Genomic DNA, 55,975 nt, shown 5'->3' with positions numbered 1-55,975 from the left:
TCGGTGACCATCCGCGCGAGGCGCGCGAGCTGGGTGTCGGCGCCGACCGCGGTGGCCTCGACGACCAGGCGGCCGGAGGTGTTCACGCAGCCGCCGACGACGGCGTCGCCGGGCCCGACCTCGACCGGTACGGACTCGCCGGTGACGGTCGCGGCGTCGACGGCGCTGCGGCCCTCGACGACGGTGCCGTCCGTCGGGACCGTCTCGCCCGGCGCGACGACGACCTGGTCGCCGACGACGAGCCGGTTCGCGGGCACGGTGACCTCGCGCCCGTCGCGCAGCACCCGGGCCTCCTTGGCGCCGAGGGCGAGCAGGGCCCGCAGCGCCGCCCCGGAACGGCGGCGGGCCCGGGCCTCGAGCCAGCGGCCGAGGAGCAGGAAGAGCGTGATGGCGGCGGCGGCCTCGAGGTAGGGCTCGGCCATGCCGGTGTGCCGCTCGACGCGGAGGCTGAAGTCGTGGGTCCAGCCGAGCGCGCCGGCCGGACCGGTCAGCGCGTACACCGACCACCCCAGCGCGGCGAGCGTGCCGAGGGAGATGAGCGTGTCCATGGTCGCCGCGCCGTGGCGCAGGTTGACCGCGGCCGAGCGGTGGAAGCCCCAGCCGGCGCCGAGGACGACGACCGCGGTGAGGACGAGCGCGACCCACTGCCAGCCGGGCACCTGGAGCCCCGGGACCATCGAGGTGACGATGACGGGGACGCCGAGCACGACGGCGAGCAGGGCGCGGATCCGCAGGCGGCGCTCGGCGGCGTCGGACCGGCCCTCGTCGGCGGGGTCGGTCTCGGGTTCCACGACGGACGCCCCGTAGCCGGTCTTCTCCACGGTGGCGACGAGGTCGGCGACGCTCGTGCCGAGCGGGACCTCGACGTGGGCGCGCTCGGTGGCGAGGTTCACCGAGGCGACGACGCCGGGCAGCTTGTTGAGCTTGCGCTCGATCCGGCTGGAGCACGAGGCGCAGGTCATGCCGGTGATGTCGAGGTCGACCGAACCGACCGGGCTCACCGCGTCGAGCACGACGGGCAGGCCCGGGGCGACCGGGGTGCCGGCCGCCGCGGGCCGGCGCACGTCAGAGCTGCTCATGGTTCAGCGGCTGCCGAGCGTGTAGCCGGCCTCGGACACCGCGGCCTCGAGCACCTCGAAGTCGACGGGCTCGGTGCTCGTCACCGTCATCTGGCCGCCGTCGAGCAGCACCTTCACCTCCTGCACGCCGGGAACGCCCAGCACCTCCTCGGTGACGGCCTGGGTGCAGTGCTCGCAGGTCATGCCGGCGACGACGTAGTCCTGGGTGGTGCTCATCTGCTGCTCCTCGATCGGGTAGGGCTCGGGCTGGTGCTCGGGCTGGTTCTGGGGTGGGTTGCTCGGGTGGGGACGACGCCGCGGTCCGGTGGATCGCCGCGTGGGGACTTCCTCAGGAACGGACGAGCCGCGCGATCGCGTCCGCGGCCTCGCGGACCTTCTCGTCGGCCTCGGGACCACCGGTCCGGGCGGCCTCGACGACGCAGTGGCTGAGGTGGTCGTTGACCAGGCCCAGCGCGACCGACTGCAGGGCGCTCGTCATGGCCGAGACCTGCGTGAGGATGTCGATGCAGTACTTGTCGTCCTCGACCATCTTCTGCAGACCACGCGCCTGGCCCTCGATGCGGCGCAGGCGGCGCAGGTAGTCCTCCTTGCCCGCGATGTAGCCGCGGGGCGGGTGGGTCTCGGCCATCGGTTCCCCTTCCTCTGGTACCCCCAGAGGGTATGCCCGACCCCAAGGGAAAACCTGAAGATCGTTCTCAGGAAAGGGCTCCGGATGGTGGAAAACGTGTGGGAACCGAACTCCCGTAGCGGGCCGCAAGGGCGCTGTCAATGTCAGGAAGCGGTCATGCCGGAGTCGGCCACAGCGCCTCGGAGAAGTTTTCCTCCACCGACGACTCCCGGCGTTCGCCCTGGTCAGGACCCGGTTGTGCCCTCCCCCCGAGCAGAATCCCCAGAGTTGTCCCCAAGCTGTGCACACGCCCTCAGCGTGTCCTGCACAGGGGGCACCTACTTCTCCACAGGGGCTGTGCACGGCCGTCTGGCTCTCACAGGGAAGGGCGCGTACGGTCGCCTGATCCCCCGCGCCGGCGGGTCGGCCACGTGAGGCCGGGACGAGGAGCATCATCGGTCCCGGAGTCGCTCTGACAGGAGCAGCGAGCACGCTGCGAGAACTGTCAGCGGCGGCTCCTACCGTCGTCCCGTCTGCACGTGGTGGCCCGTCGGCGGAGCCGCGCGCAGGCGGCGGACGGGGCAGCCGCCCCGCGACCGTGGGGCGTGTCGAGCAGAAGGAGCGTGGCCGGTGAGCCTGGCCGAGGTGATGCCGCCGTACTCGGAGACGAGCCGGCCGAACGACCGCACCCCGCCCCAGGACATGGACGCCGAGCAGAGCGTCCTCGGCGCGATGCTCTCCAGCAAGGACGCCATCGCCGACGTCGTCGAGGTCGTGCGCGGCGTCGACTTCTACCGCCCCGCCCACGAGCTGGTCTACGACGCGATCCTCGACCTCTACGGCCGCGGCGACCCCGCCGACGCCGTCACCGTCGCCGACGAGCTGACCAAGCGCGGCCAGATCGCCCGCGTCGGCGGCCCCGGCTACCTCGTCGACCTCATCGGCTCGGTCACCGTCGTGGCCAACGCCTCCTGGTACGCGCAGATCGTGCGGGAGAAGGCGGTCCTGCGCCGCCTGGTCGACGCCTCCGTGCGCATCAACCAGATGGGCTACGCCGGCGAGGGCGACGTCGACGAGATCGTCGACCGGGCGCAGGCCGAGGTGTACGCCGTCACCGACCGCCGGGCCGCCGAGGACTACAAGTCCCTGGCCGAGCTCATGCAGCCGACGATGGACGAGATGGAGGCCATCGAGAACCGAGGCGCCGGCCTCGCCGGGATCTCCACCGGCTTCGCCGACCTCGACGAGCTGACCAACGGTCTGCACGGCGGCCAGCTGGTCATCGTCGCCGCGCGTCCCGGCTGCGGGAAGTCGACGCTGGCGCTCGACCTCGCCCGTTCGTGCTCGATCAAGCAGGGCCTGACCTCGGCCATCTTCAGCCTCGAGATGAGCCAGATCGAGATCACCATGCGCCTGCTGTCGGCGGAGGCGAGCGTCCCGCTCGGCCACATCCGCGGCGGCCGGATGAACGACGACGACTGGCAGCGCGTCGCGCAGAAGATGGGCCAGGTCGAGTCGGCGCCGCTGTTCATCGACGACTCGCCCAACCTGACGATGATGGAGATCCGGGCCAAGGCCCGCCGCCTCAAGCAGCGCCACGACCTGCGCCTGATCTGCATCGACTACATCCAGCTGATGACGTCGGGCAAGAAGGTCGAGTCGCGCCAGCTCGAGGTCTCCGAGTTCTCCCGCCAGCTCAAGCTGCTGGCCAAGGAGCTGCAGGTGCCGGTCGTCGCGCTCTCCCAGCTCAACCGTGGCCCTGAGCAGCGCACCGACAAGAAGCCGATGCTGTCCGACCTGCGTGAGTCCGGCTCGCTGGAGCAGGACGCCGACATGGTCATGCTCCTGTCGCGCCCCGACCTCTACGACAAGGAGTCCGAGCGCGCCGGCGAGGCCGACTTCGACGTCGCCAAGCACCGCAACGGCCCGACCCGCACGCTCACCGTGGCCTTCCAGGGCCACTACTCGCGCTTCGTCGACATGGCGCGCTGAGCCCTTCGGTCCCCTCGGACGACTGCTCAGCCAGAGTTCCTCGTTCTCTTCCCGCCCTGCAGTCCTGGCTGAGGTCGTGCATCTCACGTTGTCGTGAAATGCACGGCGTGCCCGGTGCTCCGGACCTGCGCCCGCGACGCGATCTCGTGTGAGGGCCATCCCGTACGGCCCCTCGCACCGAACCGTCCTCGGGGGCCTAGCCAGGGGTCCAGGTCGACGGCAGGGAGGTGTGCGATGGAACCGTCTCGGTCCCGCTGGTCGCGCCGAAGCCTGCTGCTCGGCGGGGCGGCGCTGCTGGCCGCGGCGGGCTGCGCGCCCGGAGGCGCACGGACCGGAGGCGCACGGAACGGGGGCGGGACGGACCAGCAGGATGTGGGGGTGCAGACCATCCACTACGGGGACCACCCCGCCCAGTACGCCGAGCTCAGCCTGCCCGCCGGCACCAGCCTGGTGCCGGTCGTCGTCGTCGTCCACGGCGGCTTCTGGCGTGACGCGTACGGCGCGGACCTCGGCCGGCCGCTCGCCCGCGACCTCGTGAACCGGGGCTGGGCCGCCCTCAACGTCGAGTACCGCCGGGTGGGCGGCAGCCCCACGGACGGGGGCGGCGGCTGGCCGACCACCTGCCTCGACGTCGCCGCCGCGGTCGACACCCTCGCCGTCGAGGGCCAGCGCATCGCCGGCGGCCGCCTCGACCTCGGCCGGGTCGTCGCGCTCGGGCACTCCGCCGGCGGCCACCTCGCCGGCTGGCTGGCCAGCCGCGCCCGGCAGGCGGAGGGCGCACCGGGGGCGAACCCGCAGGTGACGCTGTCCGGCGCCGTGATCCAGGCCGGCGTCGTCGACCTCGAGGGCGGCTTCACCGCCGACCTGGGCGGGGGAGCGGTGCGCGGCTTCATGGGCGGCAGCCCGGCCGAGCTGGCGGAGACGTACGCGCAGGCCTCGCCGATCGACCGGGTCCCGCTCCACGTGCCGACCGTGTGCGTGCACGGCCGGTCGGACGACGTCGTCCCGATCGAGCAGTCCCAGGCCTTCGTCGCCGCCGCGCTGGCCGCGGGCGACCACGCCGAGCTCAAGCCGTTCGACGGCGACCACATGGACGTGGTCGACACCGAGCACCAGGGCTGGGAGCTCTGCGTGGAGGCCCTGCAGCAGCTGCTCTAGGGCCTCATCGGGACCTCGGGCCTGGGTGGCAGCCGGTAGACCCGCGCTGCCGTCCCGCCGAGGACGGCGGCCCGCTCGGCGTCGCCCAGCCCGGCCAGGCTGCCGCGCACCGCCTCGACGACCACGGCGTACGGCGCGTGGCCCAGGCTGACCGGCCAGTCGCCGCCGAGCATCAACCGCTCGGGACCGAACGTCTCCAGCGCCGCCTCGACGAGGGGTCGCAGCCGCTCGGCGCTCGGCTCGACGCCGGCGGCCAGGGCGGCGTCGAGGCCGGAGAGCTTGGCGACGGCCTGCGGGTGCCGCGCGACCTCGGCCAGGCCCTGCCGCCACGCGTCGAAGGCGGCCGGGTCGGCCGGGCGCCCGGCGGCGTCGAGGTCGAGGGCCGGCTTGCCCAGGTGGTCGAGGACGACGACGAGGTCGGGCAGGTCGTCCAGGACCCGAAGCAGCGCCGGCCACAGGTCCGGCCAGGCGTCGGGGACGTCGAGCGGCAGCCCGCGCTCGGCGAGCAGGGCGAGCGTCGCGCGGACCGCGGGAGCGTCGAGCCGGGTCGGGTCGGGGTCGTCGTGCAGCAGCTGGCGGATCCCGGCCAGGCGCCCGGTCGCGGACCAGCGGTCCAGCAGACTCTCCGCCGCGTGCGGGTCCCGCAGGGGCACCCAGGCCACGACGCCCGCCACCCAGGGGTGCTCGTCCGCCGCGGCGAACATCCGCTCCGAGTCACCCGCCGTGTCGGCCGCCTGGACCAGGACCGCCTCGTCGACGCCGCCCGACGCGAGCGTGGCGCCGGCCTGCTCGGCGTCGAAGTCTGTGTGCACCGGGCCGAGGTCGGGGGTGTTCCAGCCGTAGTCGCCCGTGCCGAGCTCCCACAGGTGCAGGTGGGCGTCGACGATCCGAGCGCCTGGTGTCTCCGGCAGCGTCATGCGCCCGTCCCGCCGTCTGCGCCCTGCAGCGCCGCGAGCTCCTCCCACAGCGACTCGGGGACCTCCTCGGCGGAGCGGGCCACGTTCTGGCGGACCTGCGCCGGCGTGTCCGCGCCGACGACGACCGACGCGACGGCCGGGTGGCGCAGCGGGAAGTGCAGCGCGGCGGTCGGCAGGCTCGTGCCGTGCCGGCGGCAGAGGTCGGCGAGCCGCTGAACCCGTTCGAGGACCTCGGGCGGCATGGCGCCGTACTCGTACGGCAGGTCGCCGCGGGGCACGTCCTCGGCCAGGGCGCCGGAGTTGAAGACGCCGACGGCGACGACCCGGACGCCCGCGGCGAGGCAGGCGGGCAGCAGCTCGGCCGCGGCCGGCTGCTCGAGCAGGGTGTAGCGGCCCGCGAGCATGACGACGTCCGGCAGCCCCGTCCGCACGGCGGCGAGCAGCGCGTCGACCGACTTCGTCCCCACCCCGATGGCGCCGACGGCCCCCTCGGCCCGGAGCCGCGCGAGCCCTTCGAGCCCCTCGACGACGACCGCGTCGAGCGCCTCGCCCTCGGCGACGTACTCCTCGGGGTCGTGGAGGAAGGCGACGTCGAAGCGCTCGATCCCGGTCCGCTCGCTGCTCTCGGCCAGGCTGCGGCGCACGCCGGCCTCCGAGGCGTCCCAGACCCGGCGCCGGTCGGCCGGCACGAAGAAGTCGCTGTCGCGCTGGCCGGCGGTGGCCGGGCTCGGCTCGAGCAGCCGGCCGACCTTGGTCGACAGCAGGTACTCCGCGCGCGGCCGGGTCGCGAGCGCCTGGCCGAGACGGCGCTCGGCCAGCCCGAGGCCGTAGTGCGGGGCGACGTCGAAGTAGCGGGTGCCGGCGTCCCACGCCGCGTCGACCAGCGCGGTCGCCTCGGCATCGCTGATCGGGCGGTAGAGGTTGCCGAGGGCGGCGGCGCCGTACCCGAGCGGGGGCAGCGCCACGGCGGGGGTCCGGTCCGCGCTCACGGCAGCGACCAGACCTGCGGGAGGCCGTGGTCGTCGCCGGAGTAGTCGTCCTCGACCTCCAGCAGCTCGGCCATCCGGCCCTGCCAGGCGACGTTCACGGGGTCGTCGGCCAGCGCGTGGCGCATCGCGGCGTAGTCGACGACCTCGACGAGGTGGAACAGGTCCCGCCCGCTGCGCCAGATCGACCAGCCCACGACGCCGGCCTCGCGGAGCCGGGCGTCGAGCGCGTCGGGCACCCGGGCGTGGATGCGCTCGTAGTCGAGCTCGCGCCCCTCCTTGAGCCGGGTGTGCAGGGCGATGCGTTCGACCACGTGGTGCTCCTCGCGCCGGTGGGGCGGTGGTGCCGGGCGGTGGGCGGACGCGTACGGTCGCCCGCGGTCCAGGGCGGTCCGCGGTCGGCAGACCACACCCCGAGGTTCCCGGCCAGAGGTCAGATGTATCACGAGACGCCCGCGACCTCTAGGCCTGGTTCGGGGGTATGTGCTCTAGGTTGAGGAGAAGACAGCCGATGTCTGACCGCTTCGAGGAGGACGCGTGAAGTTCCAACGCCGAGGGCCGCTGGGCTCGGAGCAGCCCGTGGTCGTCACCGACGACGGGGCGTTCGACCTCCGTCCGCTCACCGCTGACGTCGACGCCGCCTTCCTGGCCGGCGGCGGACTCGCCGCCACTCAGGAGGCTCTGGGCGCCGGCCGGCTGCCCCGCCTGGACGACTTGCCCGAGCGGGTCGGCGCACCGCTCGCGCGTCCCGGCAAGATCGTCTGCGTGGGGCTGAACTACCGCGACCACGCCGCCGAGACCGGCGCGGCGATCCCGGAGGAGCCGATCCTCTTCATGAAGGACCCCTCCACGGTCGTCGGGCCGTACGACGACGTCCTGCTGCCGCCGACCAGCCGCAAGACCGACTGGGAGGTCGAGCTCGGCGTGGTCATCGGCGCCACCGCCCGCTACCTGCCCGACGTTGACGCCGCCCGCGCGGTCATCGCCGGCTACGTCGTCTCCCACGACGTGTCCGAGCGCGAGTACCAGCTGGAGCGCGGCGGCCAGTGGGACAAGGGCAAGTCCTGCGAGACGTTCAACCCGCTCGGACCCGACCTGGTGCCGGCCCACGAGGTGGACCCGTCCGCGCTCGGCCTGCGCCTGTGGGTGAACGGGGAGCAGCGCCAGGACGGCACCACGTCGGACCTGATCTTCGGCGTCGACCACGTCGTCTGGTACCTGAGCCAGTTCATGGTGCTGCGGCCCGGCGACCTCATCAACACCGGGACGCCGGCCGGCGTCGCCCTCGGTCTGCCCGACCAGCCCTACCTCACCGACGGCGACGTCGTGGAGCTCGAGATCGACGGGCTGGGGCGCCAGCGCAGCACCTGCGTCCGCGCGGAGGTGGGGGCGTGAGCGCCGACCTGCGGGCCCCCCTGGAGGGCCAGCGCGCCATCGTCACGGGCGGGGCCTCGGGCATCGGGGCCGCGATCGTCGAACGGCTGCTGGCCGGCGGCGCGCGGGTCGCGGTGCTGGACCGCGACATCACCCGGGCGCACGCCGACGCGGTGGCGGTGCAGGCCGACGTCAGCGACGACGCCTCCGTACGGGCCGGTGTCGCGGCCGCCGTCGACGCGCTCGGCGGGCTGACCACGCTGGTGAGCAACGCCGGCATCGGGGCCGCGGGAACCGTCGCGGACAACCCCGACGACGAGTGGCACCGCGTCTTCGACGTCAACGTCGTCGGCACGGTCCGCTTGATGCGCGCGGCCCTGCCGCACCTGCGCGAGGCCGGGCAGGCGTCGGTCGTCCTGACCTGCTCGGTCGCGGCGGACGTCGGGCTCCCGCAGCGCGCGCTCTACAGCGCGACCAAGGGGGCGGTGGAGGCGCTGACCCGCGCCATGGCCGCCGACCACCTGCCCGAGGGGATCCGGGTCAACTGCGTCAACCCCGGCACGGCCGACACCCCGTGGGTGGCGCGGCTGCTCCAGGCGGCCGACGACCCGGCCGCGGAACGTGCGGCGCTGGAGGCCCGGCAGCCCCACAAGCGCCTCGTCGCCGCCGCCGAGGTCGCGGCGGCCGTGGCGTACCTCGTCGACCCGGCGGCGTCCTCCACGACCGGGACGTCGCTGTCGGTCGACGGCGGGATGACCGCGCTCCGGCTGCGGACCTAGGTCCCGGCAGCCGGAGCGGGTGGCTCATCCTCGTGCTCGACCCGCTCCGGGTCGGCCGCGGGTCACCAGGAGTGCGCCTCCGGCGACGCGCCCGGGCCGATCCGGCGGCCCTTGTTGATGTTGAAGATGTCGTCGAGGCGCTCCATCACGGCGGGCTCGAGCACCAGCGACGCCGCCCGGTCGAGCCCGTCGAGCTGCTCGACGGTCCGTACGCCGACGATGGCGCTGTCGACCGCCGGGTGCTGCAGGACCCAGGCCGTCGCGACGACGCCGTCGGTCTCGCCCAGCTCGCGGCACAGCGCGGAGAAGTCCCGGAACTGCGAGTTCTCCGGGCCGATGTGGATGCCGTACTCCTCCTCGACCTGCCGCGTGCGGCTGCCGTCGAAGGACTCGGTCTTGCCCGTCAGCAGACCGCCGGCGAGCGGCATGTACGCCATGACGCCGACGCCGAGGTCCTTCGCCGCCGGCAGCACCTCCATCTCGGGGACGCGGCTCAGCAGGTTGTACTGCGTCTGCTCCGAGACGAAGCCGACGAAGCCGCGCTGCCACGCGTGCAGCTGCGCCTTGGTCAGGCCCCAGCCGGAGAAGTTGCTCGACCCGGCGTAGAGGACGTCGCCGTCGGCCACGGCCTTCTCGTACGTCCCCCACAGCTCCTCGTAGGAGACGTCCGGGTCGATGTGGTGGATCTGGTAGAGGTCGACGTGGTCGGTCTGCAGCCGGCGCAGCGAGTCGGCGAGGTGCTTGCGGACCTTGTACGCGGAGAAGCCGCGGCCCTCGTTCGGCTTCCACTCCGGCGTCATCGAGTGGTAGACCTTCGTCGCCAGCTGGATCTCGTCCCGCGCGCCGGGCCGGGAGGCCAGCCAGGTGCCGACGATCTCCTCCGAGCGGCCCTTGCCGGCCTCGGAGCCGTAGACGTTGGCCGTGTCGATGAAGGTGATGCCCATCTCGAGGGCCCGGTCGAGGATGCGGTGCGACTCCTCCTCGGTCGCCTTCGGCCCGAAGTGCATGGTGCCGAGGCAGATCTTGCTGACCGTCATCGTCGACCGGCCGAGGTTCGTGTACTCCATGGGTGTCCTTGTCGTGAGGGAGCACGGTGCGGCGGGTGCGCCGCACCGGTGGGTGAGGAGGTGAGGCGCTCAGGCGCGCCAGACGGGCCCGTCCGGGAAGAGGTGGTCCGACAGGCTGCGCGCGTGCATCTGCGCGCCGCCTCCCGGGACGGTCGGTGCCACGTAGTGGCCGTCGCGCACCTCGACGGGGGCCACGAAGTGCTCGTGCAGGTGGTCGACGAACTCGATCATGCGGTCGTCGGTGGTCCCCGACACCGCGACGAGGTCGAACATCGACAGGTGCTGGACCATCTCGCACAGCCCGACGCCGCCGGCGTGGGGGCAGACCGGGACGCCGAACTTCGCCGCCAGCAGCAGGATCGCGATGTTCTCGTTGACCCCGCCGACGCGCGCCGCGTCGATCTGGACCACGTCGACGGCCTCGGCCTGGAGCAGCTGCTTGAAGACCACGCGGTTGGCGACGTGCTCGCCGGTGACGACCTTGGTCGGTGCCACACCGCGGCGGATCGCCGCGTGGCCGAGCACGTCGTCAGGCGACGTGGGCTCCTCGATCCAGTACGGGGCGAAGGGCTCCAGCCGCTTCATCCAGTCGATGGCCGGGCCGACGTCCCAGCGCTGGTTGGCGTCCACCGCGATCTTGACGTCCTCGCCCACGGCGCCGCGCGCGAGCTCCAGGCGACGCACGTCCTCCTCGACGTCGGCGCCGACCTTGAGCTTGATCATCGGAAATCCGTCGGCGACGGCCTCCTTGGACAGCCGGACGAGCTTGTCGTCGGAGTAGCCGAGCCAGCCCGGGGTGGTGGTGTACGCGGGGTAGCCCTGCTCGAGCAGGCGGGCCCGGCGCTCCCGGCGTCCCGGCTCCGCGGCCCGGAGGATCTCCAGCGCCTCGTGGGGGGTCAGGGCGTCGGTCAGGTAGCGGAAGTCGACCTGCGCGACCAGCTGCTCCGGGCTCATCGAGGCGAGGAAGTCCCACAGGGGCTGGCCGGCCCGCTTGCTGGCGAGGTCCCAGGCGGCGTTGACCACGGCGCCGATGGCCATGTGCATGACGCCCTTCTCGGGGCCGAGCCAGCGCAGCTGCGGGTCGTGCACCAGCCGGCGGGAGAAGCCGCCGAGGTCGTCGCAGAGGTCGGCGACGCGCGTGCCGACCACCCGGTCGGCCAGCGCGGCGATGGCGTTCGCCTGCACGTCGTTGCCGCGCCCGGTGGTGAAGGCCAGCGCGTGGCCCTCGTGACCGTCGGGGTCGTCGGTCCGCAGGACGACGTACGCGGCCGAGTAGTCGGGCTCCGGGTTCATCGCGTCGGAGCCGTCGAGGTCGCGCGAGGTCGGGAAGCGGACGTCGAGCACGTCCATCGCGGTGACGGTCGCGGTGCTCGCTCCGGTGCTCGTCGGGGTGCTGCTGCTCGGCACGGGGCCTCCGGGGCTCGGGGCGCCGCAGGCCTCGGCGCCGGGACGATGGACGAGCAGCGGATCGTTACGAAACCGTAGGGGTGATCATGCGTCCGAGAAGGATCATAGACCTGATGTTTGCGGGTCGGAGACCAGGGCGCCGACAGGAGGGGGCCACATGGCCGCACCGCTGACCGAGGCCGCCATCGAGCGAGTCCGCCATCTCATCATCTCCGGGCGCCTGGTCCCGGGGGAGCGGCTGCCGGCCGAGGCCGAGCTGAGCGCCGAGCTCGGCGTGTCCCGCTCCAGCCTCCGTGAGGCGGTGCGGGGCCTGGTGACCGCCGGCGTGCTCGACGTCCGCCGCGGGGACGGCACCTACGTCACGAGCCTCACCCCGCACCTCCTGCTGACCGGCATCCAGGCCGCCGTGGAGCTGATGCAGGAGGACTCGATCCTCGACCTGATCGAGTCCCGCCGGCTCATCGAGCCCGGGGTGACCGCGCTCGCCGCGGTGCGCTCGAGCGCCGAGCAGCGCGCGGAGATGGCGCGGCACATCGCGCTGATGGCGGGGGCGAGCGCGCAGAAGGACCTGATCCGGCACGACACCGACTTCCACGCGACGGTCGCCCGGGCGAGCCACAACCCGGTCCTCGCCTCGGTCCTGACCGGCATCTCCAGCGGCACCGTCCGCACCCGGGTGTGGCGCGGGATCATGGACGCCGAGGCCAACCACCGCACCGTCGAGGAGCACCGCGCGATCCTCGCGGCGATCGAGGCGGGCGACGCCAACCTGGCCGAGGCCGCCGCGCTGGTGCACGTCGCGAGCGTCGAGAGCTGGCTGCAGACGATGGTCGCCAGCGGGGAGACCGAGCCCGACGAGGCCTCGGACCCGGATGCGGACCGGTCCTTGACTTCCGTTTGATCGGCGGTCAATACTCCCAGACATCAGGTGTTTGCCGAGCTGGCCGCCAGGATCGACGGCGCGCAGCGGGCTCGGGGGGCGCCGGCGCCGACAGACAAGGGAGTTCTGGGTGAGGAACGCACGTGCTCGGATGAAGGTCGCCGCCGCGGTGGCGTCGACGACGGTGCTCGCGCTGGGCCTGACGGCCTGCGGGGGCTCGGGAGGGTCGTCGGGCAGCTCGAGCAGCGGCGGCGTCACCACGATGACCTGGCAGATGTGGTCGGGCTCGGAGATCGAGACCGAGACGCTGAACCACCTGTCGGAGATGGTCACCCAGGCCAACCCCGACATCAAGCTGACGATCCAGACCTCGACGTTCCCGGACTACTGGACCAAGCTCGCCGCGCAGGCCAGCGGCGGCGACGTCGGCTGCATCCTCGGCGTGCAGGGCCCCCGGGCGCCCAGCATCACCTCGCTGATGCTCCCGCTCGAGCAGTCCAAGCTCGAGGCCGCCGGGATCAAGATGAGCGAGTTCAACCCCGCCATCTCCCAGGCGCTGCAGTCCGACGGCCAGCAGATCGCGATCCCGTACGACTTCGGGCCCCTCGTCGTCTTCTACAACAAGGACCTGTTCGCCAAGGCGGGGCTCAAGGAGCCCTCGACCACCTGGACCGTCGACGAGTTCGAGGCCGACGCCCGCAAGCTGACCACGGGCGGCAAGAACGGCTACGGCATGTTCCCCACCGTCGACCAGTTCGCGGCGTGGACGCTGACCCGCACAGGCCAGCAGCCGATCGACGCCAGCGGCAAGCTGCAGATCGACACCCCCGGGATGGTCGACACCTTCAGCTGGCTGCAGGGCCTGCAGAAGGACGGGGTCATCCCGCAGCTGCCGGCCACCACCGACACCAACGCCGCGCTCAACGAGTACATCGCCGGCAACACCGCGATGGTCGTCGACGGCCCCTGGCAGTACGGCAACATCGTCAAGACCGCGAAGTTCAAGCCGGGCGTCGCGGTCATCCCGGTCGGGGCGGGCGGCGGCACCTCGCACATCGCGGGCTCCGGCTACGGCGTCTCGAAGTCCTGCAAGACCCCCGACGCCGCGCTGAAGGCCATCGCGACGATCACCGGTCCCGAGGCCGAGAAGTACCTGGGCGAGGCGGGCCGTGCCTACCCGGCGCGGACCGCGCAGTCCGACGCCTGGTACGTCGGCGACCTCAAGGAGGCCAAGCCGGCGCTCGACGCGGCCATCGCCAAGTCGGAGCCGTTCCACTCCTCGCCCACGCTGACCCAGATCCAGACCGTGTTCCAGCAGTACGGGATCCCGGCCCTGAACGGCCAGCAGCCGGCGGCGGACTTCCTCAAGCAGGTCCAGCAGCAGGCCGGCGGGCAGTAGCCGGCGGTGCGGGAACGGCCGCCCGGTCCTGACCGACCGGGCGGCCGCTGCCCGTCACCCGCCCCGTACGCCTGCCGCCGCACGCCCCGCTGACGAAGGAGCTGGACCATGACGCTCGTCGCGCCTGCCGCCGCTCGTGCGGCGACCCCCGGCCAGACGGCCGCCGGGCGCCGCGCCGGCCTGACCGCGCTGGGGTTCCTGGCCCCGAGCGGGCTCGGCTTCCTGATCTTCACGCTGGCGCCCATCGTGGGCTCGATCGCGCTGGCCTTCTTCTCCTGGCCGATCCTCGGCGACCACACCTTCGTCGGCGGCAAGAACTTCGTCACCCTGGTGACGACCGACCCGGTCTTCTTCCGGGCGCTGCGCAACACGGTGATCTTCGTCGTGCTCTACGTGCCCGTGAACTTCGTGATCTCGCTCGGGCTCGCGGTGTGGATCTCCCCGCGGATCCGGCTCCGGGGGCTCTACCGCGTGCTCTTCTTCCTGCCCGCAGTGACGCCGATCGTGGCCAACGCGCTCGTCTGGCGGCTCATGCTGCAGCCGAAGGGCCTCGTCGACGACGTGCTCACCGCGTGGTTCGGCCTGGGTCCGACCAACCTGCTGGGCGGCCAGGTCTCGGCCATGGTCTGCGTCGTCGCGATGTCGGTGTGGCAGGGCTTCGGCTACAACATGCTGGTCTTCTCCGCCGGCCTCGACGCGATCAACCCGAACCTCTACGAGGCCGCCGACATCGACGGCGTCAGCCGGTGGCGCCAGTTCTGGACGATCACCGTCCCGATGCTCTCGCCGTCGATGTTCTTCGCGGCGGTGCTGACCATGATCACGTCGTTCCAGGTCTTCAGCCAGCCCTACATCCTCACGGGCGGCGGGCCGGGAGCGGCGACCCAGACCATGGTCATGTACATGTACCAGAAGGGCTTCCAGTTCTACTCGCTCGGGATGGCCTCGGCCATCTCGACGGTGCTGCTGATCATCATCGTCCTGGTGACGGGTCTGCAGTTCCTCGGCCAGCGGAGGTTCGTCCACTATGACGGCTGAGGTCCAGGGCGCCGCGCGCCCCACGCTCACCACCCCGGCGGCAGCGCCGTCCCGCGCCCGCGGCCGGCGGACCAACAAGGTGGACCGGTCCCGGCCAGCGCCGCTGTCGCAGGCGCTGCTGACCCTCGTCCTGCTGGTCTTCATGGTGCCGTTCGTCTGGATGGTCGCCACGTCGCTCAAGCCGGGCAGCGAGGTGTTCGCCTCGCCGCCCAGCCTGGTGGGCAGCCAGCTCCGCTTCGCGAACTTCAGCGAGGCCTGGAGCTACGTCCCCTTCGGCCGCTACATGGCCAACGGGATGGTCGTCGCGGTGCTGGGCACCCTGCTCGTCTGCGTCACCTCGATCCTCGCGGCGTACGCCTTCGCCCGCCTGGAGTTCAAGGGCCGCGAGCTGATCTTCCTGCTCTACCTGATCACCCTGATGGTGCCGCAGGAGGTCATGATCGTCCCGATGTTCATCCTCATGCAGCAGCTGGGGTGGACCAACAGCTACCAGGCGCTGATCCTGCCCTGGGCGTTCTCGGCCTTCGGCACCTTCCTGCTGCGCCAGTTCTTCCTCAACATCCCCAAGGAGCTGGAGGAGGCGGCGCTCGTCGACGGCGCCAACCGGCTGCGCATCCTCACCTCGATCGTGCTGCCGATCGCCCGTCCGGCGGTCGCGGTGCTCGCCGTCTTCACCTTCATCAACTACTGGAACAGCTTCCTCTGGCCCTTGATCATCACCAACTCCACCGACCTGTTCACCGTCCCCGTCGGTCTCAACGGGTTCCTCGGCCAGCAGGGCAGCCAGTGGCACCTGCTCATGGCCGCGTCCACCATCTCGATGCTGCCCACCGTGGTGATCGTGCTGCTCCTGCAGCGCCACCTCGTCCGGGGCATCGCCCTCTCCGGCCTCGGAGGTCGCTGAAGCACATGGGTTCGTTCTTCCCCCGCCGCACCATCCACCTGGACTTCCACACGGGCCCCGACGTGCCCGACGTGGCCGTCGACTTCGACCCGGGGCGCTTCGCCGCCACGTTCGCCGCGGCGCACGTCGACAGCGTCACGGTCTTCGCCAAGTGCCACCACGGGCTGCTCTACTACGACACCGACCGGCCCGAGCGGCACCCCGGGCTGGCGCGCGACCTCGACCTGCTGAAGCAGCAGGTGGACGCGCTGCACGCCGTAGGCATCCGTGCGCCGGTCTACCTCAGCGTCCAGGTCGACGAGCACGCGGCGACCACGCACCCCGAGTGGGTGGCGATGGACGCCGACCTCAAGCTCGTCCGCTGGGGCGAGCCCAGCCGCGCGCCCGGCGGCGCGTTCGTCGCCGGCTGGCACATCCTCGACATGTCGAGCCCCTACCAGCAGCTCCTCGTCGACCAGACGACCGAGGTCCTCGAGCACCTCGGCGTCGTCGACGGGCTGTTCCTCGACATGTGCTGGGACCAGCCCAGCAGCACCCGGTGGGCGATCGAGGGCGCGCTCGAGGCGGGCTTCGACCCCGAGACCGAGGCGGGCCGCTCGGCGTACGCCCGGGCCAACGCGCTGCAGTACATGCGGCGGTTCCAGGACCTAGCCGCGCCGTACCTGAGCCCGGACGTCGCGTCGGGGGTGTGGTTCAACAGCCGGCCCAAGACCAACCTCCACGTCGAGGCGGCGCTGCTCAAGCACGTCGAGGTCGAGTCGTTGCCGACCGGCGGCTGGGGCTACGCCTACCTGCCGTACGTGGCCCGCTTCGTCCGCCCGCTCGGGCTGCCCACGCTGAGCCACACCGGACGGTTCCACCGCAGCTGGGGCGACAACGCCTCGCTCAAGCCGCAGGCCGCGCTCGACTACGAGACCTCCCAGATCCTGAGCCTCGGCCTGACCAACGGGGTCGGCGACCTGCTGCACCCGCGCGGGGTGCCGAACGCCGCGGTCTACGAGCGGATCGGCGCGGCGTACGCCCACGTCGAGGCCTGCGAGCCGCACCAGGAGGGCACCGAGCCCGTCGCCGAGGTCGCGGTGGTCGTCGACCCCGAGCTGGGCGACGCCCCGGGTGCGGCGGGCATCGGGGCGGTGCGCGTGCTGCAGCAGCTGCGCCACCAGTTCGCGATCGTCCCGCCCACGGCCGACCTCGCGCCCTACCGCCTCGTGCTGGTGCCGGAGACGACCGTCGTCGACGAGGCCCTGCGGGCGACGCTCTCCGCCCACGTCGAGCGGGGCGGTGCGCTGGTGCTGGTCGGCGACGCCCTGGTCGGCGACGACGGCGAGGTGAGCGTCCCGGAGGCCGGGGTCTCGGTGCACGGGCCGTCGCCCTTCGCCAACACCTTCCTGCGCTCGGTCTCGCCGGACCTGCCCGACCTCGGCCAGGACACCGTGGTCTACGACCGCGGGCTGCGGATGACGCCGTCGGAGGGCACCGAGGTGCTCGTCGGCACCGTCGAGCCCTACTTCGACCGGACGTGGGCCCACTTCTCCGGGCACTCCTACACCGCGCCCGACCAGCTGTCTCAGTGGGCGGCCGTCACGCGCCGCGGGCAGGTCGTGGCGGTCGCCGCGCCGCTGCTGCTGACCTACGGCCGGCTCGGCAACGAGGTGCACCGCCAGGTCCTCGGGCACGTGCTCGACCTGCTGCTGCCGCGCCCGGCGCTGCGGGCCGGCGGTCCGCTGCACCTGGAGACCACGGTGCGCCGCGGGCCGGACCGCACCGTCGTGCACCTGCTCAGCTATCTGCCCACCCGAGTGGGCAGCGGGCTCGGCGCCGAGATCGACCTGGTCGACGACCCCTTCCCGCTGGTCGACGTCGACGTCGAGGTCGCCTGCGACACCGAGCCGCGCACCGCGACGCTCGAACCCGCCGGCACCCCGCTGCCGCTGGCCTGGGCCGACGGCGTCGCCCGCACCACCGTGACCGTGCTCGACGGCCACGCCATGATCGTCCTCAGGAGCTGACCCCGTGACCGAGCAGACCCCGTCCGTCCCCTCGACCATCCCTTCTACGAGGGTCGAGCAGACCGACACCCCCGAGCTCTGGGCCAGCCTCCAGCGGCCGCTGCCCGACTGGTACGCCGGCGCGAGGTTCGGCATCTTCATCCACTGGGGCGCCTACTCCGTGCCCGCCTGGGCCGAGCCGAGCGGTGCGCTGGGGCTGGTGCCCGAGGACGTCTGGTTCGCCCACAACGCGTACGCCGAGTGGTACTTCAACACCATCCGCATCGCCGGCAGCCCCGCCCAGCAGCGCCACCAGGAGCTGTACGGCGGCGCGCCGTACGACGACTTCCTCGACGCCTGGAGCGCCGCGGACTTCGACCCGGCCGACTGGGCGCGGCTGTTCGCCTCCGCCGGCGCCGAGTACGTCATCCCCACCACCAAGCACCACGACGGCATCGCCCTGTGGGACGCCCCCGGGACGGGCGCGCGCAACACCGTGCACCGCGGCCCGAAGCGCGACCTGATCGCCGACATCGCCGACGCCGTACGGGCCGAGGGGCTGCGGTTCGGCGTCTACTACAGCGGCGGGCTCGACTGGTCGACCAGCGTCTTCCCGCCGCACACGAAGTTCGACGAGGTGAGCGGTCTGCGGCCGCGCGACGCCGCGTACAACCTCTACGCGCTGCGCCACGTGCAGGACCTCGTCCACCGCTACTCACCCAGCGTGCTGTGGAACGACATCGAGTGGCCCGACGCCGGCAAGCGCGGCGGCCCCGACTCGCTGCACGCCCTCTTCGAGGAGTACTACGCGGCGGTGCCCGACGGCGTCGTCAACGACCGCTGGGGCGACACGCACCACGACTTCGCGACCAGCGAGTACGAGTACCACCTCGACTCCGAGGACAGCGGCGCCTGGGAGAACACCCGCGGCATCGGCTTCTCCTTCGGCTACAACCAGGCCGAGGACGAGAGCCAGTCGCTCGACGCCAACGGCATCGCCAAGCACCTCACCGACGTCGTCTCCCGCGGCGGGCGGCTGCTGCTCGACGTCGGCCCCACCGCCGAGGGCACCATCCCCGGCGTGCAGCGCCGCGCGCTCGAGGGCCTGGCCCGCTGGATGGGCGAGGCGGCGCCCGTGCTGCGCTCGTCGAGCCCGGCGCCCGCCGGCCTCGTCCAGCCCTCGCAGACCGGCTGGGTGCGCTGGCTCGCCACGCCGGGCCACCTCGTCGCCGCCGTCGACGGCGGCACGGGCGTCGACCTCGGCGTCGGGGCGGACGCGGTGGACGTCGACGGGCTGCGCGTCTTGAACGGTTCCGCGGAGCTCCGGCAGGACGGCGGCCGGCTGACGGCCGAGGTCACGCCCACGACCGACGGCCCGGCCCTGCTCGTGCTGCCGACGCGATGAGGTCGGCATGACGACGCCCCGCAGCACCACGTGCCGCTTCGAGCCCGACCCCGACGGCGTCGACCCCGCGCAGGTGCCGCGCGTCCCGCTGGCCGGAGGCGCGACGCTGCCCGCCGTCGGGATGGGCACCTTCGGCTCCGACCGCTACGGCCCCGAGGACGTGGCGGCCGCGGTCGCCGACGGGCTGCGCGTCGGCTACCGCCTGATCGACTGCGCCGAGGTCTACGGCAACGAGGCGCAGGTCGGTGCGGTGCTCGGCGACGCCCTCGCCGGCGGGCTGGCGCGCGACGAGCTCTTCGTCGTCTCCAAGGTCTGGAACGACCACCACGCCCCGGCCGACGTCGCCGCCGCGGCCCGGCGCAGCCTGACGAACCTCCGCCTCGACCACCTCGACGCCTACCTGGTGCACTGGCCGTTCCCGAACCACCACGGTCCGGGCGCCGACGTCGCCGAGCGGGACCCGCACGCGCGGCCGTACGTCCACGAGGCGTTCATGGAGACCTGGGCGGCGATGGAACGTCTCGTCGACGAGGGCCTCGTCCGCCACCTCGGCACGTCGAACATGACCATCCCCAAGCTCCGCGGCGTCCTGGCCGACGCCCGGATCGCCCCGGCGGTCAACGAGATGGAGCTGCACCCGACGTTCCAGCAGGGCGAGCTGTTCCAGTTCTGCCTCGACCACGACGTACGCCCCCTCGGCTACTCGCCGCTCGGCTCGCCCTCGCGCCCGGAGCGGGACCGGACCGAGGCCGACCTCGCCGACGCCGACCTGCCGGAGGTCCGCCGGATCGCCGAGCGGCGCGGCGTCCACCCCGCCGTCGTCTGCCTCCTCTGGGCTGTCGCGCGGGGGCAGGTGCCCATCCCGTTCTCGGTCAAGCGGCCGCAGTACCTGTCGAGCCTGCAGGCCGTGGTGTCCGACCCGCTCACGCCGGAGGAGCAGGACAGCCTGCGCGGCGCGGAGCGCAACAACCGCCTGATCAAGGGGCCCGTGTTCCTGTGGCCGGGCGCGGGCTCGTGGCTGGACCTGTGGGACGTCGACGGGACCATCCCCGGCTGGGACGGCTACGGCTCGCCGACCGCTCGCTGAACCTGCGGCCCGGTCCACCCCGGCCCGTGTCCGACGCCTCGACCCCTGTTCCCCGGAAGGGCTCCATGCTCCTGCACACCCTGCTGCACCCGCCGCTGCTGGCGGCGCTCGCCGCCTCCGGCCACGGCGGCCAGCTGCTGCTGGCCGACGGCAACTACCCCGCCACCACGATCCGCCCGCCGCACGCCGAGGTCATCCACCTCAACCTCAGCCCCGGGGTCGTCGACATCGACACCGTCCTGCGCGGGGTGCTCGACACCGTCCCGCTCGAGTCGGCGGTGCTCATGCGCTCGCCCGACGGCGCGGCGGTGCCGGCCCACGACAGCTACCGCGCGCTGCTCGGTCCCGGCGTCGAGGTCACCGAGGCGGAGCGCTTCGACTTCTACGACCTGGTCCGCAGCCCGAGCGTGGCGACGGTCGTGGCCACGGCCGACACCCGGATCTGCGCCAACCTCCTGATCACCATCGGCGTCCGGACGCCGAGCACCTGAGCCCGCCCGGCGTCACTCCTCGGGGTCGCGCCACCAGACCACCGTCAGCCCGGGCCGGCGGGTGACCTCCGCCCGTGCGATGCGCTCCGGGTCGGCGACGAGCAGGACCTCCCGCACGCGGTCGTCGCCCTGCGTGTCGCCCAGGGCCACGTCGAAGACGACGACGACCTTGACCTCGCCCCGGTGGCGCCAGACCGCACCGGGCAGGCCGTCGACCAGGGCGGGTGCGAGCGCCCGGGCGCGACCGTCGTAGAAGCGTGCGACCGCCTCCGCGCCGTCGATGCGCGCCACCGACCCCATCGACGCGGCCGCGGCGTCGGAGCGCACGACGGCGTCCGGGTCGAGCACCGCGAGCAGGTCGGCGAAGCGCCCCTCCTTGGAGGCCGCGAGGAACGCGTCCACCACCTCGCGGCGCCGACCCCGCGTCGGCGGGTCGGCAGCCGGCGCGCCCTGCACCCGGCGGCGCGCGCGGCTGGCGAGCTGACGCGCCGCCGTGGGGGAACGGTCGATCACGGGGCCGATCTCGTCGAAGGGCAGGGCGAAGACGTCGTGCAGCACGAAGGCCAGCCGCTCCGCCGGACCGAGGGCGTCGAGCACCACCAGCAGGGCCGTCCCGACGGCGTCCGCCGCCTCCGCGTACGCCTCGGGCCCGGGTTCGGCGGCCACGACCGGGTGGACGGCCTCGTCGTGCACCAGCTCCGGCCGCGCCCGGCGGGCCCGCAGCACGTCCAGGCACACCCGGCTCGTCACCGTGGTCAGCCAGCCGCCGAGGTTCGTGACGGCGGCTGGGTCAGCGCCGTCCCCCGACCGCTCCTGCGACCCGGTGCGCGAGCGCTGCAGCCGCACCCAGGTCTCCTGCACCGCGTCCTCGGCGTCGGCCCGCGAGCCGAGCAGGCGCTGGGCCACCGCCACCAGGCGGGGCCGCTCCGCCTCGAACTCTCCCGCCAGGTCCCGCTCCACGCCGTTCCCCTTCCCTCGCACCGCACGTCACCCTGCCTGACGCGCCGGCGCGCACGGACGTGACGCCTGCCCGGCCCCGTGAATCAGCCCGCTCAGATGAGCGCGCTCGCGTACTCAGAAGGGATGGACACGAGGTGCGTCCGAGGCTGATCTCCCCTAGCGTGAGCGCACCGGGGCCGGCCCGGGGTGATTGGAGCGTGAGATGCCTGTTCTCGACCGATTCCGACTCGACGGCCAGGTCGCCGTCGTCACCGGCGCGACCCGCGGCCTGGGCCGCGGCTTCGCCACGGCGCTCGGCGAGGCGGGGGCCAAGGTCGTCGTCGTCGGCCGTGACGACCCGCTGGGTGCCGAGGTCGTGGCCGACCTGGAGGGCCGCGGGATCGAGGCCGTCTACGTGCACGCGGACATCACCGTGACCGCGGACGTCGAGACGATCCTCGCCCGCACGCTCGAGCACTTCGGCCGGGTCGACATCCTCGTGAACAACGCCGGCACCTGCGTCCACGCGCCCGCGCTGGAGGTGACGGCCGAGGACTGGAAGTCGGTCATGACCACCAACGTCGACGCGCTCTGGACCTGCTCGCGGGTGTTCGGCAAGCAGCTGACCGAGCAGGGCCACGGCACCATCGTCAACATCGGCTCGATCTCGGCGCTCATCGTCAACCGGCCGCAGTGGCAGCCCGGCTACAACGCCTCCAAGGCCGCCGTGCATCAGCTCACCAAGAGCCTCGCGGCCGAGTGGGCGCCCTACGGGGTGCGGGTCAACGCGCTCGCCCCGGGCTACGTCAAGACCGACATGGCGCCGGTCGACGAGCCGCAGTTCCGGCGGATGTGGATCGAGGACGCGGCGATGCAGCGCTACGCCAGCGTCGAGGAGATCGCCCCGCTCGTCGTGTTCCTCGCCAGCGACGCCGCGTCGTTCATGACCGGCAGCGTGCTCGTGGCGGACGGCGGCTACACCCTCTTCTGAGGACCGTACGGGCGGGCGGGTCCGGCGCTGCGCAGGGCGCGGCCCGGGCCCGGGGCCGCGGTCGACCGGATCAGGGTCATCTGGGTGGAACCTCAGGCCTCGACCGGTGTCACGACCCCATCGGCGGCGGCCGCCGACGGGCTAACGTGGAAGGTCCTCACCTCGACACCCAGGAGCGTCCGATGAGCATGATCAGATCCATCCTCAAGACCGCCGTCGCGGCCAAGGTCGTGCAGATCGCCTCGCGCGAGCTGTCGAAGCCGGAGAACCAGCGCAAGCTCAAGGAGGGCCTCTCCAAGCTCTCCAAGCAGGCGCGCCGCCGCTGAGCCACCACCGACGCTGACGAGCCGGCCCGTCCTCCGACGGGCCGGCTCCTCTAGCTGCCCATGGCGGTCAGGACGCCGACCAGGACGACCACGAAGACGAGCAGCATCGCGCCCAGGATCGTCAGCCCGATGACGGCGGCCACCTTGCTGGTCCGCCCGCCCGTGACGACGACCGTCGAGCCGGTCGTGAGGTTCTGGAGCTTCTGCAGGTTCCAGCGGTTCGTCGCGTCGGGCGGCCCGGCCACCTCGACCCAGTCCCCGTCGCGCACCGTGCCGGACAGCGAGCGGCCGCGCATCAGCACGTCCAGCGGCTGAGGGTTGCCGGGCTCGGCCAGCCGGAACTCGAGCACCGTCAGCGACACGTGCGCGTTGTTGCTCGCGTACTGCGACTCCTGGCGGACCTGCACGCCGTACGCGCGACCGACGCGGGCGCCCGGCGCGGGCATGCGCGGCGGCTGCTCGGTCAGGGGCAGGGGCAGCGGCGGACCGCCGGGTTCCGGGCGGCGGTCGTCGCTCGGTCCGTAGCCGTACGGGGGCTGACTCATGCCCCGTATCCTCACCTGTCCGCGGGTCGTCCGCAGGCCCCACGCCGAGCTCGCGGCCATCGCCGGTCACGGTCGGGTCACGTGCGGGCAGGGCCTCGAGCGGTGCTTCAGACTCCGGTCACGAGCCGGCACCGGGGCCGTCCGGGGTGGTGACGACGGGGCCCGCGTGAATTAGCGTGACGCCGACGACGCGGTCCGACGATGGGTCGCGGCAACGCGGGGGAGCGACGTGCGGACGACCGTGAGGACGACCTGGGCCGGTGCGCTGATCGCGGCCGCCCTGGTCCTGCCCGGCTGCGGGACCGTGCCGGGAGGTTCCGTCGGCGCGGCGGAGACGCAGCCGCCGGCCGAGACGAGCGGAGCGACCAGCGCGACCGCGGCCCCGTCGCCCGAGCCGAGCCCCAGCACCAGCCCGACCACGAAGCCCGCGAGCAAGCCGTCCTCCCGCACACCGGCGAAGGCCGCCGAGCCGGCCGTGCTGCTGGAGAAGGGCGACAAGGGCGAGAAGGTGCGCGACCTGCAGGTGCGCCTGCGCGACCTCGACTGGTTCGGCGGCGCGATCACCGGGACGTACGGGTCGAGCACGGTCACCGGGGTCAAGGGGTTCCAGGGCAAGCGCGGGCTGAAGAAGACCGGGTCGGTCGACCCGACGACCTGGAAGCAGCTGACCAAGCGCACCTCGACGCCGACCAAGGACGAGAAGCACAACGTGCTGCGGCCGGGCAAGGCGATCTACCGCCAGGGCTCCACCGGCGACAAGGTCCGCGACCTGCAGGCGCGGCTCAAGCAGATCGGATGGTTCTCGGGCTCGGTGACCGGGACGTACGGCAGCGCGACGGCGAGCGGGGTGCGCGGGTTCCAGGGCAAGCGCGGCATCCCCGTCACGGGTGAGGTCGACGCCCGGACGTGGAGCCGGCTGACCGCGATGACGCGGACCCCGACCTCCGACGCCAAGCACAACCGGCTGCCGAAGCCGTCGAAGGCGGGGCTCGACAGCCGCTGCATGACCGGGCGCGCGATCTGCATCAGCAAGAGCAGCAACAGCCTGACCTGGGTGGTCGACGGCAAGCCGCAGCTGCGGATGGACGTGCGGTTCGGCGCGGTCGGCACACCGACGCGGGAGGGGACGTTCAGCATCCAGCGCAAGGAGCGCACCTGGACGTCGACGATCTACCACTCGAAGATGCCGTACTCGATGTTCTTCTCCGGCGGCCAGGCCGTGCACTACAGCTCCGACTTCGCCGCCCGCGGCTACGCCGGCGCCTCCCACGGCTGCGTCAACGTCCGCAACCTCTCCGGCATCGCCTCGCTCTTCTCCCAGGCCCGCACCGGCGACAAGGTCATCGTCTACCGCTGAAACTTCTGCAGGGTTGACCACCTCACAGGTGGTCAACCCTGCAGAAGTTCGAGCACGGTCGCCACGAACGCGTCCGGATCGTGCAGCAGGTCGTCCCACGTGAACCGGCGGACGGTCCAGCCGTCGGCGAGGAGCCGGTTGCCGCGCCGCACGTCCTTCCGGAACGCGTCGGCGCCGCAGTGGAACGCGTAGCCGTCGAGCTCGATCGCGATGCGGCGGGCCGGGAAGGCGATGTCGATCTCTGCGGCTGACCCGTCGCGCAGCCGGACCGTGAGGTTCGGGTGGAAGCCGGTGATCCCCGCGCGTCGCAGGAGCGAGATCGCGAGGCGCTCGAGCTCGGAGTGGGCGCCGTCCCCGGTGCGTGCGAGCAGCGCCCGGACGGTGGTGCTGCCCCAGCAGCCGGGGTGACGCTCGAAGGCTCGCTCCAAGTCGTGCTGCCGGACGTGGCGGGCCTGCTTGGCGCGGTCGATCAGCGCGATGCCTCGACCGGCTTCACGGCGTTCCCGGCTCGCCGCCGTCGTCAGCACGGCCCAGGCTCGGCCCACCACCCGGATCCCTCGGTGCCGGTGCTGGTCGCGCCGGTCCACGAACGCCCGGCTGGTCCGGAGGCCTGCGTCGTCCCGGCGGGTGCTGCGCGCGACGAAGGTCCAGCAGGAGGGCGATTCGGGAACGATGCCCCACCACCAGACCGCGCCCTCCTCCGCGAGGAGCGCGTCAGGCCCGAGCGCGAGCAGGCCGGTCCACAACCCCGTCTCCGGCAGCGGGACGGCGGCGGCGAGCCGGTACACGCCGCGTCTCACCGCGAGCCACTCTCCGGTCGAGATCTTGTGGTCGATCTGGCGCGGGCTGAGCCCGGCCGCGCGTGCCTGGCCGGTCGAGATCGCGCCGGCCTGATGCAGGAGGTGCTCCTGGACGGTACTCACGTCCGTAGGAGTAACGACACGAACCCGGATCCGCCGTCAGACGGGCGGCCTGTGGATCTTCTGCTGCGTTGACCACCTCTGCTGTGGACAACCGTGCAGAAGTTCTAGTCGCGAGCAGTCAGGACGACCGGGCCGTCCTCGGTGACGGCGATCGTGTGCTCGGAGTGCGCGCCGCGGGAACCGTCGCGGCTCCGCAGCGTCCAGCCGTCGGCGTCGGTGTAGATCTTGTCGGTGCTCTCGCAGAACCAGGGCTCGATGGCGATCACGAGCCCCGGCTTCAGCGTGAGGCCGCGCCCGCGGCGCCCGTCGTTGGCGACGTGCGGGTCCCCGTGCATCGTGCGCCCGACCCCGTGGCCGCCGAAGTCGGTGTTGATCTTGTAGCCGGCGTGGTGGGCGACGCGCGCGATGGCGAAGGAGATGTCGCCGACCCGGGCCCCGGCCTGCGCGGCCTCGATGCCGGCGGCGAGCGCCTCCTGTGTGGTGTCGATCAGCCGCTGGTCCTGCTCGCGGACCTGCCCGACGACGACGCTGACGGCCGAGTCGGAGACCCAGCCGTCCACCGACGCGGCGAAGTCGACGCTCAGCAGGTCGCCGTCGGCGAGCGTGTAGTCGTGCGGCAGCCCGTGCAGGACCGCGTCGTTGACCGACGTGCACAGCACCTTGCCGAAGGGGCTGGCGCCGAAGGACGGGTGGTAGTCGATGTAGCAGGACTCGGCCCCGCGCTCGTCGATCATCCGGTGGGCCAGCTGGTCGAGCTCGAGGAGGTTCACGCCCACGGCGGCCTTGTCGACGAGCGCGGTGAGGACGTCGGCGACGAAGCGGCCGGCGGGGCGCATCTGCTCGATCTCGGCGGGGGTGCGGTACTCGATCACGACGAAGATGATGCCCCAGCGGCCAAGGCCCGACGCCCTCGCGTCAGACCCAGATGGCGGCGTGCAGGCCGTACGGCGCCGGCTGCGGCGGGCTGGGGACGCTGACGGCGTCGCCGCGGGCCAGCCGGAGGGCGGTCCAGGCGACCGCCGCGGCGTCGACCACGTCGTCGGGCGCCGCCGACCCGGTGCCGCCGCGGAGCCGCGTGAGGTCGATGCCGGCGGCGGCCAGCAGCGCCAGGCGTTCCTGCTGGCCGGCCCAGGTCTTCTTGGGGTGCAGGGCCGGCCGCCCGGCGAGGCGGGCGAACGACAGCTCCGGGTGCACCTCGCGGACCCGGTCCTCCCCGCCGCGGACGAGCAGGTCCACCTCGAGGACCTTTACCCGCAGCCCCCAGGCCTGGACCGAGAAGCCGCCACCGCTGGCCCGCGCGCTGATCCGCACGCCGCTCGCGTGGTCGGGCGCCTCGAGCGCCGCCCTGACCGGCGTCCGGAAGATCGACGCACGGCGGGCGCCGAGGGCGCGGGCCGCCTCCTGGTCGGCGAGGCGCCAGCCCTCGTCGAGGAGCCCGACCGGTATGTCCACCCCGACCAGCCCCACGGAACCGTCGCCCTCGGCCAGGGCGACCAGCGCGCGCAGGTCGGGCGCCGTGTACGCCCGGGGCCCGTCCGGGTCCGGGGCGACGCCGACCCAGCCGTCGCGGCAGCCGTCGACGCCGAGCACCCGACCCGTCGTCGCCACGGCGGCTGTCTACCACCGGTTCGCCGGAGCGCCCGCCCGAGACCCCGGTACGCCGTACCGTCAGGTCTCGTCCAACCCCGGCCCGACCAGGAGGAACGCATGCAGACGTCGGTCCACGCCAGGCTCGCCGCGGCGGCGCTCGCCACCCTCGCCCTCACCGCCGGGTGCGGCGTGCTGGGCGGAGGGTCCTCGCCGAGCACCGCCCCGGCCCCCAGCGACCCGCCCGCCTCCTCGGCCGGGGCGCCGGCGAGCCCGACGGAGGCGCAGCCCTCCCCGGCCGACCCCAGCGCCAGCGCGGGGACGGACCAGCTGGGTCAGCCGTTCGCGACCCGGGAGGGCGGCTTCGACGGGCAGAAGGTGAGGGTCCGGCTCTACCCCGTGCTGCGCGAGGGGACGGTGTCGCACGTCAACCTCGTCCTGAGCTCACCCGCGACCGGGTCCGACCACGTGCAGGTCGCGGAGATGCTCAGCGACCACAACGCCGACGCGGGTGACAAGGACCCCTTCGCCGCCGACGGCCTCACCCTCGTGGACGGCAAGAACGCGAAGCTCTACCTCGTGGCCTCCGACGGAGCGGGGACCTGCCTGTGCTCGAAAGGCTTCTCCTCCGTCTTCCTCGAGGACGACGCCCCGCTGCTGGTGTCGGCCACGTTCGCGGCACCCCCGGCCGACGTGACGACGGTCGACGTCCGCATCCCCACCTTCGGGACGGTCAAGGGTGTCCCGCTCCAGTAGGGCGGGCGGGGCTGTCCTCGGGCTGGCGCTCGTGGCGACCCTCCTGCCGGTCGTCCCGGCGTCGGCCGCCCCCGGACCGGTCGCCCCGGTGGTGCCGATCGTCGCACCCGTGCTCGACATCGTCTTCGCCGGCGCCGACCTGCAGCGGACGGCCCGCGTCGAGAACGGCCCGCGGCGTACGAGAATCACGCTCGACTCGACCGTGCTCTTCGCGCGCGACAGCCCGACGATCAACCGCAGGGCGCGCGGCCGGCTCGACGACGTGGCCGAGCAGCTGACGCGCTCGGGCCCGGGCCGGCTCAGCATCACCGGCTACACCGACGACCTCGGCTCGGCGGCCCACGGCCTGACCCTGTCGCGCCAGCGGGCGCAGGCGGTGGCGGAGGTGCTGCGGGGCGACCTCCCGAAGGCCGACTACCCGTTCTCGGTCAAGGGCCGCGGCGAGGCGGACCCGGCCGTGCCGAACACCTCCGAGCGCAACCGGAAGATCAACCGTCGGGTGGTCGTCGTCTACACCCGCCGCTGAGCCCAGCCGCCGGGCCGGTGTCGGAATGGCCGGCCCGCCGACCGGGTTGCACTCCTCATGAGCATCCGCCGGCTGTCCGTCCTCGACCTCATCCCCGTCCGCGACGGGCAGAGCACCGGCCAGGCCCTGGCCGCGAGCGTGGCGCTGGCGAAGCGCGCGGAGTCCGCCGGTTTCCACCGCTACTGGGTGGCCGAGCACCACAACATGCCGGCCGTCGCCTCGACGAACCCGCCCGTCCTCATCGCGATGCTGGCCGGCGCCACCGAGCAGCTCCGCGTCGGTTCCGGCGGCATCATGCTCCCGAACCACGCCCCGCTCGTCGTCGCCGAGCAGTTCGCCCTGCTCGAGGCCGCGTTCCCGGGCCGCATCGACCTCGGCATCGGCCGCGCGCCCGGCAGCGACCCGGTGACGAACTGGGCCCTGCGCCACGGCGGCCCGCAGACCGGCGACGCCGACCGCTTCGGTGAGCACGTCGACAACCTCGTCGCGATGATGGAGCCGGCCGGCGTCGGCCTCAACCTGCAGGGCCGGGCGTACGCGCTGCGCGCCACCCCGCAGGCCATCGGGCGCCCGACGCCCTGGCTGCTCGGCTCGTCGGACTACTCCGCGCGGCTCGCCGCCGAGAAGGGCCTGCCGTACGTCTTCGCGCACCACTTCTCCGGCGACAGCACCGCCGAGGTGCTCGACCTCTACCGCAGCGCGTTCCGTCCGTCGGACGTGAGCCCCGCGCCGCAGACGTTCCTCACCGTGAACGTCGTCGTCGCCCCCACGCAGGAGGAGGCCGACCGGCTGGCGAAGCCGTACGTGCTGGCGATGGTCGCGCTGCGCACCGGTGGCGAGCTGCGCCCCCAGCTGAGCGTCGAGGAGGCCGCCGAGGTGCGGCTGCCGGAGTCGCACGCCGCCCTCGCCGCGCAGATGAGCGAGCGCTGGGTCGTCGGGACGCCCGAGACGGCGTCGGCGCAGCTCGAGCAGCTGGCCGACCACTTCGGCGTCGACGAGGTCATGGTCCACCCGGTCGCCGGCGCGCTGGCTTCCGACCCGGTCGACCACAACCCCGGCCGCGAGCGGACGCTCGACCTGCTGGCCTCGTCCGTGTTCGCCGCGGCCTGAGCCTCTCGCGGAACGTTCCCTGAGCCTGCCGAAGGGCCTGGACGAGGTCGGCACCCCTGGGGGACGCTGACCCGCTCCGGGCCCATCGACACGCTCAGGGAGCGTCTGTCGCCTGCCCTTCGACGGGCTCAGGGGCTGTCCGTGCTCAGGCGGGCAGCGTGAGGTCCACGACCACCGGCGCGTGGTCGGACGGGCCGGTGCCCTTGCGGGCCTCGCGGTCGACGTACGCGTCCTGGACCGCGACCGACGGGCTGAGCAGGACGTAGTCGATCCGCATGCCGAGGTCCTTGTGGAACATCCCGGCGCGGTAGTCCCAGTAGGTGAAGGGCCGGTCGTTCTTGCCGGGCCGCGCCGTCACGTCGACCAGGCCCCAGCCGATCAGCGACTCCAGCGCCGCCCGTTCCGGCGGGGTCACGTGCGTGCTGCCGCTGAACTTGGCGACGTCCCAGACGTCGGCGTCGGTGCGCGCCACGTTGAAGTCGCCCATGATCACCAGCGGCTGCGCCGGGTCCTGCTCGTCGAGGGTGCGCCGCAGCGCCTCGAACCACTCCAGCTTGTACGCGTAGTGCGGGTCGTCGACCGAGCGACCGTTGGGCACGTAGACGCTGATCGTGCGCAGGCCGCCGCAGTCGGCGACGGCGTACCGGGGCTCCTCCATGCCGGGCAGCTGCCGGGCGACGGGTTCGAGCCCGACCCGGGAGAGCACGGCGACGCCGTTCCAGCGGCCGTCGCCGACGTGCATGACCTCGTAGCCGAGCGCGGCGACCTCGTCGGTCGGGAAGCCGGCGTCGGTGGTCTTCGTCTCCTGCAGCGCGACGACGTCGGGCTCGCGGGTCTGCAGCCAGTCGAGGAGGCGGGGGAGCCGCGCCCCGACCGAGTTGACGTTCCAGGTCGCGATGCGCACCCCGCCATCCTGCCCGAGGCGCGGCCCGGCGCTCAGCGGACGGTGACGCTGACCGAGTGGTAGCCGGTCGCGCCGTCCGGCGCGGGGGGCGCCTCGGCGGCGACCTGCAGCTGGCCCTTGGCGTCGGTCGCGCGGACGCTGAGGCGGTGGTCGCCCGGCGTCGCGTCCCAGGCGTAGCGCCACTGGCGCCACGTGTCCGGGCCCGCGGTGTCCGCGAGCTCGGCGCGCACCCACGGGCCGTCGTCGACCTGCACCTCCACCGCGCCGATCCCGGTGTGCTGCGCCCAGGCGACCCCGGCCACGGCGACCGTGCCGGCGTCCACCCGACCGCCCGGCACGTCGATGCGCGAGGCGAGCTTGATCGGGCCCTTCGCCGACCAGCCGAGCGGCGTCCAGTAGCCGGAGTCCTCGGCGAAGGTCGTCACCTTGAGGTTGACGACCCACTTGGTGGCGGACACGTAGCCGTACAGGCCGGGCACGACCATGCGGGCCGGGAAGCCGTGCTCCAGGGGGAGCGGCTCACCGTTCATGCCGACGGCCAGGAGGGACTGCCGGGCGGGGTCGAGCAGGGCCTCCAGGGGCGTACCGGCCGTGAACCCGTCCTCGCTGCGCGACAGCACCATGTCCGCGCCCGGCTGGGGCTTGGCGCGGGCGAGCAGCTCGCGGATCGGGTAGCCGAGCCAGGCGGCGTTGCCGACGAGGTTGCCGCCGACCTCGTTCGAGACGCAGGTCAGGGTCGTGACGTGCTCGACGAGCGGCTGGGCGAGCAGCTCCTCGAAGGTCATCGACACCTCCTCCTCGACCATCCCCGTCACGCGGATGGACCAGGCGGCGGGGTCGATCACGGGCACCTGGAGGGCGGTGTCGATGCGGTAGAAGTCGTCGTTCGGGGTCAGGTACGGGCTGAGGTCGGCGATGCGGAGGTCCGCGCCGGCCGGGACCGGCGGCGGCGGGGTGGCGGGGGCCGGGAGGGTCAGGTTCCGCCGGGCGTCGCTGATGCGGTTCGCGGCGCCGATGAGGAGGCGCCCTGACACGGTGGCCGCGGCGGCGACGGTTCCCCAGACTGCGGTGGCCACGAGGAACCCGCGCCGCGACGGGTCGGAGGGGGCGTCGGGCCCGGGCAGCACGCGGGCCGGCTGCCAGCGTCGCAGGCGGGTGACCAGGCTGTTCAGGAGGACGCAGGCGAGCAGGACGCCGACGACGGTGGGGACGTACGCCTTGACGTCGGTGCCCGACCCGACCGAGACGCAGATCAGGCCCACCGCGGCCACCACGCCGAACAGGGCGGGTCCGCCGCCCCGGCTGCGGAGCTCCGCGATCCCGCCGAGCGCGCACAGGGCGAGGACCCCGAGGGCGACGACCACCAGCAGGACGGGCTTGTCGGCGTGGCCGAGGAAGTCCTTGCCGAAGTTGACCATCCCGGCGGGCAGCAGGTTGATGATCACGCTCCCGACCGCGGCGAGCGGCGAACCAGCCGGGGTGACGAGCCGGGCGGCGAGGTCGGAGAGGCCGATGCCCAGGAGGCCGGCGACCACGCCGCAGACGGCGGCCCAGGTGTTCTGCGTACGGGTGGGCATCGGGCGCAGCACGTTCCCATGATCCGTCGCGCACGACCCGCTCACAACGGCTGTGACGAACTCGCGTCCGGCGGCGCCTGGCAGCGCTAGCGTGGCCGGGTGCGGTTGCGGTGCTCCTCCCTGCAGAGCTGCTCCCGCGAACGGCTCGCCGAGGAGCTGACCCGGCCGGTCCTGCTGTGCCGGATCGCGTGGCCGCTGCTGACCTTCACCCCGGTGGACCCCGCCGTCCTCGCCGGGCGCTGGGCGTTCCGCCCGTACGTGTTCGCGCTGCGGCTGGCCGGTCGGGTGCCGCTCGGCGAGCACACGATCGTTCCGCAGCCGCCGCGCAGCGGGGCCGAGGTCTGGCACGACGCCGGCCACAGCGACCTCGTGCACGTCTGGGACCACCGCATCGAGCTGACCGACGTCCACGGGATGACCCGCTACACCGACCTCGTCGAGGTGCGCGCCGGCGTGCTGACGCCGGTGGCGTGGGCGTTCGCGCAGGTGTTCTACCGGCACCGGCAGCGCCGGCTCAACCGCCTCGTCGCGGCCGGCCTCCTGGAGCGCGCGCAGAACTGACCTGTGGACAACCCCGTCGGACAACACCTGGGACAACACCGGTCTGGCGTCCTGGTGGGATGCGGCTCCGAGACGAGGTGCTCCACATCGTGCAGCGGGACGGCGTGGTCGCGCGCCGGGACCATCCGGAGCTCGCGGGGGCGATGGCGAGGCTGGTCCGTGACGGCGTGCTGGCGCCGGTGCTGCCCGGCGTCTACGGGCCACCCCGGGCCACGAAGGACGTGCGCCTCGCGGCCCTCGGGCGATGGGCGCCGGACGCGGTCGTCGTCGGTCGTACCGCGGCCCAGCTCACCTACTGGCCCGACCTCGGCGGCGAGCAGGTGGAGTGCGCTCTCCGGTGGGAGCGCGAGCCGCAGCACGGGTTCCGCTTCAGCCGACGACGGATCCCGCCCGAGCTCGTGGTGAGGAGGCGGTGGCTGCAGGTGACGTCTCCCGCGCTGACCGCGCTCGACCTGTCCTCCGAGCTGGGTGGCGACCCGGTCGACCAGGCCCTGCGCACGCGGGCGGCCACCCTCGCGGGGCTGTGGGACGCCGTCAGGCTCACTCCGGCCCGCCACGGCAACCAGGACCGACGCCGGCTGCTCCTGGACTCCCGGGACCAGCCCTGGTCAGCGGCCGAGCGGCTGGCCCACCGACTGCTCCGCCAGAGTCGCGTCAAGGGGTGGAGGGGGAACCACCCGGTGACCATCGACGGTCAGCGGTACTTCCTCGACATCGCCTTCCCGGCGCAGAGGCTGGTCGTCGAGATCGACGGTCGGTTGCACGAGGACGACGCGAACCTGTTCGAGAGCGACCGCTGGCGGCAGAACGCCCTCGTCGGCCAGGGCTGGACCGTGCTCCGCTTCACCTGGCGGATGCTCCAGGGGCATCCGGAGCAGTTCGTCGAGACGGTGCGGGCGGAGGTCCGCGCAAAAGGAAGCGCCAGCTGAGGTCTCGGGCCCCTCTGGGGCCGCCAGACCGCGACTGGCGCTTCCTTCTGAGCAGGATCGACTCAGACCGGCTCGACGGCCGCCGCGAACTGCGCCTCGTAGAGGCGCCAGTAGGCGCCCTGCCGCTCGAGGAGCTCCTCGTGGCTGCCCTGCTCCACGATCGCGCCCGCCTCCATCACGAGGATGACGTCGGCGTCGCGGATGGTCGAGAGCCGGTGCGCGATGACGAAGCTGGTGCGGTCGGAGCGCAGCGCCGCCATCGCCTGCTGCACCAGCACCTCGGTGCGGGTGTCGACCGAGCTCGTCGCCTCGTCGAGGATGAGCAGCGTCGGGTCGGCCAGGAACGCCCGCGCGATGGTGATGAGCTGGCGCTCGCCGGCGCTGACGTTGCTGCCCTCCTCGTCGATGATCGTCGCGTAGCCGTCGGGCAGCGAGCGCACGAACCGGTCGACGTAGGTGGCCTCGGCGGCCGCGAGGATGTCCGCCTCGCTCGCGTCGGGCCGGCCGTAGGCGATGTTGTCGTGGATCGTCCCGTGGAACAGCCAGGTGTCCTGCAGCACCATCCCGACCTCGGCGCGCAGCACGGCCCGTGGAACCGTCGCCACGTCGACCCCGTCGAGCAGGATGCGACCCGACTGCGGGTCGTAGAAGCGCATCAGCAGGTTGACCAGGGTCGTCTTGCCCGCCCCGGTCGGCCCGACGATCGCCACCGTCCGTCCGGGCTCCGCGGTCAGCGACAGGTCCTCGATGAGCGGCTGGTCCGCGCTGTAGGAGAAGGACACGTGGTCGAACTGGACCCGTCCGCGCACCGGCGGCAGCGCGACGGCGCCCTCGACGGTCTGCTCCTCGGCGTCCAGCACCTCGAACACCCGCTCCGCCGACGCGACGCCGGACTGCAGCAGGTTGGCCATCGACGCCACCTGCGTCAGCGGCTGGGTGAACTGGCGGCTGTACTGGATGAACGCCTGCACGTCGCCCAGCGTCATCGCCCCGCTCGCCACGCGCAGCCCGCCGACGACGGCGATGACGACGTAGTTGAGGTTCCCGATGAAGAACATCGACGGCATGATCAGCCCCGACACGAACTGCGCCCCGAAGCTCGCGCGGTAGACCGCCTCGTTGCGCTCGGCGAAGACCTGCTCGACCTCGCGCTGCCGGCCGAACACCTTGACCAGCGACTGGCCGGTGAACGCCTCCTCGATGTGGGAGTTCAGCTCGCCGGTCGAGCGCCACTGCGCCACGAACAGCCGTTGCGCCCGCTTGCCGATGACCGACGTCAGCAGCACCGAGACCGGGATGGTCACCAGGGCGATCACGGCCAGGACGGGCGAGACGACGAACATCATGATCGTCACGCCGATCACCGTGAGCAGCGACGTGAGCAGCTGGCTCAGCGTCTGCTGCAGCGACTGCGCGACGTTGTCGATGTCGTTGGTGACGCGGCTCAGCAGCTCCCCGCGCGTCTGGCGGTCGAAGTACGACAGCGGCAGCCGGTTGATCTTGTCCTCGACCGCGTCGCGCAGCCGCCGCACGGAGCGCTGCACGGCGCCGTTGAGCAGGTAGCCCTGCAGCAGCAGCGCCAGCGAGCTCACGACGTACAGCCCGAGAGCCATGAGCAGGGTGTTCCCCAGCGCCTCGAAGTCGACGGGCCCCCGCCCGGTGACGCCGGCGAAGATGATGTCGGTCGCCTGCCCGAGGATCCGCGGACCCATCACGCTCATGACGATGCCCGCCACCGCCAGGGCGATCGCGCCGACCAGCACCCAGCGTTCCGGTCGCAGCTGGGACAGCAGCCGGCGCAGCGACGGCAGGAAGTTCAGCGACTTCTCCTGGACGCGCTGGGCGAACGGGCCGCCGCCGGGACCGCCGCGGGCCTGGGCCGCGTACGCCGGACGCTCGGGCGCCTTGGCGGCCGGGGCCACCGGGGTGGCGGTGGGCTCGGGGGCGGAGGTGGACGTGCTCATGCGAGGACCTCCTGGGCGCTGCGCTGGGAGTCGACGATCTCGGCGTACGTGGGGCAGCCGGCGAGCAGCTCCTCGTGGGTGCCCTGGCCGACCACGCGGCCGTCCTCGAGCACGACGATGAGGTCGGCCTCGCGGATGGTCGCCACCCGCTGGCCGACGATGATCACGCACGCGCCGGCGGTCTCGCGGGCGAGCGCCGCCCGCAGCCGCGCGTCGGTCGCGACGTCGAGGGCGGAGAAGGCGTCGTCGAAGACGTACACCTCCGGCCGCTTGACCAGGGCGCGCGCGATGGCCAGGCGCTGGCGCTGGCCGCCGGAGACGTTCGTCCCGCCCTGCGCGATGGGCCCCTCGAGGCCCTCGGGCATCGCCCGGACGAAGTCCTCCGCCTGCGCGGTCCGCAGCGCCTGCCACAGCTCGTCGTCGGTCGCGTCCGGGTTGCCGTAGCGCAGGTTGCTGGCCACGGTCCCGCTGAAGAGGAACGCCCGCTGCGGCACGAGGCCGATCCGGCTCCACAGCGCCTCGGGCTCGAGCCGTCGCACGTCGACCCCGTCGACCTCGACCGCGCCGGTCGTCGCGTCGAACAACCGCGGCACCAACGAGACCAGGGTCGTCTTGCCCGAGCCGGTCGAGCCGATGATCGCCGTCGTCTGCCCGGGCCGGGCCGTGAAGGTCACGTCGTGCAGCACCGGGGAGTCGGCGCCGGGGTAGGTGAAGCCGACGTGGTCGAAGCGGACCTCGGCGACCGTCTGGCCGGAGGTGACGCCGTCGGTCGGCGGCACGACGGAGGAGTCGGTGCCGAGGACCTCGCCGATGCGCTCGGCGCAGACGGCGGCGCGCGGCGCGATCATCAGCAGGAACGTCGCCATCAGCACCGACATGAGGATCTGCACGAGGTAGGTGAGGAACGCCGTGAGCGCACCGATCTGCATCTCGCCGGCGTCGATGCGCCGCGCGCCGAACCAGAGCACGGCGACGCTGGAGAGGTTCAGGACGAGCATGACGATCGGGAACATCGCCGCCTGGTAGCGCCCGACCGAGGTCTGCGTGGCCGTCAGCTCCGCGTTGGCGCGACCGAAGCGGTCGGCCTCGAACGGTTCGCGCACGAAGGCGCGGACCACGCGGATGCCGGTGATCTGCTCGCGCAGCACCCGGTTGACGGTGTCGATGCGGGTCTGCACCACGCGGAACAGCGGCCGCATCCTCCAGATCAGCAGGCCGATCGAGATCACCAGCACCGGGACCGCGACGATGATCAGCCAGGACAGGACCACGTCCTCGCGCAGCGCCATGACGACGCCGCCGACCATGGTGATCGGGGCGGCCACGAACACGGTCGACGACAGCAGCGCGAGCAGCTGGACCTGCTGGACGTCGTTGGTCGTGCGGGTGATCAGCGACGGGGCGCCGAAGTGGTTGAGCTCGCGGGCGGAGAAGGACAGCACGCGGTCGAACACCGCCCCGCGCACGTCGCGGCCGAAGCCCATGGCCGCGCGGGCCCCGAGGTAGGTCGCGGCGGCGGCGCAGACGATCTGCACGACGCTGACCGCGAGCATGATCTTGCCGGTGCGCCAGATGAACGCGGTGTCGCCGCGGACGACGCCCTGGTCGATGATCGCGGCGTTGAGGCTGGGCAGGTAGAGCGACGCCAGCGTGCCGACGAGCTGGAGGGCCAGCACGCCGAGCAGCAGCCGCCCGTACGGGGCGAGCAGGCGTTCGCGGAGGAGCTTGATCAGCACGAGGTCTCCTCGGTGTGGTGCGGGGACGGGGACGGGGACGGGGGCGTGGGGGTGCGGGCGATCCCGTGCAGCACGAGGTCGACGATGCGGTCGGGCCGGGCGAGGCTCTCGTCGCCGAGCAGCGGGTGGGTCAGGGAGAAGACGGCCGCGCGCAGCGCCGTCACGGCCTCGAGCGGCGCGAACCGCAGCTGGTCGGCGTCGCGGCCGATGAGGTCGACGAGCACGAGCTCGAGCTGCTCGCGGTCGTGCTCCTGCTTGGCGCGCAGCGTCTCGTGGGCCGGCGGGTCCTCCCCGTCGGCGTGCGCCCAGCCCGGACGCAGCCGCAGCGCGTGGAAGAGCGCGAAGACGCGCCGCGTCCGTTCCTGGAGGATCGCGACCGCCGTCACGAGGCGCTGCTGCAGCGGCTGCGACCGGTCGATGGCGAGGATCGCGTCACGCGCGCGCTGCTCGTCGAAGACCTCCTCGATCACCGCGTCGATCAGCTCGTCCTTGGTCGCGAACGCGCGGAAGATCGTGCCCTCGGCCACGCCGGCGGCCTCGGCGATCTGCCGGGTGCTGACGTCGCGCCCGTAGCGCTCGAGGAGAGGTTCCGTCGCGCTCACCAGGGCGGCGCGGCGGTCCTCCAGCGGCATGGGGGTCGCACGGGGCACGCGGAGCAGCGTATGAGTGAGTGCTCACTCATGCAAGGGGTTTAGGCGAGGTACTGGGTGAGTGGGCGCCGGCGCAGCGCTGATCGTCGACGCCGGCGGCGCGGCGTGTGCCGGCAGCAGCACCTGCCGGGGCTCGGCCGGGTGGGGCCACGAGGCGGTGGGACGTCCTCGGGTCAGCGCTACGGAACGTCGACCGTCCCGTGGCCCATCTCCCCGACGTGGTCACCGGTCGGGGTGGCGACCCAGCTGACCTCGGGCTCCGAGGTCCGGAACGTGTACGTGTGCCCGGCGCGGACCCGAACGGCCTCGACGGGGTCGACCTCGGACGGCACCGAGATCGAGAGCAGGGCGGTCGGGCCGTGCTTCGGGACCCGGAAGGTGACCTTGCCGCGTCCCACCTTCGGCTTGCCGACGCAGCGCAGCTCCTCGACCGGGGTCGACCAGCCGTAGGTGCCGGGCGCCGCGAACACCTGGCTGACCTCGAGGACGTAGCGGCCCGGCTCCAGGCCCCGGTCGAGGTCGAACCGGGTCTCGCCCGACCCCTCGGCGAGCTGGGTCGCGCCGTAGTCGGCCAGGCGCTGGCTGGTGCGGTGCCGCAGCACGTAGACGACCGGTTCGGCGTCGTCGGACACGAAGGCCTGGGCCAGGTGGGGGTGCTTGTCCGTGCTGCACCAGCTGATCTTCGGGGTGTAGCGCGGGATGCTCGTGTCGACGGTCGGGGCGTCCGCGAAGCACTCCTCGGGCGCCGCCAGCCGGTGGCGGGGCTGGTCGACGGAGGCGCCGCCCTTGCCCCTGGCCGTCAGCTCGACGACGCCGGTGGTGTCGAACCGGAGCCTCTTCGTGGGGAACCGGAGCCGGTGGCCGCCGGCGTAGTAGCGGACCCCCGGCGAACCGTCGATGCCGGTGATCACCGTGCTGCGGCAGCCGTCGGCCACCGAGCTGATCGAGGCGAAGGCCTCGAGGGGCGTGCCCGCCGACGCGAGCGGTGCGAGCCCCGCGGCCAGCGTCAGGCCGAGGAGCCCGGCACCGGCAGCACGGAGGGGGCGTGGGCGACGAACGGGCACGGCGGCGACCTCTCGGGAGGACGGGCCGGCGCGGCAGCAGCCCGAGCCCTCTCAGCACTATCTCAGTTCAGGCGCTGGTTCGCTGGTCGGGCCGGCAGTCCGCGGGTGGAAGGATGGCGGGCCGACGACAGAAGGGTGGCAGGACGTGGGTCTCAACGGTCTGGAGGACCGGGTGTTCGACGCGGTGCTGTTCGACATGGACGGCACGCTGGTCGACTCGACGGCGGCGGTCTACCGGGCCTGGGCGCGCTGGGCGGTCGAGCACGGGCTGAGCGAGGACCAGATGCGCGGCCACGACGGGATCCCCGCGGCGAGCATCGTGGCGAAGTTCCTGCCCGAGGCGGAGCGGGAGGCCGGCGTCCTGCGCATCAACGAGCTCGAGCTCAACGACACCGAGGGCCTGCTGGTCCTGCCGGGCGCGACCGAGGCGCTCGCGGCGGTGGCCGACGCGCCGAACGCGATCGCCACCTCCTGCACCATGCCGCTCGCGAAGGCGCGGATCGCCTCCTCCGGCCTCGTCGCCCCGAAGGTGCTGGTGACGGCCGACCAGGTCGAGCACGGCAAGCCGGCGCCGGACCCCTACCTGCTGGCCGCCGAGCGGCTGGGCGTCGACCCGACGCGCTGCCTCGTCGTCGAGGACGCCCCGCTCGGGCTCCAGGCCGCCAAGGCGGCCGGGTGCGCCACGCTCGCCGTCGTCACCACGACCGCCCGCGAGAAGCTGCAGGCCGACGCGGTCGTGAGCGACCTGTCCGAGGTGCGGTTCGAGGCGGGCCCCGAGGGCATCCGCGTCCGTTCCGCGTGACCTGCGGGACCGGCGCTACTCCGCGCCGGTCTCGACGGGGGCGGCGAGCTTGACCGCGGTGCCGTACGCGACGACCTCGCTGAGGGACTGCGTGATCTCGCTGCAGTCGAAGCGCAGCCCGACGACCGCGTCCGCCCCGGCCTCGCGCGCCATCTCGACGACCTTGGCGATCGCGTCCTGGCGCGAGTCGGTGAGCATCGCGGTGTAGCCCTCGACCACGCCGGCGTTGCGCAGGTCGGGCCGCAGCTCGCGGCTGCGGGCCACCACGGACACGACCGGGCCGAGCACCTCGGCGGTCTCGCGGCCGGGGACGACGTCCATCGTCACGACGGGCATGCCGAACCGTCGCAGCGCCGGGCGCGGCGGGGGCGGCGGGGCCCACTGCTGCTGCGGCTGGCCGTACTGCCCGTAGCCGCCCTGCGGCTGGCCGTAGCCCTGGGGCTGGCCGTACGGCTGGGGCTGCTGGCCGTAGGGCTGCTGGGGCTGGCCGTACGGGTTCGGCTGGCGGCCGGGCTGCCCGTAAGGGGGCTGCTGGCCGTACGGGTTGCTCATGCGCTCAAGATATCGGGCGCCAGGAGCGGTCGGGCCGCGATCGGCGACCCGGTCGGCCGCGCGTCGCGCCTCAGCCCAGCTCGGTCATCGACACGGTCACGAACATCTCCGACGACCCGCCGGAGTAGGTCCCGCGCAGCGGCGCCACGTCGCCGTAGTCGCGGCCCTGGCCGACGCGGACGTAGCGGTCGGTGAGCCGGCAGCCCTGCGTCGGGTCGTACGACACCCAGGTGCCGCACCACCACTCGACCCACGAGTGGCTCTCGCCGGTGACCGTGCCCGCCGTCGCCCCGTTGCGCCCGGGGTGGAGGTAGCCCGAGACGTAGCGCGCCGGCAGCCCGATCGAGCGCAGGGCGCCGAGGGCGACGTGGGTGAAGTCCTGGCAGACGCCCGTGCCGAGCTCCCAGACCTCGGCGGCGGTGCTGTTGACCGTCGTGGAACCGCGGCGGTAGGACAGCCGGTCGTGGACGATCCGGCACACGTCGAGACCGGCCAGGCGCGGCGGCTGGTGCGCGACGTCGGCGACGAGCGCGGTCAGCTCCGCCGGCGGCGTGGTGCGGCTGGTGACCGTGAGGAAGTCGGTCATCGGGTCGATGACGCCCCGGTCGCGCAGCGCCGGCCAGCCGAGGTCGTTGCGGGCCGTGCGGCGGTCGGTGTCCCAGGGCAGGTCGTCGCCGCGGGTGTCGACCACGGCCTGGGCGTGCACGGTGAGCCGCTCGTGCGGCTCGTGCAGCTCGAAGGTCGTGACGTTGGTGCCCCAGTAGTCGACGTAGCTGAAGCTCCACGCGGTCGGCTCGATGGTGGTCCGCGAGGTCCACACGGTCTGGCCGTCGCGCGTCGTCGGCGTCATGCGCGCCTCGTTGTACGAGGAGCGCACCGGCGAGTCGTACCGGAACCCCGTCTGGTGGTCGATCGAGAGCCTCACGGCCGTGTCCTCCTCGTCGCGCCTGCCCGGCCTGCCGCACCCCTGAGCCCGACGAACCGCTGAGGGGCGGCGGCCGGAGAGCCGGATCCGCTGTCGGAAGTCAGCGGTTCGCGGCGGTGCTGGGAGGTGGGTCGGGCGAGCGGGAGGGCGCGCGGCGTACCGGGGCCCGTCACCGGGTCCCCTCCGTCACCCAGGCGTGCTGGTCCTCGGCGGCGAAGTACTGCAGCGTCACGAGCTCGGTCACCGCCGCCGTCACGTCCTGCACCGCGCCCATCTCCTCGTCGAGGCGGTCGACGAGGTCGTGCATGTCGGCGAACTCGAGCCGGGCCCGCAGCTGGCCGAGCTGGCGGCGGGCCTGCGAGGCGCGCCCGCCGGTCTGGTCGTCGACGGCGAGCTTGGCCAGGCAGTCGGCGGCGGCGTTCAGCCCGTGCATGATCGAGCGCGGGAAGCGCGCGTCGAGGATGAGGAACTGCGCGGCGGAGACGTCGTCGTGGACGCCGCGGTAGGTCCGCAGGAAGGCGTCGTGGCCGCCGCAGCCGCGCAGCACCGAGGGCCACTGCGAGGCCCCGCCCGAGACGGAGGCGGAGGCGACGAGCCGCGAGGTCATGTCGGCCTGCTCGAGGCAGCGGCCCAGCGACAGGAACTGCCACCCGTCGTCGCGGACCATCGTGCTGCGGGCGATGCCGGTGAACAGGGCGCTGCGCTCGCGCGCCCAGTTGAGGAAGCCGTTGGCGCGCGCCACCCCGAAGCCGCCGGACGGCAGCTGGTGCCAGGTGGTGTTGATGCACTCCCACAGGTCCAGGGGGATGACCTCGCGCGCGCGCCGCGCGTTGTCGCGCGCCGCCGCCCAGCAGGAGAAGATCGAGCTCGGCTCGCGACGGTCGTACGCGAGCAGGCGCAGCAGGTCGGCGTGGGTGGGTTCCTCGACCCCGTCCACGCTCATCAGGGCGAGCAGGTTCGCGCTGGCCTGGACCTCGGTCGAGCTGTCCTCCACCAGCAGGCGCAGGTGGGTCTGGAGCAGGCGCGCCGTGTCCTCGGCGCGCTCGACGTAGCGCCCGATCCAGAACATCGACTCCGCGATGCGGCTGAGGATCACAGCGTCACCTCCCCGTCGCCCGCAGGGCTCTGCTGCTGCTGCTCCTGCTGCTGGCGGTGCCCGGGGCTCCGGTCCGTGGCGTCGGTCCGGGGGCGCCCGACGAGCAGCGGGACGACGGGACGCACGGTCCGCTCGGGCGCGACCTCGAGGTCGCCCTCCTCGGCGCGCAGCTCGGCCTCCACCGCCTCGGGCTCCTCCACGAGCCGCGGGGTCGAGGAGCTGAGCACCCAGGTGTCCTTGCTGCCGCCACCCTGGCTGCTGTTGACCACGAGCTCGCCCTCGGGGAGCGCGACGCGCGTGAGGCCGCCGGGCAGGACGTAGATGCCGTCGCCGCTGTTGACGGCGAAGGGGCGCAGGTCGACGTGCCGGGGCCGCAGCGCGTCGTCGATGAGGGTCGGCACCGTCGACAGCTGCACGACCGGCTGGGCGATCCAGCCGCGCGGGTCGGCGGTCACCCGCGCGCGCAGCGCGTCGAGCTCCTCCGGCGTCGCCCGCGGCCCGATGACGATGCCCTTGCCGCCGGAACCGTCGACCGGCTTGACGACCAGCTCGTGGAGGCGGTCGAGGACCTCCTCGCGGGCCTCGTCCTCCTCCAGGCGCCAGGTGTCGACGTTGCCGATGACCGGTTCCTCGTGGAGGTAGTAGCGGATGAGGTCGGGCACGTAGGTGTAGATCAGCTTGTCGTCGGCGACGCCGTTGCCGATGGCGTTGGCGAGGGCCACGCCGCCCGTACGGACGGCGTTGGTGAGGCCCGGGACGCCGAGCATCGAGTCGCTGCGGAAGAAGACCGGGTCGAGGAAGTCGTCGTCGAGGCGGCGGTAGATCACGTCGACGCGGCGCAGCCCGGCGGTGGTGCGCATGTAGACCTTGCCGCGGCGGCACTCGAGGTCGCGGCCCTCGACGAGCTCGACGCCCATCGTCCGGGCGAGCAGGGTGTGCTCGAAGTAGGCGGAGTTGTAGACGCCGGGGGTCAGCACCACGATGTTCGGGTCGTCGGTCGCCGGCGACGCCTTGCGCAGCGCCTGCAGGAGCCGGGCCGGGTAGTCGCCGACGCCGCGGATGCGCTGGTTGGCGAAGGCGTCGGGCAGCGCGGTGATCATCGCGGTGCGGTTGGTCATCACGTACGAGACGCCGCTCGGCACCCGGAAGTTGTCCTCGAGCACCCGCACGTCGCCCTCGGGCGTCCGGATCAGGTCGACGCCGGCGACGTGGATGCGGACGCCGTTCGGCGGCCGCACGCCCCACACGACGCGGTGGAAGTGCGACGACGACGTGACGAGCTGGCTGGGGATGACCCCGTCGGAGATGACCTTGGCGTCGGAGTAGACGTCGTCGAGGAACAGCTCCATGGCCCGGACGCGCTGGGCGACGCCGGCCTCGATGGTGTCCCACTCGGCGGCCGCGATGACCCGCGGCACGATGTCGAGCGGGAACGGCCGCTCGACCCCGCCGACGTCGAACGTGACGCCCGCCTGCGTGTAGTTGCTGGCCAGCGCCTCGGCGATGGCCCGGAGCTCGGCCGCCGTCGACTGCTGCAGCGAGGCGTGCACGGCGCGGTAGCTCGGTCGCACGGTGCCGCTCGGGTCGACCATCTCGTCGAACGCCGCGCCGGGGCGGTAGTCGGACAAGGCGTCGCGCATGCCGCGAAGGTTACTCAGCGCCGGCGGGCTCACACGAGGGGTGTTCCAGGGGCCGCGGCCGTGTGAACTTCTCAGGCCAGCAACGGATCAGCCGCTGGTGACGCCCACGAGGATCGCGAGGAGCAGCACGAGGCCGACGAAGGACATGAGGCCGATGAAGAGGCCCATGCCCGGACGCTTCTGCACCTCGGTGCCCATCCGGCCGCCCATGCCGAACGTCCACATCGGCCCCGTGTAGTGGACCTCGCTCGTCCGGCCCGGCTCGACGGTCACGGGCATGGACGCCCGGCCGAAGGTCCACAGGTAGGTGGAGGCCGCGTCGACCTGCCGGACCCCGGCCGGGGCGGGGAAGACGTTGCGGCCCCAGGACGCCGTGGCCGGGAAGCCGTCGATGGACAGCACCGGGGTCACCCAGCCGGCCCCGCCGAACGGCTTGCGCAGGTCGACCACCAGCTCGCCCGTCGGAGCATCGCCGTACGGCCGGGTCTGGCCCTGCGGCGCGGACGGCTGGGACGGCTGCGCGTACGGCTGCGAGGGCTGCTGGCCGTGCTGCTGCGGCTGCGCGTACTGCTGGGGCTGCGGCGGGGCGTACCCCTGGGGCGGTGGGTAGCCCTGCGGGGGTGCGTAGCCCTGCGGCGGGCCGTACGCCTGCGGTGCTCCCGGGCCGGGGCTCTGCTGCGGCTCCTGCGGTGACGACATGGCCGTCATCGTGGCAGGACGGAGGGGCACACGAGGCCCGATCAGGACTTCTCAACAAGTCCTTCGCCGCCGGTGCGGGCCGCGTTCGCCACTAGATTGACCGGGTGCCAGACCAGCCCACCGCGCCGACCGACGTCGAGGTCTCCGAGCAGCGCCGCGTCCGTCAGGACAAGCGCGCCCGGCTGCTCGACGAGGGGCGGCAGGCCTACCCCGTGTCCGTGCCGCGCACGCACGCTCTGCGGGAGGTCCGCTCGCGCTGGGCGAGCCTCGCGAGCGGGGAGGAGACGCAGGACGTCGTCTCCGTGGCCGGGCGCGTGGTGTTCCTGCGCAACACCGGCAAGCTCTGCTTCGCCACGCTGCAGGAGGGCCTGTCGACCGCCGACACCGGCACCCGCCTGCAGGTGATGCTCTCCCTCGCAGAGGTCGGCGAGGAGTCTCTCGCCCGCTGGAAGGCCGACGTCGACCTGGGTGACTTCGTCAGCGTCACCGGCCGCGTCGTCTCCTCGCGCCGCGGCGAGCTGAGCGTCATGGGCAGCACCTGGGAGCTCGCGTCCAAGGCGCTGCGCCCGCTGCCGAACCTCTACACCGAGCTGTCGGAGGAGACGCGCGTCCGCCAGCGCTACGCCGACCTCACGGTCCGCGAGGAGGCGCGCCAGATGGTCCTGGACCGCGCCCGCGTCACGCGCAGCATCCGCAACACCTTGCACCGCCACGACTTCGTCGAGGTGGAGACGCCGGTGCTGCAGCTGGTGCACGGCGGGGCGCACGCCCGGCCGTTCCCGACGCACCTCAACGCCTTCGACATCGACATGACGCTGCGGATCGCGCTCGAGCTGTTCCTCAAGCGCGCAGTCGTCGGCGGGGTGGACCGCGTCTACGAGATGGGCCGGATCTTCCGCAACGAGGGCGTCGACTCCACGCACAGCCCCGAGTTCACGATGCTGGAGTTCTACCAGGCCTGGGGCGACCAGCGGACCGTCGCCGAGCTGACCCGCGAGATCGTCCTGGACGTCGCCGACGTGCTGGGCTCTCGGCAGGTCGAGACACCCGCCGGCACCATCGACCTCGACGGGGAGTGGCGCTGGCTCGGCGTCTACCCCGGCCTGTCGGCGGTGCTGGGCGAGGAGGTCACGCCGTCGACGCCGGTGGAGGCCCTCCGCGCGATCGCCACCGCGCGCGACGTCGCGCTCGACCCGGCCTGGGGCGCGGAGAAGGTCGTCCTCGAGCTGTTCGCGGAGCTGGTGGAGCCGACGCTGCTGCAGCCGACCTTCGTCTGCGACTACCCGCCGACCGCGCAGCCGCTGGCCCGTCCGCACCGCAGCGACCCCGCGCTCATCGAGGCGTGGGACCTCTTCATCGGCGGCGTCGAGCGCGGCACGGGCTTCTCCGAGCTGATCGACCCCGTGATCCAGCGCGAGCGGCTCACCGCCCAGTCGCTCGAGGCGGCTGCCGGCGACCCCGAGGCCATGCAGCTCGACGACGACTTCCTCGAGGCCCTCGAACTCGGGGCGCCGCCGATGGGTGGCGTCGGGCTCGGCCTGGACCGGTTGATCATGCTCTTCACCGGTGTGGGCATCCGGGAGACGATCCTCTTCCCGCTGCTCCGCCCGGGCTCGTGAGCGACGTCCCGAGCAGCGCCGTTCCCTCCGGGGACGACCCGGTCGAGCTGGCGCACTGGCTCCTCGACCGGGCGCGCCTCGGCGAGGCGGCCCGGCTGGCCGAGTACGCCGACCACGGCATGCCCGTCGACCTCACCGACGCCCGCGGCAACACCCTGCTGCTGCTCGGCGCGTACCACGGCCACGCGGAGGTGGTCCGCGTGCTCGCGGCCCGCGGGGCGGACGTGGACGTCGTCAACGACCGCGGCCAGACCCCGCTCGCCGGGGCGGTCTTCAAGGGCTACGCCGACGTCGTCACCGCGCTCGTCGAGCTCGGCGCGGACCCCGACCTCGGGTCGCCGACGGCGCGCGCCACCGCAGCGTTCTTCGAGCGCCCCGACCTGGCGGCCCTGCTCGACCGCCGCCCCAGCTGACCGAGGAGCTCGGGCAGCGTCCGGCAGAACGCTCCGTGAGCCTGTCGAACGGCCTCGGAGAGGTTGGCGTCTGCCTTCCCTCGAGGAACACCGCCCCGTTCCGTGCCCTTCGACAGGCTCAGGGAACGTGGTCGAGGTGGCGTGGAGGGCTACCGCGAGCGGCGCGGCGAGGGTTCGTCGGGGTCGCGGAGGTCGGAGAAGTCGCCGAAGTCGTCGTCGGTGCGACGCCGCTTGCGGCGCGAGGGGCGTTCGGTGGCGTCGGAGACGACGTCGGCCACGGGGTCCTGGGTGACCGGGGCCGTGCCGGCGGTGCCGCGTACGGCGGGCAGGACCTGGGTGTCGACGTCGGAGTCCGGAGCGGCAGCAGCGGGACCCGCGGTGACCTCGGGCTCGGTCGGGCCGACCGGCTGCGGCACGCGGCGGCGCAGCAGCGAACGGGCGCGACGTTCCGAGGGGACGAGCGCCGCGCCGGCGGGCTGGACGCGTCCCGCTCGGACCACGGCGACGCCGACGGCAGTGGTCAGCGGAACGGCCAGCACCAGCCCGATCGAGCCGACGAGCGTGCGGACGATCTCGTCGCTGAACTGCTCGGTCTGCAGGACCTGCAGCAGCGGCCGGTCGTAGACGGCGATGAGGAGCAGCACCGACAGCGACGCGCCCGCGGTGGCGAAGGCGATGGTGTAGACGGTCGAGGCGATGTGGTCGCGCCCGATGCGCATGGCCCGCGCGAACAGGTCCCGGTTGCGCAGCCGGAGGGCCTTGCCGTTCTCGTCCAGGTAGTGGCCGTCGGCCAGCTCCCACACCGCGGAGGCCTGCGTGATGGTCACGTCGTTGAGCACGCCGAGCCCGGCGACGATGATCCCGCAGATCACCACCGAGGTGAGCCGCAGGTCGGGCGTCGAGGCGGCGAGCAGGTAGTCGTCCTCGGTCGCGACGCCGGTCAGGTGGGCCCAGCGCGTCGCGCCCCAGCCGAGCGCCGCGGACAGGATCAGCCCGAACAGCGTCCCGACCAGCGCGGTCGTCGTCCGCGCGCTGAAGCCGTGCGCGGCGTAGAGGACGACGAACATGATCGCCGACGACCCGATCAGCCCGACGACGACCGGGTTCTGCCCCTCGACCAGCGCCGGGAACATGAACTTCACCAGGATGACCGCGGCGAAGCCCAGCCCGACCAGCGAGGCGAGGCCGCGCCAGCGCGCCACCGCCACGACGACGAGGGCGAACAGGATCGTCATGACGACCAGCGGGGTACGGCGGTCGAAGTCGGAGAACTGGTACGACGCCGGCTGCCCGTCGCCCGGCGGCACCCGGATCAGCGTCACGCCGTCGCCGACGTCCGCCCCCGAGGCGTAGACGGCCTGGGTGAGCGGGACGCTGGCCACGTCGCCCTTGCCGTCGCCGTCGGTGACGGTCGTGGTGATGGTCGCGCAGGCGTTCACGCCCGACTGGCCGGGCGTCGAGCCGGGCAGGCCGTCGCAGGCGATGGGCTCGACCGCGGTGATCTCGGCGTGCGGGTAGGTCACGCCGGGCACGCTGTAGCCGCCGGCGTCCGCGTTGACGTGGCTGGACACGTCGCCCGGCCACAGCGCGAGGAGCCCCACGAGCGTCCAGACGCCGAGCGGGATCAGGACGACGATGAGGATCCGCAGGGCCCGGCGGTGCCGGTAGAGCTCGGCGCCGGTGACCTGGTGGCCGCTCTCGTGGAGGGCCTCGGGGCCGTGGCCCGCAGCACCGCGTCCTGCGCGTGCGGCGTTGCTGTGCGAGTGCGCCACGTGATCCGCCTAGTCTCTTGGTCCGTGAGCCGGTCTTCGGGGGGTCGGCAGACCCACGTCCCCCACGAAGACCCACGTCCCGCGCGGGTCGGGCGCCGCGTCGGCGGCCAATCTAACCCAGCGGAGCCTCCGGCCCGCCCTCCCGCGCGGCCCTCGGGACGTGCCCCGGGGCGTGGGTGGCTGCTGCTCTGCGCGCTCGTCGGGCTCGCCCTGCTCGTCGGCGGGGCGTCGTCCCTGCCCCGTCCGGGGGCTGTCGTCCAGGCGCAGGAGCACGAGCGGGCCACCACCGCAGCGCCCGCGTCGCCCGCGTCGACGTCGGCGGGACCGACAACGGCGGGCACGTCCGCGGACGTCCCCTCCCCGAGCACGAGCGCGGTCGGCGCGATCGTCCCCGACCGGGGCCCGGGCACGTACGACGCCGCGAAGGTCTCGGCCCCGACGACGGCCACGTCCGGCCGCCTCTACCGCTTCGACGTGCGCGTCGAGAAGGGCGTCGACCTCGACCCCGACGAGGTCGCGCGGGCCTTGGAGCGCACGCTCGACGACCCGCGCAGCTGGCGCTCGACGGGCAGAGTCCGCTTCTCGCTGGTCGCCGCCGGCGAGCAGGCCGACCTGCACGCCTACCTCGTCACGCCCGGCACCACCGACAAGCTCTGCTACCCGCTGCTCACCCGCGGGGAGGTGTCGTGCCGCTCCGGGAACAAGGTCGTCCTCAACGCGAAGCGCTGGACGCTGGGCGCGGAGGCCTACGGCTCGGACGTCGCCGACTACCGCGACTACCTCGCCAACCACGAGTTCGGCCACGCGCTCGGGCACTCCCACGTCGGCTGCCCGGCCCGCGGCCGACCGGCGCCGGTGATGCTGCAGCAGACCAAGGGCCTGCAGGGCTGCACCGCGAACCCGTGGCCCTCGGTCACCAAGGGGTGACCCGTCCGGTGCAGGCGGGGGAGGTCCGGCTCGAACGGGTCCCCGTCGCCGTCGCCCGCGGGCTCGTGCGCGGCGACCTCTCACGCCCGGCGACCTGGCACCCGCAGTTCCCCGCCGCGGGCACGCTGAGCGCGGCGCGGATGCTGCTCGGGACGTACGAGGCCCTCGGCGTCGACCCCGAGGGCTCGCCCTGGTGGTTCTTCTGCGTGGTCGTCGAGGGCGTGGTGGTCGGGGACGCCGGGTTCCACGGCCCGCCGCCCCAGGACGGTCCCGCCGAGGTCGAGATCGGCTACCAGGTCGTGCCCGCCCTGCGTGGTCGCGGCGTGGCCACGCGGGCCTGCGCGCTGCTCCTCACGCACGCCTGGGCGCACGGGGCCGACGTCGTCCGTGCCGAGGTGGAGCCGGACAATCCGTACGGCCCGGCCTCGCGGGCCGTGCTCCTCGCCAACGGCCTGCGCCCCGACGGCGACCTCGGCTTCGTCGCAGAGCGTCCTGTCGGCCCGCGGACGTAGCATCTCCTCCGCGATGAGCACTCCCGCGGCAGGCCTGACGCGGCGGCTGGTCCTGGACCGGCCGCCGATGCTCGCGCCGGTCTTCGGGCTGCACCGACGCGGGACCGGCGACCCCACGCACCGCGTGCTCGGCGGCCTCCACCTGCGCACGACCCGCACGCCGTGCGGCACCGCCCTGCTCAAGGTCGTGGCCTCCGGCGGCGAGGTGTCGGCGCGCGCCTGGGGCGACGGCGCCGAGTGGGTGCTCGACCACCTGCCGCGACTGCTCGGCGAGGAGGACGACCTCGACGGGTTCGTGCCCCGGCACGGGATCGTGGCCGAGGCGCACCGCCGCTACGGCCACTTCCGCGTGGGGCGCAGCGACGCCGTCTTCGAGGCGCTGGCGCCGGCCTGCATCGAGCAGGTCGTCACGGGCAAGGAGGCCTTCCGCGCCTTCCGGCTGCTCGTGCGCGAGTTCGGCGAACCGGCGCCGGGCCCGACGCAGGACCCCGGCTCGGCCGCGTACGGGATGTTCGTCGCGCCGACCCCCGAGGCCTGGGCGCGGGTGCCGAGCTGGCGCTTCCTCGCGGCCGGGGTCGAGCAGCGGCGCAGCCGGACGCTCGTCCGGACCGCGCAGCGGGCGGTGGCGCTCGAGCGGACCCTGCTCGGCACGAACGAGGCGGCGGACCTGGCGCTGCGCAGCTTTCCCGGCGTGGGTCCGTGGACCTCGGCCGAGGTCCGCCAGCGCGCGCACGGCGACGCGGACGCGTGGAGCATCGGCGACTACCACGTCGGCAAGAACATCACGTGGGCCCTGACCGGCGAGGTCCTCGACGACGACGCCGCGACCGAGCTGCTCGAGCCGTACCGCGGGCACCGCTACCGGGTCCAGGTGCTGCTCATGATGGTGGCCGGCGGACGCCCGCGCCGGGCCCCGCGGATGACCCTGCCCACCCACACGCCGTACGCGACCCGCGGCCGTTCCTGACGGTCCGGCCCGCGGCCGTTCATGACGGCTCGGCCTGGGAGAGCCGGCCGGACCGGCCGGAGCGGCGCGCGCCGCCCCGGCCGGTCAGCGGTCAGCTACGCGTTGGCGTTGCTGGTGTTGACCTCGCCGTTGACGCCGGACGGGAAGAACCCGCCCTTGGTGACCTTCTTCGGGGTGAGGTAGACGATGTTCAGCACGTTGGCCGGGGTGCGGCTGTAGACGATGCTGTTCTCGTCGGTCGGGACGATGTTGGCGTGCTTCTTCGCGCGACGCAGGTTCTGGTCGTCGTCGGACGGGCCGTCGACCGCGTCGCGGAGCTCCGAGATCTTCTTGACCTCGGAGAACAGGCCCTTGCGGTAGAGCGAGGACCGCACGATGCCGGCGTGGTACGCCTCCACCGCGAGGATGCCGGCGGCCGCCTCCAGGTAGGTCTTGTTGGTGATCAGCGGGGCCGCGCCCTTGTAGGCCGTGACGCCGACGTCCTCGAAGATGAACGCCCCGAGCAGGAAGTTGTTCTCGTTGGCGAACGGGTCGAAGGTCTGGTTGGACTTGATCAGGCCCGCCGCCCGCGCCGCGGCGGTGAAGCTGGTCTTGAGGTCGATGTCCGGCTGGGCGACCTTGGCGCTGCCAAGCGCGCTGCGCAGGAACTTGACGTGGTTGCGCTCGTCCTCGGCGATCTCGCGGGCGTACTCCTTGATCGCCTTGGTCTTGAAGTCGACCTTCTTGCCGCCGGTGACCTTGCCCTGCCTGCCCTTGCCGGTGACGTCGATCGAGTCGAGCCCCTCGCCCCAGAAGGCGTAGGAGTAGAACTGCGCCTCGAGGTACTCGAGGTTCAGCGCGAAGTTGAGGACCGCGCCGTCGCTCGGCCCTTCGGTCGGGGCGGCGGAGGCCGTCCCGGTCTGGGCGCCGGCCAGGGCCACGGCCCCGACGGTCCCCAGGCCGGCGACGCCTGCAGCGCGCAGGAAGTTCCGGCGGTCGTTCGTGTTCTCGGCGCTGCGGTCGATCATGTCGGCCACGAGCTTCTTTCCGAACATCGTGCTCCTTGGGAGAGTGCTCCGGTGGTGCCACAGCGGTGCCGTCCCGTCCGCGGAGCGCGGGCCGAGGGGCCACGGAGACACGCCACGACGAGCCTCGCCGCACCGCGTACCGCTGTGATCGCGAGCGGGCTCCCCGTGCTCCGGCGCCGCGCGAGGCCGGTGGACGGTCAGTCCGTTCCTGCCTGCTTCGACGCTGCGTGCGGAAGGGTTTGGTGGCTCGCGGGGGAAGTTCGGCGGCGCGGGGTGTTTCCGCGATCAGGACAGGGCGGGCTGCTCCAGCGCGGCGATGGAGCGGGCGCCGGGCAGCACCATCGTGAACTCCGCCCCGCCCTGGGCGGACCGGCCGGCCCGCACGGTGCCGCCGTGCTGGCGCACGACCTGGGCCACGATCGACAGGCCGAGACCGGTGCCCGGCGTCGTGCGGGCGGTGTCGGCGCGGAAGAAGCGGTCGAAGACGTGCGGCAGGTCCGCCTCGGCGATGCCGGGGCCCTCGTCGGCCACCCGCAGCCGGTTGCCCTCGAGCTGCACCCGCACGGTGCCGCCCGGCGGGCTCCACTTGACGGCGTTGTCGAGCAGGTTGGTGACGGCCCGCTCGAGGTCGGCGGAGACGCCGACGACGTAGAAGGGGTCGAGCTCGACGTCGAAGTCGAGCCCGGGGCCCCGCCGCCGGGCGCGCTCGAGCGCGGCGGTGACGACGGTGCGGAAGTCGAGCGGCTCGGGGGTCGCCTCCTCGTCGTCGCGGGCGAGCTGGACGAGGTCGCCGATCAGCTTGGTGAACTCTCCGAGCTGGCCCTGCACGTCGCTGAGGATGGCGAGCCGGTCGCCCTCCTTCAGCATGCTCGTCCGGGCGTCCATGATCAGCAGGTCGACGTTCGTCCGCAGGCTCGTCAGCGGGGTCCGCAGCTCGTGGCCCGCGTCGGCGATCAGGCGCCGCTGCCGCTCCCGGGAGGCGGCCAGCGAGCCGACCATGTCGTTGAACGAGCGGGCGAGCACGGCCACGTCGGCCGCGCCGGTGACGCTGACCGGGCGCAGCTCCTTGGTCACCGCGACCCGCTCGACCGCGGCGGAGAGCCGCCGGACCGGGCGCAGGCCCGAGCGCGCGACGGTGAGCCCGGTGCCCGCGGCGACGGCCACGCCGACCAGCCCGGACAGGGCGACCACGACGAGCAGGGAGGTGAGCACCGCCTCGGTGCTCGCCAGCGGGCGGCCCACGACCAGGGCCACGCCGCCGAGGTCGGGGATGGGGATCGCGACGATCCGGTACTCCGAGCCGTCCGTCGTCTCGCCCGTGCGGGCCGAGTGGCCGAAGTGCAGGCGGGCCACGGCCAGCTCGTCCGGCCCCAGGACGAGGTGCTCGCGCTCGTCGGGGACGTAGAAGGCCCGTCCGTCGGATCGGACGGCGGCGACGCTGATGTTCCCGGCGCGCAGCGCGCGCTCGGTGAGGCCGCCGAGGTTCGTGATGTCCTGGCTGGCGGGGACCGTCAGGCTGGAGGCCACCTCGAGCAGCTCGTCGTCGAGGGAGGTGTAGAGCGACGCGCGCACGGTGAGCCAGCCGGCGAGGCTGGTCAGCGCGACGGCCACGGCGACCGCGGTCGTGGTCAGGTAGCCGACCCGGCGCTGCAGCGGGAGCGTGCCCAGCCAGCCGCGGAGGCGCGCGTACGCCGACGCCCTGGTCGTCCGGGGCGCCCGTGCTGCGTTCCGGACGGGACGGTGGCCGGGCCTGGGTCGCTGCACGGCGTCCTACGCCGCCGCGGGGGAGCTGCTCGAGCCTGCTCCCGCACCCGTGAGCACCGCTCCGCCTCCCTCGCCCCCGCGCACCGCCGGACACGCGTCGGCGCCGGTCCCGTCGTCGAGCACGACCCTACGCGTGTGCGCTTACGGGGGCGTCTCGCGCAGCACGTAGCCGACGCCACGCACCGTGTGGATGAGCCGCGGCTCGCCGTCGACCTCGGTCTTGCGGCGCAGGTAGCCGATGTAGACCTCGAGCGAGTTCGCGGTGGTCGGGAAGTCGAAGCCCCAGACCTCGTTGAGCAGCCAGCTGCGCTCGAGCACCCGGCGCGGGTGCTGCATGAAGGCCTCGAGCAGCGCGAACTCGGTCCGCGTCAGGCTGATCTGGCGGGCGCCGCGCAGGACCTCGCGGGTCTGCGTGTTGAGCACCAGGTCGCCGAAGCTGAGGCTCTGCGTCGACGGGTCGTTCGAGTCGGCGGTCGTCCCCGAGCGCCGGACGAGCGCCCGGAGCCGCGCCAGCAGCTCGTCGAGCGCGAAGGGCTTGGCCATGTAGTCGTCGCCGCCGGCGTCGAGGCCGTCGACCCGGTCGCCGACCGCGTCGCGCGCGGTGAGCACCAGGATCGGGACGTCGTTGCCGGCCGAACGCAGCATGCGGGTGGTCTCGAGGCCGTCGAGGCGCGGCATCATCACGTCCATGATGACGGCGTCGGGCCGGTGCGCGGCCAGCTTGGCGAGCGCCTCGACCCCGTCCTCGGCCGTGCTGACCTCGTAGTCGTTGTACTCGAGCGAGCGGGCGAGTGAGTCCCGGACGGCCTGGTCGTCGTCCACGACGAGGATGTGCATGGCGGGAAGTCTGTCAGACAGATTCTTCCCCGGGGTGCAAAGCCGCCCCAGAGCGTGGCCGTGTCAGATTCATGATCAACGCGTGCATGGCCGTCGGGTCCAGCTCGCCGCTGAACAGGGCCCGCTGGTGCATCTGGTCGTGGGCGCCCATCAGCAGGTCGAGGGCGAGCTCGACGGGCATGGTGAACTCCAGCTCGGCGAACTGCAGCGCGTCGGCCACGAGGGCGTGGACCTGGGCCCGGCACGCGTCGACGAACGCCTGGTACGGCGCGCGCAGCTCCGCCACGCGGGCGGCGTACAGCAGGAGCTCCTGCTGCGCGAGCAGGCTGGTGCGGTCGCCGGTCCCACCCAGGTTGAGCCGTCCGAGCACCTGCGCCACCGCCGCGGTGGCGGTGAGCCCGCCGCCCTGGGCCTTGAGCTCGGCCACCGCGCGCTCCGCCGCCGCGTACTCCTCGGCGATGCCCTGCTCGATGAGCGCGAGGACCAGCGCGTCCTTGTCGGCGAAGTTCGAGTAGAAGGCGCCGCGGGTGAAGCCGGCGGCCTCGCAGATCTCCTCCACGCTCGCCCCGATCACGCCGCGCTCGGCGAAGACGGCGATGGCCGCGGCCATCAGGCGCTGACGCGTCCGGGCGCGGCGGGCGCTGAGCGGGCTGCCGCTCGCGGGCAGGCCGGGCGGCGGAGCAGGGGTGGCGGTCGGTGAGGGCCGGGCGGCCGGCGGGAGCGCCGTCGGCCTCGGTGCTGCGGCCGCCGCCTCGGGGAGCGACGTCATGGGGATCACCCTAGCGCCCGTTGCATACACACCTGTATCGCATACAGTCGTGTATCGAGATGAGCTCCTTCCTCTACGGCCTCGGCCGCTCCTCGTACCGCCACCGGCTCCGCGTGGTGCTGCTGTGGCTCGCCGTCCTCGTGGTGCTGGGCGGCGCCTCCGCGGCCGTGAGCAAGGGGTTCGACGAGAACTTCTCGCTGCCCGGGACCGAGTCGCAGACCGCGCTCGACTCGCTGAACCGCACGTTCCCGCAGGCCGGCGGCACGACCGCCCAGATGGTCGTGGTGCCGCGGGACGGGCAGTCGGTCCGCTCGACGGCGGCGAAGAAGGCCATCGACGCGAGCGCCGAGCGGCTCCGCGACGTGGCCCAGGTCGACACGGTGTCGGGGCCCTTCGACGAGTACGCCAAGGGCCAGGTCGCCTCCGACGACAGCGCGGCGATCATCAAGGTGACGTTCGCCGTCCCGGCCGTCGACATCGGCGAGACCACCTTCGACGAGCTGCAGCAGCAGCGTGCCGAGCTGCAGACGGCGCTGCCGGGCTCGCAGGTCTCGGTGGGCGGCGACGCGTACACCGGCGGCACCCCCGGCGTCAGCTGGGTCGAGGCCATCGGCGTCGTCGTCGCGCTGATCGTGCTGTGGCTGACCCTCGGCTCGCTCCGCGCGGCCGGC

General features: G+C 73.2%; 56 protein-coding genes (2 of these 56 cut by a window edge). 27 read left to right on the top strand and 29 right to left on the bottom strand.

Features of this window, described 5'->3' with window-relative positions; all coding sequences use genetic code 11:
* The 3 genes from BMY04_RS04065 to BMY04_RS04055 all read right to left on the bottom strand — a co-directional run.
* Positions 1-1,079: the 5' portion of a heavy metal translocating P-type ATPase gene (locus BMY04_RS04065; protein WP_091177765.1), read on the bottom strand. It extends 1,228 nt beyond the left edge of the window; the window shows 1,079 of its 2,307 coding nt (coding positions 1-1,079); its start codon is at positions 1,077-1,079; the stop codon falls past the left edge of the window.
* Between the two features lie 3 nt (positions 1,080-1,082).
* Positions 1,083-1,295 carry a heavy-metal-associated domain-containing protein gene (locus BMY04_RS04060; RefSeq protein ID WP_091177764.1) on the bottom strand — a complete coding sequence of 71 codons (213 nt, stop codon included), beginning with the start codon at positions 1,293-1,295 and terminating at the stop codon, positions 1,083-1,085.
* Between the two features lie 112 nt (positions 1,296-1,407).
* Complete coding sequence (locus BMY04_RS04055; RefSeq protein WP_091177763.1) at positions 1,408-1,707, bottom strand: metal-sensitive transcriptional regulator; 300 nt, start codon at positions 1,705-1,707, stop codon at positions 1,408-1,410.
* 627 nt (positions 1,708-2,334) lie between these two features.
* Here BMY04_RS04055 and dnaB point away from each other — a divergent pair.
* Positions 2,335-3,678, top strand: coding sequence for a replicative DNA helicase (gene dnaB, locus BMY04_RS04050; RefSeq protein ID WP_091177948.1), 1,344 nt, complete (start codon positions 2,335-2,337; stop codon positions 3,676-3,678).
* Between the two features lie 378 nt (positions 3,679-4,056).
* Positions 4,057-4,836 (top strand): alpha/beta hydrolase family protein, encoded by a 780-nt coding sequence (locus tag BMY04_RS04045; RefSeq protein ID WP_170853975.1) that lies wholly within the window; start codon positions 4,057-4,059, stop codon positions 4,834-4,836.
* On the opposite strand, the gene BMY04_RS04040 is transcribed toward BMY04_RS04045, so the two are convergent.
* The 3 genes from BMY04_RS04040 to BMY04_RS04030 are packed head-to-tail and all read right to left on the bottom strand — an operon-like array spanning position 4,833 to position 7,053.
* Positions 4,833-5,753, bottom strand: coding sequence for an amidohydrolase family protein (locus BMY04_RS04040; protein WP_091177761.1), 921 nt, complete (start codon positions 5,751-5,753; stop codon positions 4,833-4,835). The two genes, BMY04_RS04045 and BMY04_RS04040, sit on opposite strands and share 4 nt — an antisense overlap.
* Complete coding sequence (locus BMY04_RS04035; protein ID WP_091177760.1) at positions 5,750-6,742, bottom strand: aldo/keto reductase; 993 nt, start codon at positions 6,740-6,742, stop codon at positions 5,750-5,752. Before BMY04_RS04035 ends, BMY04_RS04040 begins: the two co-directional genes overlap by 4 nt.
* Entirely contained in the window at positions 6,739-7,053 is a 315-nt protein-coding gene (locus BMY04_RS04030) for an L-rhamnose mutarotase (protein ID WP_091177759.1), read from the bottom strand. The genes BMY04_RS04035 and BMY04_RS04030 overlap by 4 nt, the downstream gene beginning before the upstream one ends.
* Positions 7,054-7,276: 223 nt before the next feature.
* Between BMY04_RS04030 and BMY04_RS04025 the strand changes: the two genes are divergently transcribed.
* Both BMY04_RS04025 and BMY04_RS04020 read left to right on the top strand, forming a co-directional pair.
* A complete protein-coding gene (locus BMY04_RS04025) occupies positions 7,277-8,134 on the top strand; it encodes a fumarylacetoacetate hydrolase family protein (RefSeq protein ID WP_091177758.1) in 858 nt (285 codons plus the stop codon).
* Positions 8,131-8,892, top strand: coding sequence for an SDR family NAD(P)-dependent oxidoreductase (locus BMY04_RS04020; protein ID WP_232506083.1), 762 nt, complete (start codon positions 8,131-8,133; stop codon positions 8,890-8,892). The genes BMY04_RS04025 and BMY04_RS04020 overlap by 4 nt, the downstream gene beginning before the upstream one ends.
* Positions 8,893-8,954: 62 nt before the next feature.
* Here the strand turns inward: BMY04_RS04020 and BMY04_RS04015 are convergent, their stop codons facing one another.
* Positions 8,955-9,959 (bottom strand): aldo/keto reductase, encoded by a 1,005-nt coding sequence (locus BMY04_RS04015; protein ID WP_091177757.1) that lies wholly within the window; start codon positions 9,957-9,959, stop codon positions 8,955-8,957.
* A gap of 69 nt (positions 9,960-10,028) precedes the next feature.
* Positions 10,029-11,366, bottom strand: coding sequence for an enolase C-terminal domain-like protein (locus BMY04_RS04010; protein ID WP_232506082.1), 1,338 nt, complete (start codon positions 11,364-11,366; stop codon positions 10,029-10,031).
* Between the two features lie 157 nt (positions 11,367-11,523).
* On the opposite strand from BMY04_RS04010, the gene BMY04_RS04005 reads away from it, so the two are divergent.
* From BMY04_RS04005 to BMY04_RS03970, 8 genes are all read left to right on the top strand, one after another.
* Entirely contained in the window at positions 11,524-12,267 is a 744-nt protein-coding gene (locus BMY04_RS04005; RefSeq protein WP_091177756.1) for a FadR/GntR family transcriptional regulator, read from the top strand.
* A 109-nt stretch (positions 12,268-12,376) separates the two neighbouring features.
* A complete protein-coding gene (locus BMY04_RS04000; protein WP_139209735.1) occupies positions 12,377-13,645 on the top strand; it encodes an ABC transporter substrate-binding protein in 1,269 nt (422 codons plus the stop codon).
* Between the two features lie 108 nt (positions 13,646-13,753).
* On the top strand, positions 13,754-14,683 hold the full coding sequence (locus BMY04_RS03995) for a carbohydrate ABC transporter permease (RefSeq protein WP_091177754.1): 930 nt from the start codon (positions 13,754-13,756) through the stop codon (positions 14,681-14,683).
* A complete protein-coding gene (locus tag BMY04_RS03990) occupies positions 14,673-15,587 on the top strand; it encodes a carbohydrate ABC transporter permease (protein WP_091177753.1) in 915 nt (304 codons plus the stop codon). Before BMY04_RS03995 ends, BMY04_RS03990 begins: the two co-directional genes overlap by 11 nt.
* A 5-nt stretch (positions 15,588-15,592) precedes the next feature.
* Positions 15,593-17,596 carry a beta-galactosidase trimerization domain-containing protein gene (locus BMY04_RS03985; protein WP_091177752.1) on the top strand — a complete coding sequence of 668 codons (2,004 nt, stop codon included), beginning with the start codon at positions 15,593-15,595 and terminating at the stop codon, positions 17,594-17,596.
* Between the two features lie 4 nt (positions 17,597-17,600).
* Positions 17,601-18,980, top strand: a complete 1,380-nt coding sequence (locus BMY04_RS03980) for an alpha-L-fucosidase (RefSeq protein WP_198409918.1) — start codon at positions 17,601-17,603, stop codon at positions 18,978-18,980.
* Between the two features lie 7 nt (positions 18,981-18,987).
* Positions 18,988-20,067 (top strand): aldo/keto reductase, encoded by a 1,080-nt coding sequence (locus BMY04_RS03975; protein WP_091177751.1) that lies wholly within the window; start codon positions 18,988-18,990, stop codon positions 20,065-20,067.
* A gap of 65 nt (positions 20,068-20,132) precedes the next feature.
* The gene (locus tag BMY04_RS03970; protein WP_091177750.1) at positions 20,133-20,558 is read left to right on the top strand and encodes an RbsD/FucU domain-containing protein; all 426 of its coding nucleotides are present in this window, start codon (positions 20,133-20,135) and stop codon (positions 20,556-20,558) included.
* Between the two features lie 12 nt (positions 20,559-20,570).
* Here BMY04_RS03970 and BMY04_RS03965 read toward each other — a convergent pair whose 3' ends face one another.
* Positions 20,571-21,518, bottom strand: coding sequence for a sigma-70 family RNA polymerase sigma factor (locus BMY04_RS03965; protein ID WP_170853974.1), 948 nt, complete (start codon positions 21,516-21,518; stop codon positions 20,571-20,573).
* A 202-nt stretch (positions 21,519-21,720) separates the two neighbouring features.
* Between BMY04_RS03965 and BMY04_RS03960 the strand changes: the two genes are divergently transcribed.
* Complete coding sequence (locus BMY04_RS03960) at positions 21,721-22,488, top strand: SDR family NAD(P)-dependent oxidoreductase (RefSeq protein WP_091177748.1); 768 nt, start codon at positions 21,721-21,723, stop codon at positions 22,486-22,488.
* Positions 22,489-22,670: 182 nt separating this feature from the next.
* Complete coding sequence (locus tag BMY04_RS22625; RefSeq protein WP_170853973.1) at positions 22,671-22,814, top strand: hypothetical protein; 144 nt, start codon at positions 22,671-22,673, stop codon at positions 22,812-22,814.
* Positions 22,815-22,864: 50 nt separating this feature from the next.
* Here the strand turns inward: BMY04_RS22625 and BMY04_RS03955 are convergent, their stop codons facing one another.
* Positions 22,865-23,359 (bottom strand): hypothetical protein, encoded by a 495-nt coding sequence (locus BMY04_RS03955; RefSeq protein ID WP_091177747.1) that lies wholly within the window; start codon positions 23,357-23,359, stop codon positions 22,865-22,867.
* A 241-nt stretch (positions 23,360-23,600) separates the two neighbouring features.
* On the opposite strand from BMY04_RS03955, the gene BMY04_RS03950 reads away from it, so the two are divergent.
* The gene (locus BMY04_RS03950; RefSeq protein ID WP_232506081.1) at positions 23,601-24,716 is read left to right on the top strand and encodes a L,D-transpeptidase family protein; all 1,116 of its coding nucleotides are present in this window, start codon (positions 23,601-23,603) and stop codon (positions 24,714-24,716) included.
* A 32-nt stretch (positions 24,717-24,748) separates the two neighbouring features.
* On the opposite strand, the gene BMY04_RS03945 is transcribed toward BMY04_RS03950, so the two are convergent.
* From BMY04_RS03945 to BMY04_RS03935, 3 genes are all read right to left on the bottom strand, one after another.
* A complete protein-coding gene (locus tag BMY04_RS03945) occupies positions 24,749-25,639 on the bottom strand; it encodes a type IV toxin-antitoxin system AbiEi family antitoxin domain-containing protein (RefSeq protein ID WP_170853972.1) in 891 nt (296 codons plus the stop codon).
* Between the two features lie 104 nt (positions 25,640-25,743).
* Positions 25,744-26,511: a type I methionyl aminopeptidase gene (gene map / locus BMY04_RS03940; RefSeq protein ID WP_091177745.1), complete on the bottom strand. Its 768-nt coding sequence runs from the start codon at positions 26,509-26,511 to the stop codon at positions 25,744-25,746.
* 43 nt (positions 26,512-26,554) lie between these two features.
* The gene (locus BMY04_RS03935; protein WP_091177744.1) at positions 26,555-27,247 is read right to left on the bottom strand and encodes a DUF429 domain-containing protein; all 693 of its coding nucleotides are present in this window, start codon (positions 27,245-27,247) and stop codon (positions 26,555-26,557) included.
* A 99-nt stretch (positions 27,248-27,346) separates the two neighbouring features.
* Between BMY04_RS03935 and BMY04_RS03930 the strand changes: the two genes are divergently transcribed.
* Genes BMY04_RS03930 through BMY04_RS03920 form a run of 3 tightly spaced genes read left to right on the top strand, consistent with a single transcriptional unit; the run spans position 27,347 to position 29,618 of the window.
* Positions 27,347-27,982 (top strand): hypothetical protein, encoded by a 636-nt coding sequence (locus BMY04_RS03930; protein WP_091177743.1) that lies wholly within the window; start codon positions 27,347-27,349, stop codon positions 27,980-27,982.
* 31 nt (positions 27,983-28,013) lie between these two features.
* Positions 28,014-28,508, top strand: a complete 495-nt coding sequence (locus BMY04_RS03925; protein ID WP_139209734.1) for an OmpA family protein — start codon at positions 28,014-28,016, stop codon at positions 28,506-28,508.
* A 57-nt stretch (positions 28,509-28,565) separates the two neighbouring features.
* Entirely contained in the window at positions 28,566-29,618 is a 1,053-nt protein-coding gene (locus BMY04_RS03920) for an LLM class flavin-dependent oxidoreductase (protein WP_091177741.1), read from the top strand.
* A gap of 145 nt (positions 29,619-29,763) precedes the next feature.
* Here BMY04_RS03920 and BMY04_RS03915 read toward each other — a convergent pair whose 3' ends face one another.
* A complete protein-coding gene (locus BMY04_RS03915) occupies positions 29,764-30,522 on the bottom strand; it encodes an exodeoxyribonuclease III (RefSeq protein ID WP_091177740.1) in 759 nt (252 codons plus the stop codon).
* 32 nt (positions 30,523-30,554) lie between these two features.
* Complete coding sequence (locus BMY04_RS03910) at positions 30,555-32,111, bottom strand: molybdopterin-dependent oxidoreductase (protein ID WP_232506080.1); 1,557 nt, start codon at positions 32,109-32,111, stop codon at positions 30,555-30,557.
* Positions 32,112-32,198: 87 nt separating this feature from the next.
* Between BMY04_RS03910 and BMY04_RS03905 the strand changes: the two genes are divergently transcribed.
* Positions 32,199-32,660 (top strand): hypothetical protein, encoded by a 462-nt coding sequence (locus BMY04_RS03905; protein ID WP_091177738.1) that lies wholly within the window; start codon positions 32,199-32,201, stop codon positions 32,658-32,660.
* A gap of 59 nt (positions 32,661-32,719) precedes the next feature.
* Entirely contained in the window at positions 32,720-33,589 is an 870-nt protein-coding gene (locus BMY04_RS03900) for a DUF559 domain-containing protein (RefSeq protein ID WP_091177737.1), read from the top strand.
* A 62-nt stretch (positions 33,590-33,651) separates the two neighbouring features.
* Here BMY04_RS03900 and BMY04_RS03895 read toward each other — a convergent pair whose 3' ends face one another.
* The 4 genes from BMY04_RS03895 to BMY04_RS03880 all read right to left on the bottom strand — a co-directional run bounded on the left by BMY04_RS03895 (position 33,652) and on the right by BMY04_RS03880 (position 39,003).
* Complete coding sequence (locus BMY04_RS03895; RefSeq protein WP_091177736.1) at positions 33,652-35,553, bottom strand: ABC transporter ATP-binding protein; 1,902 nt, start codon at positions 35,551-35,553, stop codon at positions 33,652-33,654.
* Positions 35,550-37,289 (bottom strand): ABC transporter ATP-binding protein, encoded by a 1,740-nt coding sequence (locus BMY04_RS03890; protein WP_091177735.1) that lies wholly within the window; start codon positions 37,287-37,289, stop codon positions 35,550-35,552. Before BMY04_RS03890 ends, BMY04_RS03895 begins: the two co-directional genes overlap by 4 nt.
* Positions 37,283-37,939, bottom strand: a complete 657-nt coding sequence (locus tag BMY04_RS23010) for a TetR/AcrR family transcriptional regulator (RefSeq protein ID WP_198409916.1) — start codon at positions 37,937-37,939, stop codon at positions 37,283-37,285. Before BMY04_RS23010 ends, BMY04_RS03890 begins: the two co-directional genes overlap by 7 nt.
* A gap of 179 nt (positions 37,940-38,118) precedes the next feature.
* Entirely contained in the window at positions 38,119-39,003 is an 885-nt protein-coding gene (locus BMY04_RS03880) for a hypothetical protein (RefSeq protein ID WP_232506079.1), read from the bottom strand.
* Positions 39,004-39,148: 145 nt separating this feature from the next.
* Here BMY04_RS03880 and BMY04_RS03875 point away from each other — a divergent pair, with 145 nt between their 5' ends.
* Complete coding sequence (locus BMY04_RS03875; protein ID WP_232506078.1) at positions 39,149-39,805, top strand: HAD-IA family hydrolase; 657 nt, start codon at positions 39,149-39,151, stop codon at positions 39,803-39,805.
* A 15-nt stretch (positions 39,806-39,820) separates the two neighbouring features.
* Here the strand turns inward: BMY04_RS03875 and BMY04_RS23005 are convergent, their stop codons facing one another.
* From BMY04_RS23005 to BMY04_RS03850, 5 genes are all read right to left on the bottom strand, one after another.
* Positions 39,821-40,357 (bottom strand): heavy metal-binding domain-containing protein, encoded by a 537-nt coding sequence (locus BMY04_RS23005; protein WP_198409915.1) that lies wholly within the window; start codon positions 40,355-40,357, stop codon positions 39,821-39,823.
* Between the two features lie 70 nt (positions 40,358-40,427).
* A complete protein-coding gene (locus BMY04_RS03865) occupies positions 40,428-41,282 on the bottom strand; it encodes a transglutaminase family protein (RefSeq protein ID WP_198409914.1) in 855 nt (284 codons plus the stop codon).
* Between the two features lie 169 nt (positions 41,283-41,451).
* Positions 41,452-42,378, bottom strand: coding sequence for an alpha-E domain-containing protein (locus BMY04_RS03860; protein WP_198409913.1), 927 nt, complete (start codon positions 42,376-42,378; stop codon positions 41,452-41,454).
* A complete protein-coding gene (locus BMY04_RS03855; RefSeq protein ID WP_091177732.1) occupies positions 42,375-44,018 on the bottom strand; it encodes a circularly permuted type 2 ATP-grasp protein in 1,644 nt (547 codons plus the stop codon). Before BMY04_RS03855 ends, BMY04_RS03860 begins: the two co-directional genes overlap by 4 nt.
* An 87-nt stretch (positions 44,019-44,105) precedes the next feature.
* A complete protein-coding gene (locus BMY04_RS03850) occupies positions 44,106-44,717 on the bottom strand; it encodes a hypothetical protein (protein WP_091177731.1) in 612 nt (203 codons plus the stop codon).
* A 104-nt stretch (positions 44,718-44,821) separates the two neighbouring features.
* On the opposite strand from BMY04_RS03850, the gene lysS reads away from it, so the two are divergent.
* A complete protein-coding gene (lysS, locus tag BMY04_RS03845; protein ID WP_198409912.1) occupies positions 44,822-46,336 on the top strand; it encodes a lysine--tRNA ligase in 1,515 nt (504 codons plus the stop codon).
* Complete coding sequence (locus BMY04_RS03840) at positions 46,333-46,749, top strand: ankyrin repeat domain-containing protein (RefSeq protein ID WP_232506077.1); 417 nt, start codon at positions 46,333-46,335, stop codon at positions 46,747-46,749. The genes lysS and BMY04_RS03840 overlap by 4 nt, the downstream gene beginning before the upstream one ends.
* Before the next feature lie 149 nt (positions 46,750-46,898).
* Here the strand turns inward: BMY04_RS03840 and BMY04_RS03835 are convergent, their stop codons facing one another.
* Entirely contained in the window at positions 46,899-48,521 is a 1,623-nt protein-coding gene (locus BMY04_RS03835) for a YibE/F family protein (RefSeq protein WP_091177729.1), read from the bottom strand.
* Between the two features lie 24 nt (positions 48,522-48,545).
* Here BMY04_RS03835 and BMY04_RS03830 point away from each other — a divergent pair, with 24 nt between their 5' ends.
* From BMY04_RS03830 to BMY04_RS03820, 3 genes are read left to right on the top strand one after another with little or no spacing between them, the layout of a single operon-like run.
* Positions 48,546-49,448 carry a DUF3152 domain-containing protein gene (locus BMY04_RS03830; protein ID WP_170853971.1) on the top strand — a complete coding sequence of 301 codons (903 nt, stop codon included), beginning with the start codon at positions 48,546-48,548 and terminating at the stop codon, positions 49,446-49,448.
* Complete coding sequence (locus BMY04_RS03825; RefSeq protein ID WP_232506076.1) at positions 49,445-49,960, top strand: GNAT family N-acetyltransferase; 516 nt, start codon at positions 49,445-49,447, stop codon at positions 49,958-49,960. Before BMY04_RS03830 ends, BMY04_RS03825 begins: the two co-directional genes overlap by 4 nt.
* 13 nt (positions 49,961-49,973) lie before the next feature.
* A complete protein-coding gene (locus BMY04_RS03820; protein ID WP_091177728.1) occupies positions 49,974-50,927 on the top strand; it encodes a DNA-3-methyladenine glycosylase family protein in 954 nt (317 codons plus the stop codon).
* A gap of 95 nt (positions 50,928-51,022) precedes the next feature.
* On the opposite strand, the gene BMY04_RS03815 is transcribed toward BMY04_RS03820, so the two are convergent.
* From BMY04_RS03815 to BMY04_RS03800, 4 genes are all read right to left on the bottom strand, one after another.
* Positions 51,023-51,961, bottom strand: a complete 939-nt coding sequence (locus BMY04_RS03815; protein WP_091177727.1) for a ferritin-like domain-containing protein — start codon at positions 51,959-51,961, stop codon at positions 51,023-51,025.
* A 258-nt stretch (positions 51,962-52,219) separates the two neighbouring features.
* Positions 52,220-53,602, bottom strand: a complete 1,383-nt coding sequence (locus tag BMY04_RS03810) for a sensor histidine kinase (protein ID WP_232506101.1) — start codon at positions 53,600-53,602, stop codon at positions 52,220-52,222.
* Between the two features lie 237 nt (positions 53,603-53,839).
* On the bottom strand, positions 53,840-54,535 hold the full coding sequence (locus tag BMY04_RS03805; RefSeq protein WP_091177726.1) for a response regulator transcription factor: 696 nt from the start codon (positions 54,533-54,535) through the stop codon (positions 53,840-53,842).
* A gap of 13 nt (positions 54,536-54,548) precedes the next feature.
* A complete protein-coding gene (locus BMY04_RS03800; protein WP_091177725.1) occupies positions 54,549-55,304 on the bottom strand; it encodes a TetR/AcrR family transcriptional regulator in 756 nt (251 codons plus the stop codon).
* Positions 55,305-55,363: 59 nt separating this feature from the next.
* Here BMY04_RS03800 and BMY04_RS03795 point away from each other — a divergent pair, with 59 nt between their 5' ends.
* A protein-coding gene (locus BMY04_RS03795) for an MMPL family transporter (protein WP_198409911.1) crosses the window boundary here: on the top strand, positions 55,364-55,975 show its start. It continues 2,217 nt past the right edge of the window; only the first 612 of its 2,829 coding nucleotides appear in the window; the start codon lies at positions 55,364-55,366; the stop codon falls past the right edge of the window.

The organism is Microlunatus flavus (assembly GCF_900110855.1).
GTDB lineage: Bacteria > Actinomycetota > Actinomycetes > Propionibacteriales > Propionibacteriaceae > Microlunatus > Microlunatus flavus.
This window is presented reverse-complemented; position numbering and strand designations above follow the sequence as displayed.

Coding starts and splice junctions, on each gene's coding strand:
- BMY04_RS04060 (WP_091177764.1), bottom strand. CDS start 1,295: ATGAGCACCACCCAGGACTACGTCGTCGCCGGCATGACCTGCGAGCAC.
- BMY04_RS04055 (WP_091177763.1), bottom strand. CDS start 1,707: ATGGCCGAGACCCACCCGCCCCGCGGCTACATCGCGGGCAAGGAGGAC.
- dnaB (WP_091177948.1), top strand. CDS start 2,335: ATGCCGCCGTACTCGGAGACGAGCCGGCCGAACGACCGCACCCCGCCC.
- BMY04_RS04040 (WP_091177761.1), bottom strand. CDS start 5,753: ATGACGCTGCCGGAGACACCAGGCGCTCGGATCGTCGACGCCCACCTG.
- BMY04_RS04015 (WP_091177757.1), bottom strand. CDS start 9,959: ATGGAGTACACGAACCTCGGCCGGTCGACGATGACGGTCAGCAAGATC.
- BMY04_RS04005 (WP_091177756.1), top strand. CDS start 11,524: ATGGCCGCACCGCTGACCGAGGCCGCCATCGAGCGAGTCCGCCATCTC.
- BMY04_RS03995 (WP_091177754.1), top strand. CDS start 13,754: ATGACGCTCGTCGCGCCTGCCGCCGCTCGTGCGGCGACCCCCGGCCAG.
- BMY04_RS03990 (WP_091177753.1), top strand. CDS start 14,673: ATGACGGCTGAGGTCCAGGGCGCCGCGCGCCCCACGCTCACCACCCCG.
- BMY04_RS03985 (WP_091177752.1), top strand. CDS start 15,593: ATGGGTTCGTTCTTCCCCCGCCGCACCATCCACCTGGACTTCCACACG.
- BMY04_RS03975 (WP_091177751.1), top strand. CDS start 18,988: ATGACGACGCCCCGCAGCACCACGTGCCGCTTCGAGCCCGACCCCGAC.
- BMY04_RS03970 (WP_091177750.1), top strand. CDS start 20,133: ATGCTCCTGCACACCCTGCTGCACCCGCCGCTGCTGGCGGCGCTCGCC.
- BMY04_RS03960 (WP_091177748.1), top strand. CDS start 21,721: ATGCCTGTTCTCGACCGATTCCGACTCGACGGCCAGGTCGCCGTCGTC.
- BMY04_RS22625 (WP_170853973.1), top strand. CDS start 22,671: ATGAGCATGATCAGATCCATCCTCAAGACCGCCGTCGCGGCCAAGGTC.
- BMY04_RS03955 (WP_091177747.1), bottom strand. CDS start 23,359: ATGAGTCAGCCCCCGTACGGCTACGGACCGAGCGACGACCGCCGCCCG.
- BMY04_RS03930 (WP_091177743.1), top strand. CDS start 27,347: ATGCAGACGTCGGTCCACGCCAGGCTCGCCGCGGCGGCGCTCGCCACC.
- BMY04_RS03920 (WP_091177741.1), top strand. CDS start 28,566: ATGAGCATCCGCCGGCTGTCCGTCCTCGACCTCATCCCCGTCCGCGAC.
- BMY04_RS03900 (WP_091177737.1), top strand. CDS start 32,720: ATGCGGCTCCGAGACGAGGTGCTCCACATCGTGCAGCGGGACGGCGTG.
- BMY04_RS03895 (WP_091177736.1), bottom strand. CDS start 35,553: ATGAGCACGTCCACCTCCGCCCCCGAGCCCACCGCCACCCCGGTGGCC.
- BMY04_RS23005 (WP_198409915.1), bottom strand. CDS start 40,357: ATGAGCAACCCGTACGGCCAGCAGCCCCCTTACGGGCAGCCCGGCCGC.
- BMY04_RS03855 (WP_091177732.1), bottom strand. CDS start 44,018: ATGCGCGACGCCTTGTCCGACTACCGCCCCGGCGCGGCGTTCGACGAG.
- BMY04_RS03850 (WP_091177731.1), bottom strand. CDS start 44,717: ATGTCGTCACCGCAGGAGCCGCAGCAGAGCCCCGGCCCGGGAGCACCG.
- BMY04_RS03820 (WP_091177728.1), top strand. CDS start 49,974: ATGAGCACTCCCGCGGCAGGCCTGACGCGGCGGCTGGTCCTGGACCGG.
- BMY04_RS03815 (WP_091177727.1), bottom strand. CDS start 51,961: ATGTTCGGAAAGAAGCTCGTGGCCGACATGATCGACCGCAGCGCCGAG.
- BMY04_RS03805 (WP_091177726.1), bottom strand. CDS start 54,535: ATGCACATCCTCGTCGTGGACGACGACCAGGCCGTCCGGGACTCACTC.
- BMY04_RS03800 (WP_091177725.1), bottom strand. CDS start 55,304: ATGACGTCGCTCCCCGAGGCGGCGGCCGCAGCACCGAGGCCGACGGCG.